Raw genomic sequence first — 56,492 nt, forward strand, 5'->3', positions numbered from 1 at the left:
AAAAGAATCCAGATACATGCCCCATATGTAAAGAAGAAAGGCAATACGTTAACCCTGAAGGGCAAGAGTGGACAACAATGGAGGAAATGCAAGCAGCTCAATTTCAAAACCAGATCATTGAGGAAGAAAAAGGACTATATAGTGTGACGACAGCACCCACTTTTGGGATTGGACAAACAGCATACTACATTCAGAGTAAGGGATTTAATCTGCTTTGGGATTGCATTTCTTATATTGATGCGGATACTATCCAAAAGATAAATGATCTTGGTGGCTTAGATGCAATTGCTCTTTCACATCCCCATTATTACTCTGCACAAGTCGAATGGGCAGAAGCCTTTAACGTTCCCATTTACATTCATGAAGATGACTCTGAGTGGGTGATGAGAGAGTCTGAAATGATTCGTTTTTGGAGCGGGGAGGAATTAAAGCTAACTTCGGATTTAACAATTTATCGCCTTGGCGGCCATTTCCTAGGAGGAGCAGTTCTTCATGTACCAGAAGGTAATGAAGGAAGGGGCTTGCTCTTAACTGGAGACATTATTCAAGTAGTAGCTGATCAGGAGTGGGTAAGCTTTATGTATAGCTATCCAAACCTCATCCCTTTGCCAGCATTAAAGGTAGAAGAGATGGCCCGAAAGGTGAAGTCGTTAAAATATGATCGACTATACAATGCGTTTCATCGTAGTGTGAAATTCAATGCTGATCAATCTGTTCAGCTATCGGCGACTCGATATATAAAAGCGCTTGAAGGTAAGTTGTTTCATACGTGAAGAGAAAGCCTCCTTATAAAGGAGGTTTTCTTTTGTAAAAGCTTTGGTAGTTTATACTGTTGATTCTCGATTATTGGCTCAATCGAGTGTAAATGGTCATAAAATCAATAATGTTTATAGCCTTGGTAAAGTACAAATTAGCAGGGAAATTCCATTATTAATCGAATACGGTTAGAAGAATGACCGAATGAGGAGGGGAATGAGTAATGTAAGGAGGTTTCAAAATAGGAATAAGTGGAAATAAAACATTACTATGGTAATATAGAACGGTCCTTCAAAGCTACTGTAGAAAAGATGAAGGTGCTAGGTCTATATGAGGAGGTAGCACATATGAAGATTTATCATTTTGGTGAATCGGCAGGAAAAGAAATAACGAAGTTCGGATCAAACTTCATCATGTCCCGAATTTCACAAACAGAGGGAAGCGTACATATTGGAGTTATGTATTTAGACAAAGAAGGGATAATTGGGTTCCATCAAGCTGTGACGCCTCAATTATTGTTAATCATCAAAGGTGAAGGTATTGTGAGAGGAGAAGAGGATGAGTTAATAAAAGTACGAGAAGGAGATGCTGTTTTTTGGAATATAGACGAATGGCATGAGACCACATCAGAGAATGGATTGACTGCCATTGCGATCGAAGGGGAAATGGATCCAGAGTTATTTATGAAGGAGAAGGAGTAACCGGAAGTGTAAGAAAGAACAGTTAAAAAGATAATAAAAAAGCTCTTCCACCGGGGAAGAGCTTTTTCTATATGATTTACGCTTTAACTACGTTAGTAGCTTGTGGTCCGCGGTTACCTTGCTCAGTGTCAAAAGTAACTGTTTGACCTTCTTCAAGAGTTTTGAAACCTTCGCCTTGAATAGCTGAGAAATGTACGAATACGTCGTCTCCGCCTTCAACTTCGATGAAGCCAAAACCTTTTTCTGCGTTAAACCATTTTACTGTACCTTTGTTCATGTGTGTATCCTCCAAGTGCATTTTGCACAAATATTACTATTACTGCTCTACATAATCATTTGAGATGTAAGTACTTCCTAAAGTAGCCTGCTCTTTAATAATCAGTACCGAACAACAATAATTAACCTTAGTATAACACGTCTCCCAAAAAAAGCAAACCTCTTCTGAAAAATCGTTCTTTTTTACTTCCAAACAAAGTACTGTATAGGTATGTTCGTATACTGTTAGTTAGTGAAAAACATTGATCAAACAGACTCTTAGTGTCGTTCTACCAATGAAGATATGGTAAAAATTCTAATCAAATATTATTTGTGTGAAGCAATTGGTCGTCATAGGTTGTAAAAGAACCTCAAACCAACTGTGACTATCGACCGTACCTACAAATATTAATGAAGATGGAATGAAATTTTTAATGTAAAATGAAATAGGTTCATCTATTATAGAGAAGAGATTCGATTTATCATCGGAGGTTGAAGATATGCCAGTTCAAGAATCGATCATTGAACAGGAAGTTCAAATGATTGGGAAGCAGCTAGAAGCAAGAAAGTTAGATATTGCCAAAGGCTTACTTAAGCCAGGCGCTGATAACGCAGAAGCATTGCAATTACATACTGAGCTTGTTCAGCTTTGCGCAGATGCGATTCTAAGTGGTTTAGAAACAACAATGCCGCGATTAACAAAGTGGGGAAGAGACACGGGGGAGCTTGCCGTTCAATACGGCTCTGAGTTAGATCAGTCACTAAAAAATACTTCAGAAGTTCGACAGGCTATTTGGTCGGTGGTTGAACTTGTGACGATCGAAGCGAATCATACTGTCCAAAGTGTTTTTAGAGTAGGGAAAATCATTGATAACTTGCTTGATCATGCTGTTTATGCCTATAGCACAGCATACGTGGAATCATTTAAGAATACGCTTAGCCATGCACAGGAAGTTTTTCTTGAGCTTTCTGTACCGGTTGTTCCGATTCTTGATGGTGTTGCAGTATTACCAATTGTTGGCGATATTGATACGCATCGTGCGAGTCTTCTGATGGAAACAGCTCTAAGAGAATCAACTGAAAAACGATTAACGCATTTATTTATTGATCTTTCTGGCGTAACCATCGTGGATACGATGGTCGCAAATAACATCTTTAACATTATTTATTCACTTGAACTTCTAGGAGTGAAAGGGATTTTGGCAGGTATAAGACCAGAAGTTGCTCAAACAATGATTCATCTCGGAATCGATTTTTCTTCCATCCAAACACATAGTACGTTAAAACAGGCTCTTGCTAAGCATATTTTTTAAGAATAGATGAGCAAGATTATACTAAATAATCCATAATGTAATGCTGTCCAATACGGGCAGTATTTTTTTGTACTAACGAAAAAATTGGAATGTTTTTTTAAAGTAAAATCGATTGACGTTGAAGTCAATCGCTAATAAAATGGTCTCGAAAAATCTTAGTAAGATCCTCTCTTCCAAAAGTATGAACATGTCGTCTCAAAGGACAGGCGGTATGCAACGCCTGATTGGCTTAGCCAGTCAGAAGAGGGAATTAAGATGCTTTCTCTAAGCGTCATGCTATCAGATTTTCTTTATTTTTAGTGGAAGGGAGGAGGTCGTAATGTTTTATCGAATTACGGTTTATCTTCTAGGTATGTTTATTAACTTCTTTGGTGTTGCACTAGTTATTCATGCAACGCTTGGCGCAGGATTTTGGACTTCGTTCTTTATAGGTCTTTCCGATTTAGCTGGGTTAACAGTTGGTTTCTGGTATGGTTTATTTCAAATACTGGTTATATTCCTAAATGGGAATTTAATGAAACAAAAGCCAGAGTATGGAGCCATCTTACCAATTATATTAGAAAGTTTTATTTTGGACTTCTGGTTAGAGATTGTATTTTCATCCGTTCAGTTAGCATCAGCACCCCTGATGGCAAAAGTAGCGATTCTTATTGCTGGGATGGGAGCGATTGGGCTAGGAGTGGCTATCTATATATTGCCACAGTTTCCACGTGCACCGTTTGATCAGCTGTTTCTCGTTATTAGCTCTAGATTCAATCTTAGCTTACAAATGGGACAGACGATTGTGGCTGTTGTTATGGCTTCACTTGCATTAATGATCGGAGGGCCTGTCGGCGTTGGGACTATTGCACTCGTATTTTTACTTGGCCCAATCATTCAGTTCTGGTATGAAAGAGCTTATCCGCTGTATTACGTGCTATACCCAGCGCAAGCACCACATGAAGAATATTTATAAAATCATACGTTAAAGGCGCTTTTCTGAAAAAACAGAAGCGTCTTTTTTATAGAGAGAGGTCTTTCCTTTTATTTTGACTTTTGCGAAATCTAAAACACGGGTATAACCATTCTGGGAGGGATAAACTGATGAAGAAAATAATCAATCAACCAGACGACGTTGTAAGCCAAATGCTGGACGGAATGGTGAAAGCTCATCCCGAATCCTATCAAAGACTGGAAGGTACAACAGTTCTCGTAAGAAAAAATCTGGCGGAAAACAAAGTAGGTGTTGTTAGCGGTGGCGGAAGTGGACATGAACCTGCACATGCGGGGTTCGTTGGAGAAGGTATGCTTGATGCTGCTGTGAGTGGAGAAGTGTTTACATCTCCTACACCAGATCAGATCTTAGAAGCGATTAAGGCGGTTGATCAGGGTGCTGGAGTTCTCCTTATCACAAAAAACTACACCGGGGATGTTATGAACTTTGAAATGGCAACCGAGATGGCAGAGGACGAAGGGATATCTGTCGAACAGGTGATTGTAAATGATGACGTTGCGGTGGAAGATAGTACTCATACGACAGGTCGAAGAGGCGTAGCGGGCACTATTTTCGTTCATAAGATTGCTGGGGCCGCGGCACAAAAAGGTAAAACATTGGAAGAAGTGAAAGCGCTTGCTGAGGAAGTGGTTCAAAATGTCAGATCAATGGGCGCAGCGCTTCATCCGGCCCAGGTTCCTGGCTCAGGAAATCCAGGATTTGATATTAAAGAAAATGAAATGGAGCTTGGAATTGGTATTCATGGTGAGCCTGGGATGGAAACGATCGGACTGGTTTCGGCCGATGAATTGGCAGAGCGTCTTGTAGAAGAAGTGCTACCCGAACTAGAACTAAAACAAGGCGGTGAAATAGCGGTCATTGTGAACGGAATGGGAGCAACTCCATTAATGGAACTATACATTTTAAATAATCGTATTCATGATCTCTTAAAGGAAAAAGGCATTAAATCGGAATTGACGTTAGTGGGCAACTATATGACTGCCCTAGAAATGGCAGGTGCTTCTTTAACAGTTCTAAAATTAACGAATGAACTAAAGAAATACGTGACAAACCCATGTCAGACGATTGCATGGACGATAAACGACTAAGGAGGGTCATGTATGTTTACAGCAGAGATGGCTAGACAATGGATCAAAGAGTCTGCTAAAAAGATAGAATCGAATAAAGAACAGCTAACTGATCTTGACCAGGTACTGGGTGATGGAGATCATGGGCTTAACATGACAAGAGGCTTTAAGGCGGCTGTCGAACAGCTGAATGAAGAGACGGATGAACCAGGGAAAGTACTGAAGGCTGTTGGAACGAGTCTGTTGTCTAAGATAGGCGGTGCTTCAGGACCGCTTTACGGCACTCTTTTCATGAAAGCTGGAAATCAGTTAGAAGGAACAGAAGTGCAGATTAGCGACCTTTCTTCAAGTCTTCGAGTTGGCGTGGATGGAATGAAGAAACGAGGTAAGGCTGAGCGTGAAGAGAAGACGATGGTCGACTTACTTGAACCTGTAATTGAGTTAATGGAAGAGAAGGGAAATGAGCTTACACCTGCTCATTTGATCGACAAGGCGAAGGAAGCGCTTGAGCATGTAAAAGAGTATGAAGCCAAGAAAGGCAGAGCGGCTTACTACAAAGAAAAATCAAAAGGTAAACAGGATGCGGGGGCGCAGTCTTCTTATTATCTAATAGAATCCCTTGCGACAGTTCTCGATAAGGACGGTGAAGCTTAATGGTCAGTCTTGTCTTAGTATCACATAGTCCTGATATTTCAAAGGGATTGAAAAAGATGCTAGATGAAGCACAGCCTGAAGTTACTGTGCTCGATGCTGGAGGAACAGATGATGGTGAAATGGGAACGAGTGCTATTAAGATTCAAACTTCTATTGAAAAGGCAGACCATGGCGATGGCGTCGTTATTCTCGTGGATTTCGGAAGCTCAGTCATGAATGCAGAGATGGCGATCGATTTAATAGAGGATGCTCATTCCGTCAAGATTGCAGATGCGCCATTGATTGAGGGCGCCTATAGTGCGGTAATGGAAGCTGGATTTGGCAAGTCACTAGATGAAGTGGTGAAATCAGCAGTTCATGCAAAAGATATGAAGAAAGTGCAGTGAAAAGAAGAATTGAAAAAAACAGCGCATCCGCCTGGATGCGCTGTTTTTCTAAATTTTAAGCGCCAGCCCATACGTCTTTCGCATATCGGCCGTCTCGCTCAAGTTCTTCTAGCCATTGAATCGCTTCTTGCTCAGTTGTTTCATACATTGATTGATAGCTTGTGATCATCGTTTGCTCAACTTCAGGAGCCATGTGGCTACCGTCGCCGCAAACGTACAAGCGTCCACCTTCTTTTAGAAGTGGAATAACTTCTGTAGCGTTATCGGATACAAGATGTTGAACATACGTTTTTTCTTTTCCAGGGCAACGAGAGAAAGCAGTGTGAAGGGTAACAAGTCCATCTTTTTCAGCTTGCTCTAGCTCTTCCTGGTATAAGTAATCATGTTCAGGATTACGACAGCCGAAGTAGAGGTGAGCAGCACCAAGCTTGACGCCTTGCTTGCTTAATTCACGACGTGCTTGAATGAACCCTCTAAATGGCGCAATGCCAGTTCCAGGTCCAATTAAGACCATTGGTGTTTCTGGATCTTCTGGAAGCTGGAAGTTGGACTGTGGCGTGTTAATGAAGCAGGCCACTTTGTCACCAAATTCACGCGTTGCCAGGTAGTTAGAGGCAACACCTTTGTACTCTCCTTTACCATTCCATGCAGTGTCTCGAACGACACTAACAGTCATGCTCGCTTCTCGCTCTTTGTAAAGCGGAGAACTAGAAATGGAGTAGTAGCGAGCTTTCAATGGTGGAAGCAGTGCAATGAATCGCTCAAATGGAATCTCACAAGCCATGTACTCCTCAACGAGTTCAAGCATCGTAACGCGTTTCTCAAGAACTTCTTTTTTATATGTGTCATCTTCAAGTAATTGCTCGAGTTCCACAACATGCGGTGGGCAAACTGTATGTGCAGCTAGCGCACGTATTTGAGAACGAGTTGCTGGTTCTTGAAGCTCTACATAAGAAGAAAGAAGTTCCTGGAGTTTCACTGGTTTGTCAGTAGGAAGATGCGCTGCTTTACCAGAATCTCCAGTCAGTAGCACGTGATCATGACCATTTAAAGAGAAGCGCTCGAGGACGCGGTTAACCATGTTATCACTGTTTTGTGGAAGGATACCAACATGATCACCTTCCTGGTATGAAGCGCCATCAGGAAGCATAAGTTCAATGTGGCGCGTGCTTCTGCCGCTCTCTGTATGCTGTAATTCTACATTTCGATTAATAATAGCAGTGAAAGCATGATGTGTTCTAGCGAGAGGCGTATCACTTACGCCACTCACGAAGCTCATAGAGATCGCGCTGTTTTCTGCGTTATTTTCATTTAGTTCTATATTCATCGCTTCTGCGAGATTAGGCCAAAGCGTTGCTTCCCATTTCTCATAATCGCCTTCAAAGTCATCACTTGCGTCCCCAAATCCAGTTTCAGCCATTCGCTTTGCACCTTTTTGAGATAATTGCTCGTCGATGAAAGAAGGAATACGTTGATAAGTGTTTGCCCAGTTACGGTCACCGCAACCAAATACAGCATATTGCACACCATTTACTGCTCCATCTTCCATCTCATCGAGCCACTGTACAAATTCATCCGCATTGTCTGGAGGATTTCCGTTATAGGAAGCAGACACAATCAGAACAGCCCCGTCCTGTGGAAGTTCATTCACATAATCATTCAGTGGCCCAACTTGAGAGCTAAAGCCTTGTTGTCGACCAGTCTCAGCAAGGTCACGTGCAATTCCTTCAGCGGTGCCAAGGTTTGAACCATATAAGACAAAAAGAGGAGTGCCGTGCGCATTTTCAACGGGTGTTGGCGCAGTTTTCTTATCTTTTTGAACAGGCTCAGAAGCTTGAGTTACAAAAGAAATCGAATCTTTTCTTGGTTTCACCTTCATTTTCATGCCGTCAGGTTTTAGTGTTAATGTTTCTTTTACTTCTAGCTGATAATTCGCATGGTCAATCAGGTCGAAATTCTGGATGATCATACCAAGCAACAGCGTAGATTCATGAAGAGAAAACTGTTGTCCGATACAAGCACGCTGTCCATTACCAAATGGTTTAAAAGCATGCTGAGGGATAGATGATGGATCTTCAAATCGCTCTGGAATAAATGATTCGACATCTTCACCCCAGATGGATTTATCACGATGAAGTTCTGGTAAAAGAAGTGTGAAATCATCACCTTTTTTCACATCATATTCACCGTTTAACGTGGTGTCTTCTTTCGCATAAAGAGTAAACGCAGGAGCTGTTGGCCATAACCGAAGCGTTTCATTTAAAATCATTCGGACATATTTAAGCTGTTTCACTTGCTTATAGTCAGGAATGCCATCTCCAACAACGCGATCGACTTCTTCTTGGGCTTTTGCTAGTTTGTCAGGGTTGTTCATTAAGTAGTAAAGGGTAAATGAAAGCAAACCGCTGGTAGTTTCATGGCCAGCTATTAAAAAGGTGATGATTTGGAAACGAATGTTTTTATCATCAAGAGGTTCACCTGTCTCTGGGTCTTTTCCTTTTAACATATGAGAGAGAAGATCATCTTCACCCTGATCCCCGTTTTTCTTACGATCGGCGATTAAGTCATCGACAAGATTGAACATATAGTCAATGTCTTCTCGAAACTGCTTTTTAGATCTTACCATTAGCTTATCTTGAACACCGAGACGTTGTGATTGATTCATTGCTTCATCTAGCGCACGAACCATAGCATCGACAAATTCATGATTATTCTCTCTGTAGAAGCTATTAAAACGAAAGTCGAATCCACAAAGACCAATGGTATCAAGCGTTAAGCGAGTCATGTCTTCAGATACATCGACCTCTTCATCAGGATTCAATCGTGCCCATTTTTGAATAAGCTGTGTGGCAATATCAACCATTTTATTATGATAGCCCTTCATGGCCTGTTGGCTAAAGCTTGGTAGAAGAATATTATGGGCTTTTTTCCAATTTGGTTCTTCCGTTTCGCTTGTAAATAGACCATCTCCACCGAAAGCACGAACTTTTTGGAGGGCAGGGCCTATTTTTTTGTCAAACCGCTTCTCGTCGGTAATTTCAGCGACAAGATCTGCGCTGGAAACGAATGTACTTGTGCGGCCAGGGAATTGAAATTGGTAGATTGGCCCGAATTCTTTTGCTAGCTTCATAAACGATTGAATAGGTTTTTCTTTATCAATAAGAGGAATGCTTCCTAAAGGTCCATATGTTCGGGGCTGTGGGAACGATTTCTTAGTAGTCATGTTTAAATCACCTCATCTATAAATTAGCGGAATGAACGTTCATTCATTTCGCTTTATGAAGAGCAAATGCTCTTCACGAATGTGATCTTACGGAATCCCATAAGCTATTCTCAATACCTGAAAGAAGCTCTGGATCGGGATGAAGTTCACCTGCTCTTACAAGATTCTGAAGTTCTAGAAAAGCTCCATAAAGGATCGCGATTAAGGCTTCAGAAGGTAGGTTTCGTATGACTGATTGTTGTTTACCAATATCAAAGAAGCTTCTTAATAGGTTAAGCAGCTGTGTGAAATCTTCCTGACTTTGACGATCTAGGAAGTGTGCGGCACTATGCTTTTTAATAAAATAGAGCGCATGTTCATTTTGATTTGTAAACAAAATCATGGCTTTAAATATATGGTGAAACTGATCACGAACGGACTGATGATAAGGAAATTGATCCTCAATCGTCTTTGTAAATGTTCGAACATAATCTTGAAAAAGGGTGTTAACGAGCACCTCTTTATTCTCAAAATAACGGTAGATCGTGCCAGCACCCACATTAGCTGAGGTGGCAATCATTGGCACGGTAGTCGCATCAAAACCTCGCTCAGCAAATAAAGCAAGAGCGCTTGTCATAATGTTTTCCCGCTTATTTTGGGTCGTCACAAGCATCCCCCTTTCTTACACAACATACGGAATGAACATTCATTCCCTTTCTATTTTAAACCTATTGGAAAAGCTTAACAATAAAGCAGAGGACCTAAAAAGATTGAAGATCTTGTTAACTAAAGGGTCTTAAAACCTATGAATATGCAAATGATTGGAAAAATAATCTTCTGAAACCATGATGTGGTATTTAAAGGGGATTATTTTTCCTTTAATGTCCCTCATCATAGAAGGGAGATTCTCAAGTCAAAGAAAGAGCCACTCTTCGGACGAAAAGTGGCTCTTTCTTTGAAAGTTATGTCATCGATCAATCGATTGGATCTTGAGCTTTTCCGTAGCGGAGTACATCAATAATAGCCATGCCATCGCTTGGTTTACCAGAATCATTTCGATAAGGCATGATAGAAAAGAAGATAAAGTAGATGGAGAAGTAAGTGAATTGATAGAAAAATAGGTCTACTGGAAGGACTTCCGCATAAATCAATGCGTTCATAATAAGGACGACAATGATGTTAAATAAACTACCTGCCGCATAGATGGCAACGTGTGCCCATGTCTTGTTATAAGTGAGATCCTCGTACTGACACCATCCTTCCATAAAGTACTTCTTTTTTACTTCTAGAGGTCCGATATTAAAAATGGTCTTGCCAGTTCCGATACAGAACTTAATTTTTCCTCCGAAAACCCTTGCAACAAGAACGTGACCAGCTTCATGTAGTAGAGTAATGATCGGTAATATAATGAAAAAGTTCACGAAGAACATTGGGATATCGCTTAAGGTAAACATTTAAAACCTCCAAAGTGGTATTGTGATAAAAATAAAGTGCTGTAAGAAAAGCGTTCCCGTATTTGATACGTTTGTAACACGATTAGAAGATGTTCTATTTATCAAAAAGTTTAGCTTACGTGAATGATGGAGATGAGAAAACAGTCATGTAGACGAACAAAACTAAACACTAGAAGGACGTCACCATATAAAAAGGAACGCCCTATGAAAGGCGTTCCATCGGAGCTTATTCAATAATTTGAAGTTCTTTCGGATACTTTGTTAATGTTTCATACCCTGTTTTCGTAACAAGAACATCATCTTCAATTCGAACTCCGCCTACTTCAGGTACATAGATGCCTGGCTCGATCGTATATGTCATTCCTTCAATTAGAAGAGAGTCGTTGTTTTCACTCATAGATGGATATTCATGAACTTCAATTCCAATTCCATGACCGATGCGATGAGGGAACTGTTCTCCATATCCAGCGTCTGCAATGATTTGTCTCGCCGTTTTATCAAGATCCCCAAGTCTTGTTCCAGGTTGAGAGATATTGAGCGTTTCAAGCTGAGCGTTCAATACGACATCATAAATTTCTTTTTGCTTTTCATTCACTTCTTTGTAAGCAACTGTTCGCGTAATGTCTGAACAATAGCCATCTAACACCACACCAAGATCGAATAAAACGAGGTCGCCTCTTTTCAACTTACGATCGCCTGGGTTACCGTGTGGCTGTCCAGCTTTTTCGCCGAAAAGCACCATTGTTGAAAAGGACATTTCACGAATTCCTTTTTTCTTAAGTTCGTACTCAATCGTTGCAAGAACTTCCATCTCAGTACAACCTTCTTGGAGCGCTTTAACTCCCGTTTCTACCCCGAAGTCTGCTAGTTCAGCAGCTCTTCTTAGAATCTCTAATTCTTGCTCATCTTTAATTAAACGTAGTTCGTGAAGTTTCTCTTCAGCACTTGTAAATGAAACAGATGGATAACGTTTCATGATTTGTTCAGCGCGTCCATAAGAGAGTGTTTCTTTCTCAATAGCTACCTGACTCGCTTCTTTCATACCGCGACTCTTCAAGGCATTATGGATAAATTCCCATGGATCATCGGCATCTCCATGTCCGATAATCTCATATTTCCACCCTGCATCTCTTGCTTGAGATACTTCCATACCCGGACAAACTAGAAACGGTTCTGCATCCGGGAAAATAAATAAACCTAATAGTCGTTCATGTGGCTCACATTCAAAGTTGGAAAGATAGAATACATTGGAAGAAGAGTGAACAAACGCAAAGGTTTGTTCAGTTTCTTCTAGCCACTTCGAAAATTTATCTAAACGCTGATTCATTTTTTCTCACAACCTGTTCTTAAAAATTTTAATGATGACTAACTTATTCAGACTTTGTTTTGTTGGTAGTTACTAAAGTTACGACAATTAATACGATAACTGCTACTGGAACAGCGAAAAGAACACTATTTAGTTCAAATGGTTTTGCAAGTGGGATTTCCCAAACAAGCGTTGTCACAACTCCGGCGATCATAGACGATACACCGCCATAAAGGTTGACACGTTTCCAGAAGAAGACAGCTAATACGGCAGGAGTAATACCAGCTCCGTAAACGGTATAAGCATACATTTGAACAGATAATACGGTAGGGAAGAAGCTAATAATGACATAAGCAAGAACCCCGAGGATGACGATGAACCATTTGGTCATGACTAACAGCTGCTTATCAGTCGCATCCTTTTTTAAATATTTTCCGTACAGATCATACGTGACGTTTGTAGCGGCGGAAAGAAGGTAAGAGTTACCTGTAGTGATAATAAAGGCTGTTGCTGCCGTTAATAAAATACCGCCGACAAACGTTGGCATCACGACAGTTGTTGCCATCAGTGCCATCCCTGGATCAATATCAGGGAAGATTGAACGTGCTGCAAAAGCGATTAAACTAATTGTTGGAGAAATCAGAAGCATCGCCACGAGCCAACCAATTTGGGCTTTTTTCGATGAACGATCTCCACTTGATGAAGCCAACCGCTGATACATGTTCTGGTCAGCCAATAATAGAAAGAGGGAAGGTAATAAATAACCTAATAATTGAATGTTCGATAACTGGCCGCTAAATGTTAAGTGGTCTTTTGGTACATTCGCCAGGATGCTGTCCCAACCACCAGCAATAACAAATATGGTTGGTAATGTGATACCTAGCCCGACAACCATTAAAATGGCACTTACAGCGTCAGTAGGAGCTACCGAGCGTAATCCACCAATCGTTGCTAGGAAGATGATAAGAGCAGCACCGATAATAGTACCTGTTTCAACTGAAATACCTGTTGTCAGATTCAGAATGAAGCCAAACCCTTTCATCTGATAGGAAACAATTCCTACATAGGCAAGAATAATGATAATGCCTGCCAGCGTCCTCGCGAATGAACCGTATTTCTCTTCAAGTATTGAAGATACTGTATATTTCCCAAATGCTCGGATTCTTGGAGCAATGATATAAAGAATCAAGATACCTACTATCGTTGGAATGGCCATTAGAAACGCCGGAATAATTCCATAGCTATACGCCATAGACGTTTCGCCACCTGAAATGCTTCCACTACCTGTCCAGGTTGCTAGCAGTGTACCCGTTAATACTAGAGCACCAAGTCCTTTACCAGCGAGAATAAAATCCTCACTATTTGACACTTTTTTAGAGAAATAAATTCCAAGTCCCACCATGAGAATGCCATAAGCAATAACAAACCATAGAAGGTTAGGATTGTGTGTAATTTCCATTACGTAAACGTCACTTCCTTGTCTTAGTTGTGTTTTTTCTTAGGTGCGCACCGTTAAATATGCTATCACAACAATTTGGGTATTAAAAAAAGTGGGAAATAATCTCTGTGGAAGACTTTGGGAATAAACCTGATGACAATCTAAATACACGCTTCTTTCTTCACCTATTATTGGTTATTATTTGTATTTAATTGAAAATAATTCAAGTAAAGTGGTTATATAGTACCGAATCGAAAAACTTTGTAGATTAAATAAAAGCGCTATTATTTGGATTTTTACTATAATTTAAACAATTTAAGGATCGATAAACATGTGAAGTGAAGTAAACACTAGAAAATGACGTTCTGTTAAGAGCTATTTATTGTGTTCAAGATTGAGAATAATGCAGAGCACTCTTTTTTTCTTTAGAAGGGGAAAATGATGTTTTGGTGAACTAGTTATTCAGGGTATAAAGCAAGAAGGTTGATGAAAAGTTTAAAAAAGTTTATGATGAAATCAAATACCCTGCGGGGTAATTAACAATACGTTTTCGGGAGGATTAAATCATGTATTTACGTACTTTCTTTGATGAGAAATTGGCACAGTATTCTTATATGATCGGTTGTCAACGAACTGGTGAAGCGCTTGTGATTGACCCGGCGCGTGACGTGACACCGTATTTAGAAACAGCGAAAAAAGAAGGCTTTCATCTTGCGGCCGCAGCTGAAACGCATATACACGCCGATTTTGTATCAGGCGCTAGACAATTAGCTGAAAAGCATGACGTGAAATTATATTTATCAGATGAAGGAGATCAAGACTGGAAATACGGTTATCTAGAAGGATTAAATGTCGAACTAGTAACGGACGGTTCGATTATTCGCGTTGGTCATTTAGAACTTCGCGTAATGCATACCCCAGGCCATACCCCTGAAAGCATTTCGTTCGAACTCACTGATCGTGGTGGTGGCTCGGAAGTACCAATGGGTATTTTCACAGGAGACTTTGTCTTTGTTGGTGATATTGGTCGACCAGATTTGCTTGAAAAAGCCGCAGGCGCAGTTGGCACAGCGGAAACTGGAGCGAAGGCGATGTTCCAATCACTTCAAAAATTTAAAGAGCTACCAGAATTTCTAACGGTTTGGCCAGGACACGGTGCAGGCAGTGCTTGTGGGAAATCTCTTGGTGCTGTGCCTCAATCAACAGTGGGCTATGAGCTCCGAAATAATTGGGCCTTGAAAGAAGAGAACGAAGGGGAATTCGTTAAAGAACTATTAAACGAACAGCCAGAAGCCCCAACATACTTTGCCGTTATGAAAAAGGTGAATAAAGAAGGACCTAACGTGTTATCAGGGGAAGAACTAGAAAAGATTATGAATGTTGATGAGTTCCGTGCGCTTGCATCGAAGGACAACACAACAATCGTTGATACACGTCCTGCACAGGATTTTGCAGATGGGCATATTGATGGAGCGATTAATCTTCCATTTAATAAAGCCTTTACGAATTGGTCAGGCTGGGTTCTAGATTATGAGCACGATCTTCTCCTCATTGCAGACGATGAGCAGAAAGATGAGATTGTGAAGGCCTTACATTCGATTGGCATCGACCATATAAGTGGCTATGCAAGTCCAGAACTTCTTTCCCAGTGGGACGATCTAGAGGGATATTCCTTTATTTCAACGGAACAATTGAATGATGTTTATGACAAAGAAGATGTTTATGTTGTAGATATTCGAAAAGAAAATGAATGGAACTCAGGTCATATTCCTGGAGCTAATCATCACATGCTTGGCTATTTAGAAGATCAGGCGAATGACATTCCAGAAGATAAAACAATCGTCGTTCACTGTCAGTCTGGCACTCGTTCAGCAATCGGAACAAGCTTACTACAATCACTCGGTTTCAAGGACATTTTAAACTATAGCGGTGGCTTTGCTGCATGGGAAAAAGATGGAGATAAAATCGAAAAATAATCAAAAAAAAGCGTAAAGCAGACACTGCTTTACGCTTTTTTCTTATGCACTCATTTCAGTTTCTAACGTAGCCGGCTTAGGCTTCATTAGCATTAATCCGATTCCTCCAGCACTAAGGACAGCTGCAACGAGGAACGGTGCGTGAGCTGATACTCCTTGACCAATCAAACCGGAAAGAACAGGAGCAATGGCAGCACCGAGCCAGCGGAGGAAGTTGTATCCTCCTGACGTAATGCTTCTTTCATATGGAGAAACCTCCATAACGTAGCTTGTAAATAACGCGTTATTTAGTCCAGAAGCAAGACCTGAGACGATCACGACAGTAATCAGAAGAGGTGTTGATGGAACAACAAATAATAGTGCTAGTAAGATAGCAAATATCAATAAGCTATACGGAAGAATCTTCTTAGGTAGAAACTTCTTCTCAAGCTGGTGACTTAATATGGCTGATCCATAGGCGAGCATTAATCCCCAGCCAAAGAAGACAAATCCAATTTGAATCGCATTAAGTCCGATAATTAGTGGCGTATAAGCCAGAACTACGAAAAATCCATAGTAATAAAGCATTGCTGCAAGAGCGGAAGTTAGGAATGGCTTGTATGAGAAAAGTCCTTTTAACTCACTCATTCCAACAGGTTTTCGTTTTTGTTTGCCATTTGGTTCAAACACAAAGAATAGAACAAGGCAGAATGCAGCTAGAATTAAGATGGACGTTGCAAAGAAAGGGAATCTCCATGAATAACCACCAAGAACACCACCCACAAGTGGTCCGCCCGCCATTCCGAGTCCAATAGCTGCCTCATAGTAGCCAACGGCTTTTTGCGGGTCTTTAGATAAAGCGATTAGAAGCGTCATGGCTGTCGCGAAGAACATAGAATTACCAAATCCCCAACCTGCTCTAAAAATAGATAGGCTTGCGATTCCATTTGAAAGAGCGCAAAGCAGTGCAAAGACCGTAACGATGAATAAACCAAATACCATCATGCGCTTATCACCAAATCGACTTGCAAAAATACCGGCTGGAATCATCATAATCGCCATTGTCAAAATGTAGGCAGTAAACAGCATTTCAACCTGCCAGTGGTTCGCGCCAATTTGCTCTGCGATCGTTGGAAGAATCGGATCGACAATCCCGATACCCATAAACGCAAGGAAGGTGGCGGCGATCGTTATCCATCTTGCTTTCGTGAATTTTTTTTCATTCATTCAACTTAACCTCCTATAAAAATCGTTCAAAAAGAACAACGGTTGTTATTTATACAACAAGTGTCGTAAAATATTGTAACAGAGTCATGAAATTGAGCAATAATCAAGTTTTCGAGAAACGTTGTCTAAACGACGTGTTGTTAAATTTTGTTGAGAAAAAGTTTAATTTGGAGGAGATTTCTTATGAAAGAGAAAGAAGACCCACGTGTTACCCGAACACGAAAGCTCTTACAGGATGCGTTTATCCACCTAATGGCAGTAAAAGAATATGAGAAAATTACAATTGCTGATATTACTAAAGAAGCCACTGTTAATCGCGCTACTTTTTATTTGCATTATCAGGATAAAGAAGAGTTACTACTTCAAACGGTTGATGAAATGCTGAGGCAGCTTTTTGGCGAGGCGCTGACGATCCCACCTGGTAATTTACCAATTGATGATTTGCAACGATATATTGCAGAGCACATTTTCTCAAACATTGCCGAATATGATAAGTTTTTTCACGTCATGTTAATCAAAAAAGGAATGCCGAACTTTCTTGATCATATGCGTAGCTTTTTCTTTGATTTCTATGACAATCGAATTGCGAAAGGAAGGTTCGATCCTTTGCCATTACCAAGTGAAGTCATCGCAAGCTATATCGCTTCTGCGTATACAGGTATGATTTCCTGGTGGCTTGAAAATGACATGCCCTACACACCAAAGGAGATGGCTGAGCAAATGATTCAGTTGAATCAGAAGGGACCAACTGGGATTTTGAAGATGCATGTGAGGAAGCGAGAGTAGGAGTACCTTCCTGAGCAAATTAAACATCATGGTAAAGCTAGTCTCCTTTTCCAATTGGAAAACGAGACTAGCTTTTTTAGTGTTAATAGAGGAACCGTGAGATTTTGATAGAAAAGGAAAGGAAGCAGAGGCGGTGTATGAAAAATGTTAGTGAAAATTAAATATTGGATTCCGGTGTTTCAGGAAGAGAGGATGATTCGCGTCTATTTGCCTCATGAGTACGCTCATACAGATAGAAGCTACCCGGTTCTTTATATGCATGATGGACAAAACGTATTTGAAGATCAGGATGTAGTTGGTGGAAGTTCGCTGAGGTTGTTAAACTATTTGGAGCAAAAAAAGTTTCAGCTTATTGTTGTTGCTATTGATTCAGGAGCTAAACGAATGGAAGAGTATTGCTTATGGCGGCATGGTCAATTAAGTGAAGAGCTAACAGGTAAAAGTGAGATCGTAAAAGCGAAGGGTCGAGAGTATATCGCATATATCGTAAAAGATTTAAAACCAGCCATCGACGCTACATACCGAACGCTTAGAAATACAAATTATATGGCGGGAATTTCTTTAGGTGGATTACTTACTACATACGCCCTCTGTCATTATCCTACTGTTTTTAGTAAAGGAGCTTGCATCTCTTCCGCTTTTTTTCGAAACCAAGAAGAATTGGAGGGATTTATCTTGGAGTCCGAACTAACAGATCGTAGTTGCTTTTATTTGGATTGCGGAGATAAGGAATCTGGAGACGAGCGGATTGATAAAGCATTTCTGAATTCAAATGATCGAATATATCAATTGCTGGAGGAGAAAGCTTCATGTGTGCAATTTCATTTGATAAAGGATGGGGAGCATAACTATAAATCATTTCGTACCAGAACGGATGATTTGATGAGTTTTTTTATGAATGAGAGATAGAGTGAATGAATGTTATATCTAACACTTTAATGGTAAAAGAAGGAAATTGTTAAAGTGAAGGAAAAGGACCTTCAAAGGAGGTCCCTTTCGAATTGATATCTAAAGAAAGAATAAGAAACCTGCTGACAATGCAATGGTTACGACGATAGGAGCTAATTGGATTTTTAGTAAAAGACCAGGCGTCATGGAGTGATTTTCTAGTGGGTTTTGTACTGGCATAGCTAAAAAATCAGCTAGTCGATCGCTTTTCTGCTGTTTATAAGGAATAGGAGGAACATCGACAGTATACTGGTCGAGCTGTTCACGGAGTTCTTCAGGTAGGTCGTGCTTATAGTGTGATTTCATCATTTTGCCCCTCCAATAAATCTCTTAAGTGTTTGATCGCTGTAGATAATCTTGATTTAACGGTTCCAACGGGGATATCTAGAACGTTGGCGGTTTCTTCTTGAGTCATATCGTGATAATAGATGAGAAGGATAACCGACCGATGTTTTTCTGAAAGTTCCTTAATAGCCCACTGAATTGTCATCTTCTCAACAGTATCACTAGAGAAACTTTCCTCTCCCTTGACTAGAAAGGGAAGGAGTGATTGCCACTTTTTTCTCCGTTTAATTTTATTGATCATCAGGTGATAACCGATTTTAAATAGATACGTTTTAAGCGATGCTCTTGAGACATCATAGCGGTTCTGGTATTTATGGAATTTAACGAATGTATCCTGCACAATGTCGATACTCAACTGCTCATCCCGCGTATACCGATAGATGAATCGATAAAGAGGGTCTTTGTACATAAGATAAATAGTCTCAAATGTCATAGATACGGCTGCTTCGAAGGAATAATCGCCACTTTCCTTAAAACTCATTCGGCCAGCGCTCTTTTATCCCTTTATAGGTGTAAGCCAGTCGAAAAATAAACCAGAGAAACGTGATAAGTGGAAAGACAAACGTTTGATGTAGAAAGAACTGAACAAATGGATTTTCGATATTCTCACCTTTAATTAGAAAAACAAATAGCCCTGTAATGCATAGGAATGAGTAAATGGACGACGCGATCATGACATAATCCCAGCGTGACCAGTAGAAATAAAGATTTGTTTTTTGAAAGTCAATTCTCCCATTCGTTTTGTGAACATGCTTTTGAAGCGTTGCAATTAAGACGGCAAAAATGGTTCCGAGAACTCCAGCCATCACTAACCCCATGATCCAACCGATTGCCATGTATTTCACACCTTTCTTTCTATATTTTCACATATTTATACAAATGAAAGGGAATGAAAGTTCATTAATAAATGATTTTTTTCTTAATTATTAATTTAACTTAAAAAAAGAGGCGCGACTGGTTGTCGCACCTCTCTTATATGATGATTAATTTGAAGCCTTTTTAAGAAGCATTTGATTCTTTCATAATTTTATTAATCTCATTTTTGTACAAATCAGAACGTCCACCGAAAATAGCTTGGATGTTTTGATCGACTTTCACAACACCAGCTGCTCCAAGTTACTTTAGGCGATTTTCGTCAAATGCTTTTACTTTCGTTACTTCTACACGAAGGCGAGTAAAGCAGGCGTCAACATGCTTTATGTTGTTTTCGCCTCCAAGTGCTTCCATGATTTCCAATGCTAATTCTTTGTTCTTGCCTTTTCCTGGATTATTCTTGTTGTAGTCTTTACTGGTGGCTGATTCGAATTTGCCGATTCTAAAGGTGCAGTTGTATAGTACCTTTCAAGATTCCACTATTTTCGAATATAGTCAGATTTATTTTAAGAGTGATGAGTATAAATTTACTTTGCGAGCTTCTCGACCAGGAAATTAACGTAAAGTTTGACCACGAAAGCGACAGTTGTGTGATAAGCACCTGTCGCTTTTGTATGAAAAAACAAACATATATGGATGTAAAAAGGAGAACCTAGGTGAAAAGTGGTTAACAGGGAGGATGTAACTTGAATAAACTTGGATTTCTCTTCGTTTGGATATTAGTCGTCAGCACTTTAGTTGGTTACTTGGATAAGGTACATGCTACTAATGAAATAGAAGAAAGTGCCCAACAAGAACCAGATCTCAGTGAAGTAACCTATTTCAAATCAGAAACAAAAAGAGATATGGAGCTTGAAAAATTTTTTTCTAAAGAGTTGGGTTTAAAGAAGGGTGTAGACTCCGTTCGCTATTACTACAATAAGATAGACCTGAACGATGATCAGGTTCCTGAGACATTTGTTTATTTAATAGGTCCCTCTGTCTGTGGGAGCGGAGGATGCAGTGGTCTTTTACTAGAAAAGAAGGACGGAGCATACTTTGTTAACACGCGCTTTTCATTAGTAAGAACTCCCGTAATCATTCAAAATGAAACAACTAATGGATGGAAGAACATTGTGATGTACGTTGCGGGTGGGGGAATAGAACCAGCCTACCATAAGCTGAAATTAGATGGAGAAAGCTACCCTGAAAATCCATCTGTTGCACCGATTGTGAAAGAGAAAAAGATAAAAGGTATAGGGATCATAAACGATGAAATCGCTGATAATACTGGCATCGCTTACTGAAGAAAAAACCGAGGACAAATGAGAGGATTTGTCCTCAATCTTTTTTTATGTAGGAACGGGTACATATTGCATCTAATGCTATACTTCTTATCGATTCCAAGATTGAGCAATAGTGGTTGTGGTATATTGTTGGCGGCATTCTAGTTGCGGTTTTGAGTGGAGAACGATGAAAAGAAAGTTCAGGTGTGAAATCAACTCATAAGAATGAAACGTTTTTGATGGTATATTATAACGAAAATGAACTTAGAGTGATAGAATTGTAGAAAATAACATATTAAAAATGGAGTGTTCTTGCTATGGATTTAAACCTACAAGAAAAATCAGTTGTCGTAACAGCGGCAAGTAAAGGACTAGGAAAAGCGTCAGCACTGGCTTTTGCAAGAGAAGGCGCACGCGTCGTTCTTTCTAGTCGAAGTGAAGAAGAACTTAAGAAAGCTTGCGAAGAAATGATTGAAGAAACGGGAAATGATCAGATTACATTTCGAGTTTGTGATGTCACAAAAGCGGATGAGATCAAACAATTGATGACGTTTGCAGCTGAAACATACGGTAGTGTCGATGTATTAATTAATAATGCAGGCGGGCCTCCAGCTGGTAAGTTTGAGGACTTCAGCGATGAAGATTGGCAGAATGCTTTTGAACTAAATTTATTAAGCTTCGTTCGAACGTCACGAGCCGCTATTCCTTTTATGAAAGAACAGGGCTGGGGACGCATCGTAAATATTGCCTCTTCTTCTATTAAGCAATCGCTAGATAATTTGATCTTATCGAATACATTTCGTGCGGGTATCGTAGGACTTGCAAAAAGTCTTTCACAGGAATATGCCGAGCACAATATTCTTGTGAATACGGTTGGACCTGGACGTATTGGAACGGATCGAGTTGAACAGTTGGATCAAATCAAGGCACATCAGTTAGGCATTAATGCTGCTGAATTAAAGAGTCAGGTGGAGCAATCAATCCCAATGAAACGATATGGGGAGCCTGATGAATTTGCGAAAACAGTTGTTTTTCTTGCTTCAGGAGCAAATACGTATATGACCGGGCAATCACTCGTTGTCGATGGCGGACTTGTAAAAGCACTGTAATAAGAAAAAGGACGTAGCGCTTACGTCCTTTTTCTTTTGTCATTCTCGCCAAATCATTTTTCTTTTAGAGATAAATCTATATAATAGAAGAAGATGAAGAATTACTAATTCTGGTATTGCTAAACCCTTTGGTTTTAATGTAATTGGCGGTACAGGGGAGGGTTAAATAATGGTAGAAGCAAAAGAGCGCATTCTTGAAGCGACAGATATTCATAAAGCGACTGAGATGATCAGTGTCGCAACGAATAAGCCGGTCATTATTGAAAACAAAAACTTTGAACTCATTTCATATAGTACGGCATCGGAGAGCTTTGATCAAACGCAGCAAAAGACGATTCTCTATAAAAAATGTCCGGTGTTTATTATTGATCGTTTGAAAAAAGAAGGGATCGTTCAGCAGCTTGAGAACAACGAAGCTCCGATCCGGATTGCTCCAATTGAGGAAATTGGTTTTTATCAACGTATTGTTGTGAAAGCGATTTATGAAGAGCGGACGATGGGATATCTCTGGGTGCAAGAAACGAATAGTCCTCTGACGGAAGAAGAGGTTGCTTTTCTTACTGAAATCACACCTCACATTGGAAAGCTTATTCATGATTCTTATCAAAAAGGGAAAGAGCATGAGGGGAAGCAGGAGAAATTGCTTTGGAATGTGCTTCTTCATGAATACGAAAGTGAAAATCAAATGCGGCGTAAAGCTCAGGTGGCGAGCTTACCATTACCTGAGCGCTTTTCCGTACTCGTCATGTCAATTGCTGAGCCTACCCAGGAGCCCTTGTTAAATGAAGTTCTCGAGCTTTTATCCCGTTTTAAGAGGCATAAAATTCAAGTACTGAAAACTGAGCTTCAAATCGTTGCTGTTATTTCAGGTGATAAAAATAGAAAAGGCTCAGCGATTGAAAATAGCCGAGAGCTTATAGAGTATGTAAAAAGTGCGTTAACTCATGAAGAATTTTATTCTTTCTTGATTGGGATTGGGAAAGAATATACGGAGCTCATTGAGATGAGGAAGAGCTTCTTAGAAGCATTAGAAGTGATTGAGACAGCTGACTTCATTGGTCCAAGGCCAGATGTCATGCCACGTGAGTTCTCAAAGCTTGGCGTCTACCGATATCTTGCCGCCCTTTATGAGAAAAACAATACGGAGCATTATTTTAATCAGAATTTGCTTAACTTGATGGAAAAGGATTCAGTTAGTCATTCCAGTCTGTTAAAGACGCTAGAAGTGTATTTATCGAACAACGGTAAGGGGAAAAGCACCGCGGCTGAGCTGTTTATCCACCCAAATACGCTGAACTATCGCATGAAGCAGATTCAGGACTTAACGGATATTGATTTTGATGATTTTAATATGAAAAGTCACATATATATCGAGTTGTTGTTGCTAAACAACATACCGTCTTACTATAATCGGTACCTTTCTGCAGTAGAGGAGCAGAAAAGTACTGCGAAGTAGCCTATTTGAGTGGGCTGGGAGCTTGTTTATTGACCAAACTGGGAAGCTGCACATTGTGCAGCTTCTTTTCTGTTGTTTAGGGCTGGAAAGTGTGGCGCAATAGCTGGTTTTCGTGGGGGGAGTGTGGTTTATTGGCCAAAATGGAGATATATTGTCCAAAATCAGAATATATTGGCTAAAATCCAGATATATTGTCCAAATCGGAAATTCCGCTCACTAAACGGGGGCTCCGCTTTTCACGGCTCCAGTGCCTGTCGTGTCTAAGCGCTCGTCTCCGCTTTACCTGAGATCCAGCTGCGCGGGCCAAATCCTCCGGCTGTTTCACCCAATCGAATGAGACAAAAAGCGTCTCACTCTCATGGGCTCCAACATCCTGCGGATTTAAACGGGCCCGCTCCGCTTTTCGTGAGATCCAGCTACGACTCGCAGAAACTGCGATATTTCACTCTTTCACCAGAACACAAAGGGCGTGTTCTAGTTCAAGAGTTCCAATATCTCCGTTTCTAAACGCTCGTCTCCGCTTTTCATGAGATCCAGCTGCAGTGGGCAGACACTTGGTCACTTCACCATTTCATCCGAACACAAAAAGCGTGTTCAAATGAAATGGCTCCAGTGCCTGTCGTGTCTAAACGCCCACTTTCGCTTTTCCTATTGTGTTTAAACCACAAAATCTCAGCAAACTATTGTGTCGTGACCACGTTGCCAGATGGGGGTTAAAATCGATATAATTTTCACAAGAAAACAAAAACTTTCTTTGAAGTATTTCACAAGCTTTATGAATGATTGGAGATATAGGGTTAAAAGGAGCGTGGTAGAGTTGGAAGCCATCAACAAGAGTTTTTTCCTTTTTCTCGCTAGCAGGCCCTCGCTTGATCGGCTCGCCAAACGATGGGGTAGTAAGTTTGGGGCGGATAAGATTGTTGGGGGTGAGACTTTTGAGCATGCGGTGCCTCTTATTCAGAATTTGAATAGTCAGGGGCTTCGGGTAACGGTGGATCATCTTGGTGAGTTTGTTTCTTCTGAAATAGAAGCGAAGGAGCGGACTCAGGAGTGCATCAATACCATTCGCATGATTAGTGCTCATCAACTAAATTCTCAGATGTCTTTGAAAGTCACTTCACTTGGTCTGGATATTAGCCATGATCTTGTATGGCGTAACATGATTGAGATTATGGAAGAAGCGGTAAAGCATGATGTATTCGTTACGATCGATATGGAAGATTCGACACGAACGGAGGCGACGCTTCAGCTTTATAAAGACCTGAAGAGAAAGTACGACAATATTGGAACGGTTGTTCAGTCTTATTTATACCGATCCGATCAAGATTTAGATGATTTAAATGAAGTAAAGCCGAATTTACGTCTTGTGAAAGGGGCGTATAAGGAAGCCGCGAAGGTTGCTTTTCCAGCGAAATCAGATGTGGATCATAACTTGAAGCTGCTGATAAAGAAACATTTATTGAATGGGAATTTTACAGCCATCGCTAGTCATGATGATGCCATCATTAACTTTACGAAAGAATTCGTGAAAGAACATGATATTCCGAAAGATCAATTTGAGTTTCAAATGCTTTACGGCATGCGAAGCCAGAGTCAGCTAGATCTTCTTGCTGAAGGTTATGCGGTAAGAGTATACCTACCTTATGGGAACGATTGGTATGGATATTTTATGCGGCGGTTGGCGGAACGACCTGCGAACATCGCCTTTGCTTTCAATGGATTATTTAAAAAATAAACTTCTTATATTTGAAAGGGGAATTTACTCATGGTAGTACCATACAAACACGAACCGTTTACTGATTTTACTGTTAAGGAAAACAAAAAGGCTTTTGAAGAGGCTCTTAAACTAGTAAAAGAAGAACTTGGAAAAGACCATGATCTTCTCATCAATGGTGAGCGAGTTAGCACGGAAGATAAAATTGTTTCCATTAACCCTGCGAACAAGGAACAAATCGTTGGTCGCGTATCAAAGGCAACGAAAGAGCATGCGGAACGCGCGATTCAAGCTGCAGATGAAGCATTTGAAGGTTGGAGAAAATGGTCGGCTCGCTCTCGTGCTGAGCTTCTATTCCGCGCAGCTGCGATTGTACGACGCCGCAAGCATGAATTCTCTGCTTACCTGGTGTACGAAGCCGGTAAACCTTGGAAAGAAGCGGATGCTGATACTGCAGAGGCAATCGACTTCATGGAATACTATGCTCGTCAAATGATCGAGCTAGGTGAAGGGAAAGCGATTGAAAGCCGTCCTGGAGAGCAAAACCGTTACGTTTATACGCCAAGCGGAGTTGCCCTTGTTATTCCTCCATGGAACTTTGCATTTGCGATTATGGCAGGGACAGCAGTAGCACCACTTGTTACAGGAAACACAGTACTTCTTAAGCCGGCAAGTGCAACACCGGTTGTTGCAGCGAAGTTTGTTGAAGTGCTTGAAGAAGCTGGGCTTCCTAAAGGTGTATTGAACTTTGTGCCAGGTAGCGGAGCTGAAGTAGGGGACTATCTCGTTGATCACCCGAAAACGTCGATCATCACATTCACTGGTTCTCGTGAAGTTGGTACGCGCATTTATGAGCGCGCTGCGAAAGTACAGCCGGGTCAACAACACCTGAAGCGAGTGATCGTTGAGATGGGTGGTAAAGATACGATCGTTGTGGATAAGGATGCTGATCTTGAACTTGCTGCGCAGGCCATCGTTGTCTCAGCATTCGGCTTCTCAGGTCAGAAATGTTCTGCAGGCTCCCGTGCGGTCATTTTGAAAGAGGTATATGATCAGGTTCGTGATCGCGTTGTTGAATTAACAAATGAGCTTACACTAGGTGAAACGACAGGTCCAGATGTGTACATGGGACCAGTTATTGATCAAGCATCATTTGATAAAATCATGAGCTACATTGAAATTGGAAAAGAAGAAGGCCGCCTCGTTGCTGGTGGAGAAGGCGATGATTCAAAAGGGTTCTTCATCAAGCCAACTGTATTTGCAGACCTAGCTCCGAAATCACGCATGCAGCAGGAAGAAATTTTCGGGCCAGTTGTTTGCTTAACGAAAGCAGAAAACTTCGATGAAGCGATTGAAATTGCGAATAATACAGAGTACGGCTTAACAGGTGCTGTGATCACGAATAATCGTGCACACATTGAGCAAGCGAAAATGGACTTCCACGTAGGTAACCTATACTTTAACCGGAACTGTACGGGCGCAATTGTTGGGTACCACCCATTTGGAGGATTCAAAATGTCCGGTACAGATTCAAAAGCAGGTGGACCGGATTATCTTGGACTTCACATGCAAGCAAAAACTGTTTCAGAAATGTATTAATTAGTAAACACGAATAGTTTAAAAAGGCTGTTCCCCTAGCAGAGGGGAACAGCCTTTGTTTGGTTTTAGTTAGGATGAGAAATATGGAAGAAAAAGGGATTTTATCTATTTGAAGATTAGGGCTGCCATTGTCTTCACGATCGGTATTATCCTTGTTCTATCTTTCTTGATTAGAACCAAAAGGCAAGAGCTTAACAGAATGGCAAAAGTATGGATTAGACGCACTAGCGATTGGGATTTTACTCCTTACGTTCATCGTCGTGTTGAGCATGTGAGGAAAAAAAGAGAAGCTCAGTTCTCTTCTTTATGGTAAGGGAGAATGAGCCTGGCTTTTGTACCTTTTCCTATTTCTGAATCAATGGCTATTTCTCCATTATGAGCCTCCATAATATCAAAGCAAATCGATAGTCCAATCCCAAGCCCGCTTCTTTTCGTACTAAAGAAAGGGGTGCCTAGCTGTTTCACTTCTTCTTCGCTCATTCCTTTGCCGTCATCTTCAATGGAGATAACCGCATTTTCCTCGTTTTTTGTTAAATGAACCGAGATTTCTCCGCCTTCAGGCATAGCTTCGATCGCATTCTTGATAAAATTAATGAGCACTTGTTTGATTTGTGAGGAATCCATACAAACCGTAATGTTTTCAGTGTTCGCATCGAATTCAAGTTCGACATTATGTAAGTGAGCATTGCTTTTCATTAATTCTACCGTTTCAAATACAAGGGGATTTAACTGTTTTAGCGTTCGCTCGCTTACCGTTGGTTTCCCCATCATAACAAATTGATTTACAAGATTTTTCATACGGTCGAGTTCAGCCCTAATGATACTAATGTAATTGGCTTGTTTCTCATCTACATCTAAAAGTTGTGTAAAGCCAATAATTGATGTAAGTGGGTTGCGGATTTCATGAGCAAAACCAGCACCTAGTTTTCCGATTGCAGAAAGCTTCTCAGATTGAATGACCTGTTCTTGTAGTTGATAATAAGAAGTCATATCTCGGAATTGAGCGAAAGCTCCGCTTAGCTGTTGATTGTGATCGTAAAGAGGCAAAATATCGAGTAAGCATTTACGTTCATCGTTTTTAAAAAAAGTGATTTCGATGTCTTCGATGCCCTTTTGTTTCGAAAACACATGGTCGAAAAACGGTTTAAGTGTAGGGATTTCGGTAATTGGATAGCCAATCATTTTGGTTTTATTAAGTCCCGTTAGTTTTTCAGCACTTCGATTGAATTCTTTTATTTGCCCATCTTGATCCGAAATGACAATTCCGATTGGAGTGGCACGCATAAGCATCTGGTTATAGAGATGGAGCTGTTCGTTTTGCTTGTTAACCTGGATCTCCCGTTCAATCGTATCTATAGAAGATGAAAGCAAGCCTAGATGCAATTGAGAGGCATATTTCTTAGTTGTCATGAGGGAGATCGTACCGATAATCTCCCCATTATGATATGCATATGGTGCTGAGTAGCAAGCCACATCTTCAAAGCAGTAGTGATAATGATCATCCCCAATGAGATGAATCGGTTCTTGGTGTTTTAAGGCAAGTGTAATGGCGTTGGTACCAGCTGTTTCTTCATCAAACTTAACGCCATTTTGAATGCCGAGTGACGCTGTCATTTGTTCGAAGGATTCATCGCCATATGAATCTAATACATAGCCTTCGTGATCAGTTGTTACCACCACGGTTGGGGTGTCAGATAAAAAGCTAAGAAGCTTTTTCATGAATTTTTGTATGATGGAGAGAGAACATGAATAATTTTGTAAACGAAGCGCTAACTCTTCTTCTGAAAGTAAAACGTGAAGAACAGGAATTGAGTTTGGATCCAATTGATAGACATGTTCGCATGTGTTTTTAGAATGTTGGATTTGAATTTCACGTTGCGTCATGAGGCATCCTCTTTTCCTGGAAGTAGTAATGGTTTTATATGAAAAGTATTATTTTTGTATTTAATAGAATCATTTTTTTATAGATTATCATACTTTGGTCCCTACTGGTTAGTTTTTACCATTAGTAATACGTGATTCTACTTGATGTTGTCGAAAAAAATTGTAATCGCATTCTTAGATACTTTATAATGAAGCCATTTAGATTGGAGGAAAAATTATGCTTGAGTATATAGAAGAAATCGAAATTAGAAAAGAGACGGATCATACGGGGAAGGGACTATTGTATCGGGGATGATCGGGATAACAATAGCGCTTGATTTGTATTTTTAACATTAATTGCATTGTGAAGGAGGGTAGCGGAAATGAAAACAATTCTCTTATTTATTTTAGCTGGGCTTGCAGAGATAGGAGGAGGTTATTTAATCTGGCTTTGGCTTCGTGAAGGGTACTCGAGCGTATTTGGACTAGCTGGTGGAATCTCTCTAGCTCTTTATGGTGTGATTGCGACTTTGCAAGTATATCCGGAATTCGGTCGCGTGTATGCGGCGTATGGTGGTGTGTTTATAGTGATGTCCGTCCTTTGGGGATGGGGAATTGATAAGGAAGTCCCTGATAGCTATGATTTAATTGGAGCGTTTATTTGCTTAGTAGGTGTAACGGTGATGCTCTTACCGCGGAACTAAAGGAAGTTCATTTAGAAGTCTTCATCAAGACATAATAAAAAGCCCGTTTTCATGGAACGGACGAATGAGGCTGAGATATAACCAATGAGTGAATCGATGTCTTGATTTTAAGGGAAATGAACGCATTTTATATGGTGAAAATTAATGAAAACTTGACCCTCTTTTGCCGTCATTAACGTGACCTGGTTTTCCTGAATACTTGTTAATTTCCCTATTTTGTTTTGGTTTTCATATATATCGAAAATGACTATTTGATTGGTTACTTTTTTTAGCTGCTCTTCTAATGTGCGTGATAAGGAGAGTCCAATTGGTACAACGGGGAATTCTGAATGTGTTAAGTGATATGGTCTTTCGTTACCTTGATAAGGGATCAGCCACTTTAGATGTTTCATGGATATATACATCGTTTTGTGAATGGGACTTTGGAACACAAAGTAATCGTTCATAATACTAGTGATGTATCCATGAAGAGAGTGATGGCCAGTAACATAAATCTCTGTAAACATTCCTTTTGATTCTTGTAGTGCTTTACGAAGCGAAATCGAATTTAACGTTTCAGGTTCTTCAAATAGCGACTCTTTTGGAAGTGAAATTTTTTCATCTTCTTTCGTACATACATCATAATGCTGAACATGGTATTGGGAGACATAGATAAAGTCTTTGCCGTTATATAAGACAAGAATGTCATTTCCTGAGTCGATTAGCACACCGATAATGTCTTTTGTTCCGTTCATTTTTAATCGAATGGTTTCGTTCGTTAAATCTGATGAATTTCTCACTTTTGACCTCCTTTCATATGAAAAAACCAGCTGTGCCATATAAACAAGTGATTCTGATAGGACGATCATTTTTCTACATAAAAAATAATTGTGAGGAGGAAGATGACTGTACAAATAACTATGAATTTAAAGGCGAGTCATTTCCTCATCACATGAAGTAACTTCCGAAATGCGTAAGGAGAGATATAGTCGATCATGGCTCTCTCTTCCTCTCAAGAATACGAGTTAAGCCTCGGCGATTTTTGCAGGAACTTCTTTAATCACCGTTTCGATAGTACTGAAGCTTTTAATATGGAAAAGTGTAATGCGAACAAGTTCAGCTTTCACTAATAGAAGAATATGGTCGCTTGCTACATTGAGGAGAATACCTTCAACATGCTCGGGACCGCCACGATTAATCTTTACCCATTTATAATGGAGCGCCCCTAACACTTCTGTGATAGAGCTTCCTTGGATTGGATCAAGAAACGTATTCCCAGTGATTTCCGGCATAGTAGTTGTATCTAAGGAAATTGATTTAACATGGTCAAGGTTGTAATAAATCATTTCTTTCTCTGTTTGTAGCATAAAGTGGTCCGTTGCAACCTGAAAGAGAATACCTACTTTTGCTTCAGGTCCTTTTAAATTGACTTTAACTTGCTTACCTAGCAATGGCACGAGCGTATCGCTATTTAAATTGGCCATCATATATCCTATCCTTTCATAAGCATTCGCTATTTATTTTTTTGAAACGGGCTGCCAGTAGTTAGAAAAGAGGTTTTCTCTTCTGCTTTCTCCTCGGTTTTCTTTTTGATTGTCTTCTTGATTGTTGCTAGACTCTTCTTGTTGAGTCATTTTAACGACCTTACTAACGCTTTTTACATGAAACAGTGCAATGTGTACCAATTCTGCTTCCTTCCCTACGATGATGTGATCATCGTTCACTTCAAGTAAAACACCTTCTACTTTCTCTGGGCCACCGCGATTAACTTGAACAGAACTAAAGACTAATTCATCAAGAACTTCTTGAAAACTTTCTCCACTTTCAAATTCAAGAACAGGTTCTTCAATTGGCACAATAACTTCTACTTCCTCTTTCGTATTGATTGTGACGCTTTTGATGTGAGTAGCATGGAAATAGATAACGTTATTTTTTTGTCCAAGCAAAGTTAAGAAATCCTGTTTAAGCTCAAGAAGTTTTCCTTCCTGACTTTCAGGTCCTCCACGGTTGATTCGAACATTCTTGCCGATGTAGCTCTCAAGTTGTGAAAAGTTCATTTGCACATTCATGCATCCTTTCTTCCTTTTTATATAAACGCTTGTAATGGCATAGTATGTATCTCGGAGGGACAAAGATCAGTATATTTGTCTATCATTTGGAAAATGTGTGTTTGTCCACCGTGAGATTAGCCTAATCATTGGGGAATTTAGGAGCAGGGTTTTTACTAGTTAAACAGAATAGGAGAACGAGAGTGATTTTAACTAAGTGAGGGAAGACAATGAAAACAAATGAGTATAACAGTCAGATTTGGGATAAGAAAGTGGAGGATCAAGTTGTTTATACAAAGCCAGTCACTCAAGAAATGATCAAAGAAAGTAAAGCAGGGAATTGGCATATCACTGTTACGACGGAGAAAGCTGTTCCACGTCATTGGTTTCCAGCTAATCTGAAGGGCTTGCGCATTCTCTGCTTAGCATCTGGTGGTGGACAACAAGGTCCAATACTTGCAGCCGCAGGGGCGGAAGTGACAGTTGTTGATCTTTCTGAGAAACAGCTAGAACAGGACAGATTTGTAGCTGAAAGGGAGAACTTGCAGTTAACTGTTGTTAAAGGAGACATGACGGATTTATCCTTTTTAGAAAATGGGTCATTTGATGTGATTGTGCATCCTGTTTCAAATGTATTTGTTGAAAATGTATTACCTGTCTGGAAGGAGGCGGCAAGAGTACTGAAGGAAGGGGGCACACTTATCTCAGGATTTACGAATCCACTATTGTATCTTTTTGATGATGAGCAAGAGGATAAAGGAATTCTGGATGTGAAGAATAGCATCCCATACTCTCCTATTGAATTGTTAACGAAAGAAGAACTTCAGAAATACAAAGAGAGTAACTTGGCCCTTGAGTTCGGACATACGCTGGAAGATCAAATACAGGGACAGATTGATGCAGGATTTGTCATTAACGGTTTTTATGAAGATGATTTTGGAGGGAGTCGCCTAATCGATCAATATATTAAAACCTTTATAGCAACAAAGGCGATAAAAAATGCAGGTTGAACTAGTCACTTATTTATAAAGGAGATACTGAAAATGGAATATAGCGGTTCGCGGGTTTATGATGATCACGATTTTTTTGAGAACTATATGGCTAGACGACATAGGGAAGAAAGCCCGAATAAAGTCATCGAGTATCCTGCTCTTATGACATTACTAGGCGATGTTCGGGAGAAGACCATTCTTGATCTTGGTTGTGGAGATGCTTCGCTCGGAGAAGAATTACTAAAGCAGCAGTGCGAGCGATATGTCGGGATTGATGGTTCAAAAAATATGTGTCACCAAGCAGAGTTGAAGCTAAAGGGAACGAAGGGGAGCGTTGTCCAGTCAAATCTAGAGTCGTATGGTTATCCATCACAGACTTTCGATTGCGTCGTTTCACAATTAGTTCTTCATTACATAGAAGACCTTGATCATATTGTTAAAAAAGTATATGACACGTTAAAACCAGGTGGAGAATTTGTATTTAGCGTTTTGCATCCAGTTATGACCGCTTCTTTCAAAAGTATGATAGGTAAAAGAACCGATTGGATTGTAGATGATTATTTCCAGACGGGGAGAAGAATAGAGCCCTGGATTGGAGAGAGCGTTGTGAAATATCATCGTACGATTGAGGAGTATTTCTTGCTTCTGCAGCGAACTGGTTTTACGATTCAAGGTCTTAGAGAGGGAACGCCGCAACAAGAAAACTTTCAACATCAGGAAGAGTATGAACGAAGACAGCGCATTCCGCTATTTCTTCTACTTTCTTGTATAAAATAATAATTGACAGCGATAGAATATTAGATTATGATCATTTCAAATAATAAAAATTTCATACTGCAACTCCTAAAGGGGAGTAGCTTTTACAGCAAAGTCGTCATTCCAGAGCTTCACTGCTCTCGGCTTTGTTGGCAACATTCGTGTTGTTAGCAAGACCTTTACTTTTACGGTAAAGGTCTTTATTTGCATCAAAAACCTTTGCCAAATAGGCAAAGGTTTTTTTGTGAAGAACAAAGCAGTATGGATGAAAAAAGGGGGATGTACAGATGGATGCTTCAATGTTACTAGAATATGGATGGGTTTTGCTGCTTCTGATTGCTCTTGAAGGGCTGCTTGCGGCAGATAATGCACTTGTCTTAGCGATTATGGTGAAGCATTTACCAGATGAGGAACGTCAAAAGGCTCTATTTTATGGTCTTGCCGGTGCATTTGTTTTTCGATTTGCTTCATTATTTGCTATTTCTTTTCTAGTCAACGTATGGCAAGTTCAGGCGATCGGTGCGTTATACCTCTTGTTTATTGCGATCAATCATATCGTTCGAAAACAGATGATTCACAAAGGTAAGGAAGCGCCAAAGAAACAGAATAAGAAACAGGCAGGCTTCTGGGGGACTGTTTTTAAGGTAGAGCTAGCGGATATCGCTTTTGCCGTAGATTCCATTCTAGCAGCCGTTGCATTAGCCGTCACATTGCCAAATACACCCCTACCGCATATTGGTGGTTTAGATGGTGGGAAATTCCTTGTTATTTTCGCTGGTGGATTAATTGGATTAGTCATAATGCGATTTGCAGCAAATTATTTCGTGAAGCTATTAAAAGCAAGGCCCGGTTTAGAGGTTGCTGCGTTTATGATTGTAGGATGGGTTGGAATTAAACTATCAGTATATACACTCTCGCATCCTGATTTAGGGGTGCTCCCTGAAGCATTTGCAAAGTCTCCAGGATGGAAAATAACGTTTTATACGGTGTTACTTTTGATTGCAGTCGGTGGCTGGTTTTTATCGAATTCGAAAAAAACTGAAGCATCAAAGGGAGAAACACTGTAAAAACATGAATCTCAATCTTTTCCCCATTGTGAGAAAGGGATCTGGTAAACTATAAAGGTAAAAAATGGTTTTTGCGCTTTGTTGATTTTTGATTAGGATGGGGAGTGTTCAAAGTAATAAGAGTTGATGTGGTATATACGCTACTTTACAACGAAAAAGAAGATCAAGTGTTAATGGTTCAAAATATCAAACATAATAACTGGTCTTTACCAGGTGGATCGGTGGAAGATGGAGAGACCCTTGCACAAGCTGCTATTCGCGAAATGAGAGAAGAAACAGGATTAACCGTAGAAGTAGAAAATCTATTGAGTGTTAATGAAGCGTTTATGACGAATTACCATGTTCACTTCTTTACATTTAGAGGAAAAATATCGCGTGGACATTTATCTATTCAAGATACGGAAACAATAGCGGACGTCAGGTGGATGGACAGAAAAGAAGCAGACAAATGGATGCCTTATCATCAAGGGGGAATTGAGAGCTTACTTCATACTTCAATTCCTTACGTCTTACAGGGATAATGTAAAGTAGCCTTAAGATCCTCGGGGGATCTTAAGGCTATATTTATAACAGTTTTAAAATTGGAAGGGAATGCGCTCCTCCGTTCCTTGATCTAGTGTTTTTACGATGATTTCATTGTTTTCAACTTCCTTATCCCCAATGAGAATTACTTTTTCTATTCCTCTTTTACTTGCGCGTTCGATCGATTTACCAATCCGTTTCTCACTCATATCCACCTCGATCCGACATCCTAATTTCCTATAAGCAGAGGCGACGATCAAGGCTTCGCGTTTAGCATCAATGGGGATGATGACATATTCAGGCTTTTCATTTGTCACAAGTGAAGTAGCATTCTGTTTCAATGCGGTTAAAATTACATCTAGGCCGAATGAAATCCCAACAGTTGAAAAAGGTTCTTCACTACCGAGTAATCCACCTATCGCACTATCGTAGCGACCACCGCTTCCAATGCTGGATGTAATGGATTGGTTACTTAAGAAAATCTCATAAATCGTCCCAGTATAAATATCGAGCCCTCTTGCAAGGAAAGGATTGAACTGACATTTTTGAACGAGGTTGAGTCCATCCAGGTAGGAAGTCAGTTCTTTAAGTTCATTTAACCCCTCCCGTACAGTTGAATTCGCAGATGCGAACTGTTCAAAATAATAGAGGTCTTGATTAATCCACTCTTTTGCATAGCGCTCAACGCTATTAATGGCTTCAGAGCAGATATCTTTTTGGAAGAGCTCTTCCTTAACGCCCTCCATCCCGATTTTCTCGAGCTTATCCATCGTGAGAATCACATCATTTAAGCGAAGTGTAGGAATAGAGATCGACTCTAGCATACCTGCAAGCAGTTTGCGGTTGTTATACTGAATCGTCACATCAAGTTCGAGTTGACTGAAAAGATCGAGAGCCATCTCCATTAATTCTGCTTCGGCCATTTGTGAACTCACGCCGGTTATATCCACATCGCACTGAGTGAATTCTCTAAAACGCCCTGGTTTAACTGGTCCATCTCGAAACACCTTTCCGATTTCATAACGCTTGAATGGCATGGGTAAATCTGGATTCATCGCAACAACTTTGGCGAACGGGATGGTCAAATCGTATCGAAGGGCAAGTTCTCTCTCTCCACGATCAGAGAGGGTGTACATTTCTGCTAAAATCTCATCGCCACCGGCATACTTTGAAGCCATCAATTTCCGATCGTTAAGGATCGGTGTTTCAAGTGGAGAACAGTTGTATTGAATAAATGTGTCTTCTATTATTCTTCTTACTTTGCGCCGTATGATTTCATCTTTAGGTAAATAATCCATCGTTCCTTTGACATTCTGATCTTTCAGCTTTTTCATAGTCCTCATCCTTTCGTTTTGAATACAAAAAACCGCATGAATGGGAGAAATGTTCTTCTCAATTCATACGGTTACGAGTAATAGCCTTCCTATACGCGATTATTTTGCAATCGGATAGCAAGGCTAGCTGTGATGATGAAGTTGTACGATGAATAATTGTCTCATATCGCTCACCTCTTATTTCAAAATATGGTAGCACATGAGAACCATTTCAGCAATCTTTCTTTTTTTCTGAAGATTTGATAGGATAATATTTCTTATAGAAAGGTGGGGGATTGCTTGAGGAGTCTTACGGAAGAAGAAGTCATATCACATATTCCTGAACTATCGAATGTTACATTAAGAAAGATTACAAAGGGGTATTCTTTTGATTTGAAATTCGTAACAAAGTGGAATGGAAAGAACGTATTGCTTCGATTATATGAGTTGGATTTACGTGAGCGGGTTCAAGAGAAGGTTGAGAAGATGAAGGCTTTTAAGAAGCTAGGAGTCCGCTGTCAGGAAATTTATGCGTTCGGTGAAGTTCCTGAAGAAAACTTCTGTTATACGATTTTTTCTTTTCTGGAGGGGGAAGATGGCGAAGCTGCTTTAGCGAACTTAACAATGGAAGAACAGTATGCTGCTGGTTATGAAGCAGGATTAGATCTCGTTCACATGCATCAACTTCGAATCGAAGCGTCAATGCCGGAACATATGGCCTTTATTCAAGAAAAATTTGAGAAAGCGGTAGAACGGTATTATAGACTTGATATACAAATCCCTTATGGTAGAAAGACCATTGACTATGTAAGAAACAATATCCATCTTATCGGTGAAAGCAGGCTCGTCTTTGCTCATCATGATTTTCATGCAGGGAATTTGATTATCTCTCAGAAAAAATATGCTGGTGTGATTGATTTTAATCGATGCGGTGTAAATACGGCCTATTCGGAGTTTGATAAGCTAGAATTATTCTCAAGTCGTTTAAGCATTCCTTTCTCAAAAGGGGTTATTCATGGTTACTTTATTGATTGTGTTCCTGAACTGTTTTGGAAAATCCGATCGGTTCATATGGCTCAGCTTCTGATCTACCATATGAATTGGGCAACAGATTACTTTCCAGAAGATCTTCCTCAAGCGAAAGAGGCCATTCAGTATGTATGGGAGATGTATGAAGGCTTCGATCGGACAATTCCGAAGTGGTATGAAGAAAGCCAGGCCTAGGGCCAGACTTTCTTCAGTTACATCGCTTCTTTTATTCCTTTCTTTACTAACCACCAGTTTGCAGGATAGCTTGTCGCAAATCCAAGAATCATCGCAATTTGCATCATAAACCAGTAGACAGCCGAGTCGGGTTTTGGTGGCTCGGTAAATAAAACAAAATGAACGATGGCCATCCAACCAAACATGCCAACTTCAAAAGCGATCAAAGAAAGCGTGTCGGCTTTCGCAGCTGCTTTAATCGCATTCCACGCACCATTCTCTTTGTTCATCGGGTAAATGGCATAAAATTGAAATAGAATACCAAACCCATATGCCAGAATGAACTCGACAAGATAATGAGTATAGAGAATGGAACCAAGTAGAGCAAAACCTGTTAAGGCAACAATCGGAACGCCTACCGCATCACCAAGTGTACAACCGGCAGAGCAGTGACTTGTGGACATAAACACTTTGGCAGACTTTCCGCGATTGTCTTCTAGATCCAAATTCTTCGCTTTCAAACGCCCCCATTTAAAATAAGCCCAGATAGCGAAAGGTCCAAGAAACCATCCGTTAATCGGCCAGACCACATTCATGATTTTCATCATTTGAGGATGATGAATGATGTCTATAAGAATGACGATGGAAGAAAGAAGTCCAATTGATAGGGCAACAATGGATATAAGCTGTAAAGTAGTCAAATCATCTCACCTCTAAAATAAGTATGTACAAAACAATTACCCTCTGGGGGTATAGGATAAACGAATGATTCGGAAGATTCATGATCAGAAAAAGACTCGCCCTTTTTGAAAGAGAGCGAGTCCAGTAGGTTATTCCTGTTCGATTTCAGCTACAATTTTCCCTGTAACATGACGTTCTGAAAGCTCAACCAATGCTTGCGGAATTTCTTCAAGCGATATTGTCTTCTTGATCATTGGATCGACATATCCACCCAACAGTAGGTTGATCATCTCATCACCCATCATGGCAAGATCCGCTTGCTCAGCTTTATTAGAGGATTGATAGACACCACCAAGTGCGATTTGATGGAACGAAAGAGGACGAGCAAAGGAAACGCCCTGCGCAAAGTCGGGTGCACCTGCAATATAAGCCATTTGCCCATTAAACGTAAGTGTGTCTAGCGATTTGGTTGCATTATCACCACTTACCGCATCTAGTACAGCGTGAACACCAATTCCATTTGTTATTTCAAGCGTTCGGTTCACAAAATCTTCTTCTTTATAATCAATGGCATAATCAGCCCCGAGTTTTTTTACAAAATCATGATTGTGGCGGGAAGCAGTTGTAATCACCGTTAATCCCATGTATTTGGCCATCTGTATAGCATAGCCTCCTACGCCGCCAGCGCCAGCATGGATGAGTATGGTTTGACCTCGTTGAATATGAAGTTTGCGGAATAGCGCCTGATAGGCTGTATAACCAGCTGTTGGAATTGCAGCCGCATGAACGAATGAGATCGACTCAGGAAGTTTAGAGATGGTATGAGCTTGTGCAATCGCATATTGTGCGAACGTTCCTTTTCTCATCAGGTCACCGTGATAAACGACTCGGTCGCCGGCTTGCCATTCAGTTACCTCATCACCAACTTGGTCAATAATACCAGCACCATCAAGTCCAAGAATGTGCGGGTATTCCCAGTTTGGATTCCCGTTAGTTGCTGTCTTATAGTCAACTGGGTTCAAGCCCGCAGCGTGGATTTTTACAAGAACTTCTCCTTTTCCAGGTGAAGGGGTATCGATTTCTTCAACACTCATTGAATCCCATTGTCCTTTAGCTTTTAGTAAAAGAGCTTTCATTATGAAAATCCTCCTTAAAATAGGTTCAGAATATGAATATGTTTCACTTGGGGAGCTTTTAGTAAACCTTCTCTCCCGTTTTCCCATTATAAAGTTCATGAATTTTTTTGGTAAGTAGGCACTTTTTAGTAATTATTTGAAACAATAAGGCGCCGTGAATCGTAGAATAATGAGAGAGTTTAATGGAGGAGGGGACAAATTGACGTTAATCGGTTGGATTTTCTGGGGTTTGATCGCTTCGATTCTAATGATTGGTTTTATCATCCAAAAAAAATATGGAATGAAAGCACCTGAAGAAACAAATCATCAGGTTTCTAGTTCAGAACACGTTAAAAGTCAGACGAGTCCCTAAATACATAATGGAAGCTAAAGGGTGAGTAGAATGCAGGAATGGTTTGGAGCAGCTGCTGTATGTATCAATGACCAGGGAGATTTACTAATGATTCGTAATGAAACTGACGAATGGGCCGTTCCTTCTGGTGAGATCGAGAAGGGAGAAACGCCTGAGATGTGCTGTGTTCGTGAAGTGATGGAAGAGACGGGGTATCAAGTAGCCATTGAGAAACCTTTGTTCGTTAAAGATCAGGATGTGAATGGAATGAATGTGACGACCTATTATTACGAAGTAAATGTGGTAGGTGGTATGCTTTCTCTTGACGATTCTGAAGAAGATGTGAAGGAAATTGAATGGAAAACGATTGATGAAGTAGAAGAAATTCCACATGCCTATCCTGAGGACGCAGGATATTTAACGAATTATTTATACGAAAAGACTCCTTAAGCTAAGGAGTCTTTTCTCTGCTTCATTCATTATTTGACAATAAGTACAGGGCAGCTTGCCTTTTGGATGACTTGATGACTTACACTGCCGATCACCATTTCTTGAAGAACATTAAGTCCTCTTGTGCCCATAACTACAAGATCACTTTTTGTTTCATTTGCATGATCAATAAGAGTTGTGGAAGGAGATCCATGTAGAATAGTCACATCATAAGAAACGTTTGTTTCTTCAGCAATTGCTTCTGTGGAGCTTAGTTTCTCTCTTCTCTCCATATCAAGACCGGGGGAATCGGCATGACGTAACGCATCGTGCTTAGATGTTTCACCATCAATGACATAAACGATTTCAACATGTCCACCTGTTAAGCTTGCTAATTCAAAAGCCTTTTCAGCTGCTTTTACTGAATCTGTGGATCCATCCGATGCAAGTAAAATCTGTTGATACATTATTACAAAACCTCCAGAGTAATTGACTTGTTACTAGGTTCTATAAGTCCTTACCCTGTATAGAAGTGTGTCAATCAAGCATAAAAGACGAAATGATTGTCAGAGAAAGCGGTCATAAAGGATAATGGTTGAAGAGTAAAAAAGGATGTGGGTACGGTGAAACGGATGATCACGATGGTGACCATTTTGCTTGTTATGGATCTTGTAACTAAGCGATGGATTGACTCGATCTTAAACTTGAATGAACAAATTGACGTGATCAATGGATTTTTAACCTTTCAGCTTTACTACAATACAGGAGCTACAAGAGGATTGTTAGAAGGATACACAGGTTTATTAATTTTTCTACAAGCGAGTATCGTACTTCTTCTTATTTATGGATACATACGTGCTACCCCAAAACGCTTTGCTGTGCAGCTAGCTTTTGGCTTACTCATTAGTGGTGGATTTGGGAACTTGATTGATCGTATTCAATATGGTTATGTGATTGATTTTATGAAAGTGAGCTGGAGCGAAGGGATTTTTAATCTTGCTGATACTGAGATCAGATATGGCTTTATTTTAATCCTCGTTCTTTATTTTATGAAGAAATTTACGATTCAAGGATTTGATGATCAGGAGAAATAGCGAAACAAAAGCGAGAGAGGATAAACCTCTCTCGCTTTTTGTTTCGCTTACTCTAAAGGGACAATTTATTATTTTGCTTCTTGAAGGATTTGTTCAAGTTGAAAAGCTCGAACTTTTCTAGGGAGAAAACTTCTGATTTCGTCCTCGTGAAAGCCTACTTGAAGTCGTTTTGTATCAAGTAAAATCGGGCGTTTTAAAATGCCAGGATTTTCTTTAATTAAGCTGTATAGTTCCTGAAGTGTAAGCTCATCAACCTCTTTATCAAGCGCATCAAAGGCTTTTGAACGCTTTGAGATGATTTCTTCGGTTCCTTTTTCAGTCATACGAATTATAGCTTTAATCTCATCTTCTGTGAGCGGCTTTGCGAACATGTTGCGCTGTTCATAAGGAAGGTTGTGCTCTTCCAGCCACGCTTTTGCCTTTCTGCACGAAGTACAGCTTGGTGATGTGTAAAGTGTAATCATATGTTTGACCTCCAAATGGATTTTACATGGTTCATCTCCATGTTAAGTATACTAAAAAAAGTCGTTGCCTGACTGTAAGTTATGTTACACATTTTCGACGATTATCTATGTGTTAAATTCCTCTTGGTCAAAGTTATTCGATCTAAATAACAGGAATTTCTTCTAAGTGATCAATAATAATAGCCAGCTTTTACTAAGGTATACCCGCTAACGAGAGCAGGCAAACTACGTAAGAAGTTAAGTTTTATTGGAGGATGCTCATGGATGATAAAAAGAAGTGGGATTTGATATCACTTGCTTCAATTCCACTTGTGATGACGCTAGGGAACTCAATGCTTATTCCAGTCTTGCCTATAATTGAAAAGAAGCTCAGCATCACATCCTTTAAGGTTTCGATGATCATTACGATTTATTCTATTGCAGCCATTTTATTAATTCCAATTGCCGGTTATTTGTCCGATCGATACGGAAGAAAAAAAGTGATCATCCCGAGTTTGTTTATCGCTGGGATTGGAGGGCTCGTCACAGGCTGGGCATCATGGTCTCTAGAAAATCCATACGTCATGATTCTTATAGGAAGGGTACTTCAAGGGATTGGATCTTCTGGAGCAGCCCCAGTTGTTCTTCCTCTCGTAGGAGATTTATTCAAAAATGATAAAGATGTAAGTGCGGGATTAGGCTTAATTGAAACATCAAATACAGTCGGGAAGGTGCTGAGTCCCATTCTTGGAGCTCTTCTGGCATCCTATCTCTGGTACTTGCCCTTCTTGTCCATACCTGTTTTCTCACTTATTTCAATATTACTTGTCATATTCCTTGTTAAGTCACCAGAAAAAAAAGAGAAGCCACAAACTTTTTCCTGTTTTTTGTCATGCTTAAAAAATATTTTTCGAAAAGATGGAAAGTGGTTAACGGCGATTTTTGCAATTGGCGGTGTGATAATGTTTGTTCTTTTTGGCATTCTATTCTATCTTGCCGGGTTTTTGGAAAATGAATTTCAAATTGTAGGTGTTAAAAAAGGTGGGGTTATTGCTATTCCACTTGTTGCTCTTTCGTTAACCTCTTTTGTGACGGGAAAACGTATCGGTGAGAATAAGAAAACGATGAAATGGTGCATTTTCATTGGTTTATTTATTCTGGCAGCAGCGACACTAAGCGTTTCATTTACAGAACGACTCTGGTTGATGTTACTGATCTTATTTGTGGGTGGAGTAGGAATTGGAATGTCTCTACCTTGTCTTGATGCCCTCATCACAGAAGGGGTAAAAAAAGAAGAACGTGGAACAATTACATCTCTATATAGCTCGACTCGCTTTCTTGGCGTAGCGGCTGGTCCACCAATCTATGCATTGCTCATGAAGCAGTCTCATGAAGTTGTTTTCTATGCTTCAGCAGGTGTAACAGCAATTGCGATCTTTCTTTGCTTTGTTTCCATTAAGCCTGAAACCAATACAGATGTTTAGAGTGGCGAAATAAAGGGTAAATATATAACCCCCACACGATAAGCAAAAAGTAAGGAATAAATGGAAAAATAGAAAGAGGGAATGAATGATGTCATTAGAATTAATACTACAGTTTTTAATGTTAAGTATAGGCTTTATAGCGGTAGCGGCACTATTTCTCAACGTTGATAAAAAGCGTACACAAAAGCGTTTAGAATTAGAACTTGCTGAATATGAACAATCGCATCAAGTATCAAAATACGAGAAGAACAAATAAGATGGAGACTCTGAAACGAGTTTTCATCTTTTTTTGTATCTTGCTTAATGGAAAGATAGAAAGTTACCGGGTATTTGAACTCTTAGAAGTTTGATAATTACGGATAGTGGTATGAAAAGGTTAGATAACCAATTTAGCAACGGTACAATAGAACGTAAAGGAGATTATTCGTTATGACACTTCAAACAGATCACTATTTTGCTAAAAATTATGAACAGTCACGCGAGACATTTCGCAATCATCTTGATAAAATCCAAAAGAAATGGCCTTCGGCAACCTTATCAACAAAGTCAATTGGGAAAGAAGAAGATAATACAATCGATATGATTTACTCTGAAGCCCTTACATCAAACGATCGTGTCTTATTCTTTACTTCAGGTGAACACGGGATAGAAGGGTATGCTGGAGCAGCGGTTATCCATATGTTTGTAGAAGAATATCTTGATCAAATCGATCCTTCAACGACTGGGATTTGCCTGATTCATGCCCTTAATCCGTGGGGAATGCGTCATTTCCGACGGGTTACGGAAAATAATGTTGATCTCAACAGAAATTACTTTTATGACGAAAATTCTATTCGTAGAGACGTGAATAAAAATTATGCTAAGGAAAGCGACTTGTTTCTTCCAGATGGTAAAATCACTGACTTACAAGCAGAGAAGCACAAGCTATATGCACAGTTGATTAAAGGTCTCGCAAAGGAAGGGTACGCAGGATTAAAAAAGGCAAAGGGAATGGGACAATTTGAATTTGAGCGCGGTGTCTATTACGGAGGTTCAACAGCTGAAGAATCAGCTCTTTTCTTGAAGGATATACAAGAAAAGTTGTTAGGAACTTATCCTGGTGTTGTCCACATGGATTGGCATACAGCTCTCGGACCAACAAATGAAATAACGATGGTGATCTCAGAGAATGATGGAAGAGACGTGAAGGAGTTACAAGAAGCGTACAATCTTAACAACGTCGAAAAGTATACTCCTGAAAAAGTTAAAGGGGATTCTACGAATCATTTCTACAAATTAAAAGAAGAAGCATTTCCAGAAACATATCTTCTGTCGGCATTGTTTGAGTTCGGAACGTTTGGGACAGATAAACAGGCTGAAATTCGCGAATTTACGACGATTATTTTGGAAAACCATTTGTATTTTGAAGGGGCAGAATCAGTTGATGATATTCAATGGATTCTAGGAGAATTTGAAGCGATGTTTTACCCGGATGATTCCGAATGGAGAGAATCAGTTGTCAATGAGGCACGCCATGGAATAGAGGGAGTTTTAAAGAAAGAAGAAATTCTAAGTTAGAAATAAAAGGAGGGAGCGAATCATTCGCTCCCTCCTTTTTGTTATTACCCAATTGAACTTCGAACTTCATTCACTTGACCATCAATTGAAAGAGGCTGGTCTTCTCTTTGTTCAATCTTAATATTTGTGATAACACGATCTGTACCTTTTCCTAGAGCACTTGTATGAATGTCTCTTGCTAATTCAAAGAGTTCATCAACGTTTCCTTCAAAGACAGTAGAGGTTGGTCCAATATGGTAAGTGAACCCTTCTTTCTCAGCTAACTTTACAGCTTCTGTTACAAAATGATTCATGCTCGTTTGACTTGTCCCTACAGGTGTTACACTGATTTCTAATAGTGCCATAATTAATCCTCTCCTTCTCTTATGGTCATAGTAGTCTATTGACGTATTTTCTCTAATCCAAACGTTAATAGAAGGATACGATGTAAAAAGAATTAATGAAACTTCCTTTATTTTCAAAAAAACGAAACGAAAGAGACCCCTCATTCGTATAAATAGAAAAGAGCTCGGGAGGAATGCTGCATGATGAACTTGTTTCTTATGTTGGTAGTTATTGTTGCATCTTTAACTGGCTTCAATTGGTTAATGGGCTATCGGAAAAATCATATCCAGATTGACCTGGATGAACGCTATATCGACTACAATGAATACGTAAGGGCACTTAAGAATGAACTGAGTGCGCAAGGAAAAGATGTGGAGTACCTGGGTAATCGTAAGTTTAAGATCGATGGTAAGAAGTATCTTTTTATTGAACGAAACGTCACCATGGGGGGAGTCCCACTTCAGCGCACTATCTTGAAGCCAGCCCCTAATTCATAACAAGCACATCAATTGCTATAATAAGTTGAAGCTACTATGCTTATCCTATTCTTAAATAAGCATTGGAGGTAGTAAACTTATGGAACAAATTGCGGTTACGGCGATTTTAAAGCCTAAAACAGGTAAAGAAGAGAATGTCTTAAGTGTTCTTCAAGAAGTTCTGAAAGGTTCAAGGAATGAAGAAGGTAATATTCAATATGACGTTCATCAATCTATAGAAGATACAACATTTGTGATCTATGAAGTGTGGGAAAATCAACAGGCGATTGAAACGCACATTAACTCAGAGCATTATGAGAAGTATCGCAAGGATATCGGTGACCTTATTGATAGCCGAGAAGTTTATAAAATGAAAAAGATTTAAAGTCATTTCCGTTTCATTTCCGCGGAAATAACTGAGATATCGGGGATATAGTTTGTTTTTCGTGGGAATAATGACGAAAATCGCTGAATGAGCCAAAAATAATAGCATTAGAAAAGCACCTCGGATTCGGGATCCGAGGTGCTTTTCTAATAAATTAACGTCCTTCTTTTGCAAACCGTGCGATACGTTCTTCGATTTCATCACGTACTCGCTGGAAGAAAGCCCATTTTTCTTCTTCTGTGCCTTCTGCTTTAGCTGGATCATCAAATCCCCAGTGTTCACGCTTTACATGTGGTGGTGTTGTTGGACATTTGTCATTCGCATCTCCACAAAGCGTAACTACAAGATCCGCATTGTTTAAAAGATCCATATCAATCATGTCGGAAGTTTGGGAGGAAATATCAATATCGGACTCTTTCATTGCTTTAACAGCATTAGGGTTGAGGCCATGGGCTTCAATCCCCGCAGAATAAACATCGTATTCATCACCTAAGTGTTTTTTACCGAATCCTTCAGCCATTTGGCTTCTGCATGAATTACCTGTACATAAGAAATAAATTGATTTTTTGTTAGACATATATTGTTCTCCTTTTTAAATTGAAATTTAGATGATTAGTAGCCAGAAATAAAGGCCAAGTAATGTAATGAGTAGAGTTGGTACTGTTAAAATAACACCAATTTTAAAGTAGTATCCCCACGATATTTTGACGCCCTTTTGGGAGAGAACGTGAAGCCATAATAGTGTTGCAAGAGACCCAATTGGCGTAATCTTTGGACCTAAATCAGATCCAATAATATTCGCGTAAATAAGGGCTTCGCGCATTGTACCGGTCGTTGAAGTCGCTTCGATCGCTAGTGCATCAATCATAACAGTTGGCATGTTATTCATAATTGAGGACAGGATTGCAGCGATGAAGCCCATCGAAACGGTTCCTACGAGCAAACCTTGATCTGCTACTGATTGGATGACATTTGCAAGAATGTCGGTTAGTCCCTGGTTACGAAGGCCATAAACGACCACATACATTCCGATTGAGAAGAAAACAATCGCCCATGGGGCCCCTTTGATGACGTTCATCGTTTCAACTGCTTGACTGCGTCTCGCCATTAGTAGGAAGAAGATCGCGACAATCCCTGCGATAATCGATACAGGAACTCCGATAAATTCACTGGCGAAATAACCGACAAGTAGAATCGCAAGGACAAACCAGGAGAGCCTAAACATTTTGCTGTCTTTAATCGCTTCATGTGGAACGCGAAGCTGGTTAACGTCGTAATTTCCAGGAATGTCTTTTCGGAAGAACAGATAAAGGACAAGGATACTTGCGCCTAAGGAAAATAAGTTTGGAACAATCATACGTGATGCATACTCAACGAATCCGATATCAAAGAAGTCAGCGGAAACGATGTTCACAAGATTACTCACAACAAGTGGAAGTGAGGTTGTATCGGCAATAAACCCACTTGCCATGATGAATGGGAAAATCATTTTTTCCTTAAAGTTCAAGTTCCGTACCATCGCAAGAACAATTGGCGTGAGAATAAGGGCAGCTCCGTCATTTGCAAATAAAGCGGCAACGACTGCTCCGAGTAACGAAACGTAAATGAACATGCGAAGTCCGTTTCCTTTGGCGATCCGTGCCATGTGAAGCGCCGCCCATTCAAAGAATCCAATCTCATCAAGAATAAGAGAGATGAGAATGATGGCAATAAAAGCAAAGGTAGCATTCCATACAATCCCAGTTACGGTGATGACATCTTGAAAATCTACCACACCGACTAATAAAGCAAGCAATGCGCCGCCACACGCAGACCAGCCAATACCCAGGTTCTTAGGTTGCCAAATAACGAGTACTAACGTAAGTATGAAAATAAGAATAGCGAGTGTGACTGTCAATCTAATACCTCCATTAATCGCAACAAATGCGTAGTCCTTTTTTTTCTAGTTCGTAAAGTTTATCCTTTTGGTCAGGAATGAAGGTTAAAATACTCTGAATCACTAAAAAGGCTTCATGATCTGCATTTAATGAATAGAATACCCATTGGCCCTTTTTGCGTTCTTTCACTAAACCAGAGTCTCTCAATTTTCTTAGGTGCTGACTGATAGAAGGTTGGCTCATTTGCAATACTTCTACAAACTCACAGACGCAGCATTCACCATCTTTTAAAAGGCCCACTATCGTTAAACGCGTTTTATCGCCAAGTAATTTAAGGACAGAAGCAGCCTGATCGATTTCAATCATAGTGTTCTCCATTTCTTCACCTCCACAAATGATTATATAAGCATATACTTATATAATCAAGCAGATTTAAAATGTTGAGAAATTTAGAAAACGGAGCAAGAGTCATTGGTAAACGTTGCTTCGAAATTCTTGTTCGATTAGCATTCTTTCTTGTAGGCAACTGCCTTATGCTTAACAATATGGTTAGAAAAGTAACGATAAAACTAAACGAATGCCCATCCATTCAATAGGAAGCTGCATAGTATGAAGTAATCCAAGATGGAAAGGAGGTCATACTCCATGGGATACGGTTACGGCAGTGGGTTTGCTCTAATTGTAGTGCTGTTTATTCTCCTTATCATCGTAGGTGCAGCTTTTGTTGGAGGAGGCTACTAATTCTCGGAACATAAGCTGTATTCAGCAGGGAATTCCTGTTGAAGGAGCACGGGTTGAATAATAAATGCGCAAGAAGGCTGATTACCTTTAAATCAGCCTTTTCTTGTATAGAAAGATTGAACAAGCTCCTTCAATCTGTTGTCTTTTTTTGGAGTATGGATTTTGGGTATAGCTTGTTACCTAATGAACCGTATGTCTCACTCGTTCTGGGATCAATTAAATTTGTCTGTTCATGATAAACTCGAGGCGTATGCCAGAGAGTGATTAGGGCTCTTGTCATTGGCATCTCGTGGTATCGTTCTGGCCACATTGTTTTAATATGCTCTTTCACAAGTGGATAATATTTCGGATTCATCCCTGGAAACAGATGATGCTCTGTGTGATACGAGAAGTTGAAATGTAGGATGTCCACTATTTTTGGTACTGTAACGGTGAGACTGTTCGCAAGCGGATCATTGATAGGTGTTAATGGATTTAATCTGTGATTTGTTGAGATATAAGCCATTACGATAAAGTTTGCGATGAGAAGTGGAATGAAATAAGCAAATATCCAATTCCTTATTCCGATCACGAAGATAAGACTGATCCATGTTACCCAGGGCAAAATCATTTGTAGAAAAACGTCACGTTGCTTTTTTGGCGCAAATTCTTTTACATAAGTAAAAAACATTTTAATCGAATGGGCGGTAAATTGAACCGTTAATGAAATAAAAGCAAAGAACGAACGGATAAATAACGGGAGTCCGTAAATCCATTTGAACATTTTCATTCTCGAAATACGTTCTAGGGTTGGCCATGCATCTGGATCATTAGCATCATGCTGAGTATGTACATGGTGATTTAGGTTGTGCCATTTTCTCCAAAGTTTTGGGCCAGTACTTAATGGCCAAAACGCAATCGCGCCTAGAATATCACGTAGCAAGGCATTTCTTACAACTGTTCCATGTAGAATTTCATGGCCAAGAAAACCAAGTCCGGCAAAGCAAGCGCCTATCATAAATGAAAAGACAAGTGCTATGAGGGTAGGTAAAGGATTGGAGGCAATGATTAAGAAACAGGTCAATGTGATGACGAGATATGTAAATCCCCCGAAGAGTCGTACTGGAACAGGCTTAAAAGCTTCAGGTGGAAGGTGTTTCTTAATCCGAGCAGCATACCAGCTGAATGAGTGTAGATCGTTCATCATAATCTCCTTTCGAAATGCGAGAATGCTATAGAGCAACTGTTATTTAAGTGAAGAAATAAGCATATAAGTCAATCATGTACCTGAGTAAGAAGAAATATTCAAATGAAAATCAGGAAATGTATTGATTTCAAATAAGCGTCACGATAGAATAAGAAAAAAAATAGGCAATGAAGAAGAAGAGTAGTCTTGAGCGGCACTTTAGAGAGCTGGTGGTAGGTGAAAACCAGTGTGCGCAACAGATGAATGGGCTTCTGAGCTACCGAACTGAACAGTAAAGTAGGATTCGGCGGAACGTCTTACCGATACAAGAGACACCTTATTGAAATAGGTTTCATTCTGTAAGGGGTAAGCGCGTTTACGTTTGTAAACGAATAAAGGTGGCACCACGGGTCTCTCGTCCTTTTTAGAGGATGAGGGGCTTTTTGTGTTGTCTAAAATGATGGAGGGACATATGAAAAAGACGATCTTAACAGGTATTAAGCCGACTGGAAGAGTTCATTTAGGCAATTACATTGGAGCGATTAAACCAGCTTTAAAACAAGCGATGAATGAGGAACTTGACCCTGTTTATTTTGTCGCAGATTACCACGGATTGACGAAAATTCGAGATCAGCAGCAGATGGAAGAATTATCGTACGGGATTGCAGCTACGTGGCTTGCACTTGGACTTGATCCAACAAAGGTGATTCTCTATCGTCAATCGGATGTACCAGAAATCTTTGAATTATCGTGGATTTTGGCTTGTTTTAGCCCTAAAGGATTAATGAATCGGGCGCATGCCTACAAAGCAATTGTGGAGAAAAATCGTGAGGGAGATCGCGAAGAGGATGAAGGGGTGAATATGGGGTTATTCACTTATCCCATTTTAATGGCGTCTGATATTCTAATGTTTCAAACCGATTTCGTCCCTGTAGGCAAAGACCAGATTCAGCATGTGGAAATCGCAAGGGATATAGCCGCTGCTTTTAATTTTCAATTTGGAGAAACGTTCACGTTGCCAAGCTATATTGTCGATAAAAACACGTCCGTACTTCCTGGGCTTGATGGTAGGAAAATGAGTAAAAGCTATCACAATACGATTTCATTGTTTGAAGAGCCAGATAAGCTTAAAAAGTTAGTTAATCGTATTACAACGGATTCTTCTGACCCAACAGAACCAAAGGATCCGGATACATCAACGGTATTTGCACTTTATAAGGAATTTGCTAGTGATGCCGAAACGATTGAAATGAGGAAAAAATTCAAAGAAGGGATCGGATGGGGAGAAGCGAAAAAAGAACTTTTTCATGTTATGGATGATTTCTTAGCTGAACCTCGAGAGAAGTACCGTTACTATATGGCTCATAGAGATGAGCTTGACCAAATTCTTGAAGAGGGAGCAAGGAAAGCAAGAGCTAAAGCGCAGCCGTTCTTGAAAGATGTGAAAAGCAAGCTAGGCATTCGACGATAGCAAGCTAGAAAACTTAACGTATTGTTCCTATATGCCGATAAAGATCATATATAGATTTCTTATGATAACTTCGGAGGCACAACACTATGATTGAAATGATAGGAGAATATAATTGGTGGATCGTCTTACTGTCAGTAGTCATCGCGGTCTTTGCTTCATATAGTGCGCTAGATCTCGCAGGTAGAGTTTCTTATTCGAAAGGGATTCGCAAATGGGTATGGGTCATTGGTGGGGCTGGCGCAATGGGAGTTGGAATATGGTCGATGCACTTTATCGGCATGCTTGCTTTTTCAATGTCGATGCCAATGACCTATGATGTTCCCCTTGTTGCTCTATCTATTTGCGCGTCTTTCTTTGGATCTTTCATTGCTCTTGTCGCAGTTGGAGGGAAGGAGCTAACGATTAAAAGGTTAGTTGTTGGAACGATCTTTATGTCTGGGGCTATTATCGCTATGCATTATATAGGTATGGAAGCGATGGAAAATGTTGAGATCGTTTACAATGATTGGTTGCTCGTTCTTTCAACACTTATCGCTATGTGTGCTTCATTTACAGCGCTAAAACTAGCCTTTACCCTTTCTAGATCCCAAAAATACCGTCACTTAATTTTACTAAAGATAGGCAGTGCGGGAATCATGGGAATTGCTATTGCGGGGATGCATTACGTTGGACTTGAAGCTGCGACCTTCTATATGTCTAAAGTACATCATCAACCAGTTGTAGAAGGATTAGACACGTCCGCTCTTTCCATTGCTATTGCCGTCGGTACGTTGTGCGTTCAAACGATTTTGATTTTTGGTGTTGTGACTGAACGGAAATTGATTAAGCAGTCAATTGAGATGAAGGGTAATGACTATCGTTTACGATCACTGCTTACATATAGCATTGATGCGATCCTCACTTTGACAGTAGATGGAAAAATCCGTTCGCTCAATCCGGCAGGTGAAAAACTATTCCGTGTGAAAAAAGATGAATTAAGTCATGTAAATCCAATGGATTTTTTCGAAAGTGAAGAATTAGAGAGAGTGAGTCACTATTTTCTTTCGGTGCATGACACAAGGCAGGCTGTCAGTTTCAATACGAAGGTCTTTACGTTTGACGGAGGGATAAACGATTTAAATGTGACGTTCGTTCCCATTTATTTAAATGATCGTCTTGATCGGATCTATGCTATTACAAAAGATATAACGAAGCAAAGAGCAGCAGAGCAAAAAAACCATCAAATGGCTTATTTTGATGCCTTAACGTCATTACCAAATCGTCGCTCATTTGTTGAATACCTAGAGAACTGCCTTAGGAAAGTAGATGAACCAGCAGATCTTGCTGTTATGATGCTCGATCTTGATCGTTTTAAAGTTATTAATGATGCTCTTGGTCATAACACAGGTGATCTTTTTCTATGCGCAGTTTCCGTGCGTCTGCAAGAATGCGTGGACCCATTTGGTTTTCTCGCACGCCTTGGAGGGGATGAATTTGTGATTGTCCTCGACGGATTTAAGCACATTTATCCTGATGAGCTTGCGAATCAAATTATTGAAGCATTTGAGAAGCCATTTCAGGTTAGTAGCCACGAGCTGTCCACTTCGGTAAGTATTGGCATAGCAGCAGCACCTGGTGACGGAACAAACGTTGAATCATTGATGAAGCATGCCGATATTGCGATGTATTCTGCAAAAGGACGTAATCGCAAGAAATATCAATTCTACTCGGCATCCATGGGACAAAAAAGTGAATTGAGATTAATAGAAGAAAGTTCGCTTCGAGCGGGACTTATCAACAAAGAATTTATTCTACATTATCAACCTCAGGTGAAATGCACTGATGGTTCACTGTCAGGAGTTGAAGCCCTCGTTCGCTGGAAAGCAGGAAAGGAAGAACTCCGCTACCCAGGCGATTTCATTTCACTAGCGGAAGAGACAGGTCTTATCGTTGAACTCGGCCGTCAAGTGCTTGATATGGCTTGTGAACAGGCGAAGAAATGGTGTGAGAGCGGTTATCCTCTTCGTGTTTCAGTGAATCTTTCTGCTAAGCAATTTCAGAGTGATGAACTAATTACAACGATTAAAGAAACGCTAACCAAGTATTCTCTTGATCCAGCATTGTTAGAGCTTGAGGTGACAGAGAGTATGACAATGGAAAACTCTACTCGCTCATCGTGGATGATTACTTCTCTTAGAGAACTCGGGGTGAGTATTTCTATTGATGACTTTGGTACAGGTCATAGTTCGTTAAGCTATCTCAAAGACTTTTCGATCAATCAGGTGAAAATTGATAAATCCTTTATTGATGAGTTAACACAAAATGTGAAGTCCGACCAAATTACGAGTGCGATTATTGCCATGAGCAAGCAATTAAAACTACACGTCATTGCAGAAGGGGTAGAAACGATTGAACAAGCTGATTTTCTATCATCAAAAGGGTGTGATAGTATTCAAGGCTATTACTACAGCAAGCCGGTTCCCCCTCAACAAATTGAAGATACTTATTTGAACTTGGAACCATCACCAGCTTAATCGTTTTATTTTAGCTTATGCTGTGGATTCTCGATTCTTGGTTCAGGCGATTGGTTTTCAATTCTTTTGATATGGGTTTTATAATAATGAAGAGTCATTCGAACATGTCCAAAATGTATGCAGCAGGATGTTTACAACGATAGAAGAAGTTTCTTATTCAAGAAATTCAACATAAAAAACAAAGACTACCAACTGGCAGTCTTTGTTTTTTATTTTTTAATTAAGCTGTATCCGATCCAATGCAAAGCCTGTTGAAGATTTGATTTTACAACAATTTGGTCAAAGTCACTTGAGGCTTGAACCGCTTTTATAGCTAGATCCGGACGAATACCTGTTACGATCATTTGAACTCCAACAAGTTTAAGAGAATCTCCTATTTTAAGAAGATTGGTCGCACTTTGGCTGTGAATATTAACAAGTCCTGATAAATCGAAAATGAGATAATCAAGGTTGTTCTTTGCACTTTCAGCGAGAGCACGTTCCATTAATCGTTCTGTTCGAATTTCATTAACGTCTCCAATGATCGGAAGAATGGCTACTTCTTCTGAAATGGGAACAATAGGCACAGATAGTGATTCGATCTCAGTATTTGCCCTTTCTAATTCAAGGACATTTCCAAGAAGGTTAGCCATCGCTTTAAATAAATCAACGTGATCTTCATTGTAATGAAATGGTTTAAGATCAAGTCCACATAAAGTACCGTAGTTATCACCGTTACGATAATAAATAGGTACACCAATTAATGAGCCACCACCGAGATTTTTGGTAACTTCCATATTTTTTGTTGAATCATGGGCTGCCAAATCATCAATAATAAGGGGTTCACGACCGCCTTTTACGATGAATTGTCAGTAGGAATCGCGATATAAGGTTTCAAAACCTGACTCCAGGATAATTTCATCACGATTGAATGAAGAAATAATATCTACATCTGTCTTATCGTTTTTGGCTACAAAAAATGTATTTACGCCTACGAATTTACTAATAACCTCTAAGACATCTTGAGATGCATCTTCAATGGAAGTATAGGTAGGGATATTAGAATGAATCATATCATACACCTCGTTTCTAATTCATCTAAACAAATCTTATATTTCTATACTATCTTATCATTAAGCTGATAGATAGAAAAATCACTATGAAATATGATTGGAAGTCGAATGATTACTAACGGTAGAGGAGTAAGAAGAGAAGTTATGAAATAAATTTTCATTCATTTCACAATTTCTGGATTAGATTTTGATGATTAGGGTATCAGTAAAATTGGGACATTGAAACTGCAGAAAAGACACTACCCTAAATAGATAGATAAAAGTGTGGATTGTCTCATTCTCCTTTTTAAATGTTTCGATCAATAATGGTAAAGCGTTTAGTTTTCTAGTAGGATAGGGATTTTTACATAGAAAATATCAGTACGAGAGGTGAGTTAATGAAAAATGCTACATTAGTTTTTTGGTATAGTCTCATTGTATGTTTGCTCGTTGTTTTGTGGGGAGCGATTTTGCCTGAGCATTTACAGGAGGTAACATCTACCGCAACTACTTACATATCTAGTCGATTTGGATGGTACTATCTTCTGATTGTTGTGGCTATTCTAATCTTCTGTATTTATTTGATTTTCTCTAGATTTAAAGACATTAAGCTTGGTGGAAAAGACGACAAGCCAGAGTTCAGCTTGCCAACTTGGTTTGCTATGTTGTTTAGTGCAGGAATGGGAATGGGCATGGTGTTTTGGACAACCGCAGAACCAATTTCTCACGCCTTCAAAAGCAGCCCGAGTGGTGAATTAGGAACAGAACGAGCTATTGAGGAATCTCTACAGTTTTCTTTTTTTCACTGGGGTGTACACGCATGGGCTGTCTACGCGCTCGTTGCTCTCGTGCTAGCTTATTTTAAGTTTCATAAAGGATATCCTGGATTGATTAGCGCTACGTTAACCCCTTTGTTTGGAGAAAAGAGGATGCAGGGGACGCTAGGGTATATGATCGATACTCTTGCTGTTGTCGCAACGGTAGTAGGCGTTGCAGCTACACTAGGATTCGGATCTGCCCAAATTAATCAGGGTCTTAAATTCTTGTTTAACACACCAGCAAACTTCTCTGTACAGTTGCTTATTCTCGTTATTTCAACAGCACTATTTATTGCCTCTGCATGGTCGGGATTAAAAAGAGGAATCAAATATTTGAGTAACATTAATATGATACTTGGATTTGCGCTTATGATTCTCCTCCTTATTGTAGGGCCAACGCTCTACATTATGAACATGTTTACGGGCTCCTTAGGCGGTTATATCTCAAACTTTTTCGATATGAGTTTTCACATTGAGCCGATCAACAATGATCAACGTTCTTGGGTCGATAGCTGGACGATTTTCTACTGGGCATGGTGGATTTCTTGGTCTCCATTTGTGGGGATATTTATTGCAAGAATTTCAAGAGGTCGAACGATAAAAGAGTTTATGCTTGGGGGTTTATTTGTTCCATCTATTGTCTGTTTTATTTTCTTTGCGGTGTTTGGAGTCTCAGCGCTCGATCTTCAGCAGAGTGGAATTGCAACGATTTCGGATTATTCGATTGAGACGGCAACATTTGCGGTTTTACAAGAGTATCCTCTTGGCACGCTAATGTCCTTTATCACGATTTTCGTGATTGCCATTTTCTTTATTACATCAGCTGATTCAGCAACGTTTGTATTAGGAATGCTCAGTACGACGGGTTCATTAAACCCATCCGCGATGATTAAGATTGTCTGGGGTTTAACTCTTTCCAGTATGGCTGCCATTATTGTGTACTTCGGTGGAACACAAGGATTGCAAAACATGCTTATTCTTGCGGCATTGCCATTTTCCATCGTCGTTCTCCTCATGGGGTATTCCTTCTTTAAGGCAGCAAGCAAGGAAGTATTATCAAAGAGAAAACGAGAAAAGATGCAACAAAAAGCAGTGTAATTGGATGAAGAGCTGTGTACCTGATGAGGGTGCACAGCTTTTTTTTGCAGGGATCAAGTCATTGGATCGGGAATTAGGAACACAGTAAGTCAGATTGTTCGTATAGAAAGGAAGAGGGAAACGTGAAGCAAATTATAGCCATGGGAGGCGGCGGTTTTTCGATGGAACAGGATAACCCACTCTTAGAT

General features: G+C 39.9%; 61 protein-coding genes and 1 other annotated feature (2 of these 62 running past the window's edge). Of the genes, 34 read left to right on the plus strand and 27 right to left on the minus strand.

All coding sequences use genetic code 11. The features are described 5' to 3' along the window. Nucleotides 1–773, plus strand: partial view of an MBL fold metallo-hydrolase gene (locus AC0VYO_RS04405; protein ID WP_475368476.1) — the 3' portion only. Its footprint begins 49 nt before the window's first position; the window shows 773 of its 822 coding nt (coding positions 50–822); its start codon lies beyond the left edge, outside the window; it ends in the stop codon at nt 771–773. Between the two features lie 330 nt (nt 774–1,103). After that, nucleotides 1,104–1,457, plus strand: coding sequence for a cupin (locus AC0VYO_RS04410; protein ID WP_430243759.1), 354 nt, complete (start codon nt 1,104–1,106; stop codon nt 1,455–1,457). Between the two features lie 76 nt (nt 1,458–1,533). Here AC0VYO_RS04410 and AC0VYO_RS04415 read toward each other — a convergent pair whose 3' ends face one another. Beyond that, entirely contained in the window at nt 1,534–1,734 is a 201-nt protein-coding gene (locus AC0VYO_RS04415) for a cold-shock protein (RefSeq protein WP_098442444.1), read from the minus strand. A 478-nt stretch (nt 1,735–2,212) separates the two neighbouring features. Here AC0VYO_RS04415 and AC0VYO_RS04420 point away from each other — a divergent pair, with 478 nt between their 5' ends. The 5 genes from AC0VYO_RS04420 to dhaM all read left to right on the plus strand — a co-directional run bounded on the left by AC0VYO_RS04420 (nt 2,213) and on the right by dhaM (nt 6,126). Then, nucleotides 2,213–3,025: an STAS domain-containing protein gene (locus tag AC0VYO_RS04420; RefSeq protein WP_475366667.1), complete on the plus strand. Its 813-nt coding sequence runs from the start codon at nt 2,213–2,215 to the stop codon at nt 3,023–3,025. 319 nt (nt 3,026–3,344) lie between these two features. After that, nucleotides 3,345–3,980 carry a YczE/YyaS/YitT family protein gene (locus tag AC0VYO_RS04425; RefSeq protein ID WP_194220413.1) on the plus strand — a complete coding sequence of 212 codons (636 nt, stop codon included), beginning with the start codon at nt 3,345–3,347 and terminating at the stop codon, nt 3,978–3,980. Between the two features lie 128 nt (nt 3,981–4,108). Then, nucleotides 4,109–5,107, plus strand: coding sequence for a dihydroxyacetone kinase subunit DhaK (gene dhaK / locus AC0VYO_RS04430; RefSeq protein WP_475368477.1), 999 nt, complete (start codon nt 4,109–4,111; stop codon nt 5,105–5,107). A 12-nt stretch (nt 5,108–5,119) separates the two neighbouring features. Further along, nucleotides 5,120–5,740: a dihydroxyacetone kinase subunit DhaL gene (dhaL, locus tag AC0VYO_RS04435; RefSeq protein WP_475366669.1), complete on the plus strand. Its 621-nt coding sequence runs from the start codon at nt 5,120–5,122 to the stop codon at nt 5,738–5,740. Continuing rightward, the gene (gene dhaM / locus AC0VYO_RS04440; protein WP_404682952.1) at nt 5,740–6,126 is read left to right on the plus strand and encodes a dihydroxyacetone kinase phosphoryl donor subunit DhaM; all 387 of its coding nucleotides are present in this window, start codon (nt 5,740–5,742) and stop codon (nt 6,124–6,126) included. Before dhaL ends, dhaM begins: the two co-directional genes overlap by 1 nt. Before the next feature lie 55 nt (nt 6,127–6,181). Here the strand turns inward: dhaM and AC0VYO_RS04445 are convergent, their stop codons facing one another. From AC0VYO_RS04445 to AC0VYO_RS04465, 5 genes are all read right to left on the minus strand, one after another. Continuing rightward, nucleotides 6,182–9,349: a bifunctional cytochrome P450/NADPH--P450 reductase gene (locus tag AC0VYO_RS04445; RefSeq protein ID WP_475368478.1), complete on the minus strand. Its 3,168-nt coding sequence runs from the start codon at nt 9,347–9,349 to the stop codon at nt 6,182–6,184. A 73-nt stretch (nt 9,350–9,422) separates the two neighbouring features. Next, nucleotides 9,423–9,995, minus strand: a complete 573-nt coding sequence (locus tag AC0VYO_RS04450; RefSeq protein WP_430243751.1) for a TetR/AcrR family transcriptional regulator — start codon at nt 9,993–9,995, stop codon at nt 9,423–9,425. 307 nt (nt 9,996–10,302) lie between these two features. After that, entirely contained in the window at nt 10,303–10,782 is a 480-nt protein-coding gene (locus AC0VYO_RS04455; protein WP_475368479.1) for a site-2 protease family protein, read from the minus strand. A gap of 226 nt (nt 10,783–11,008) precedes the next feature. Then, nucleotides 11,009–12,109: a M24 family metallopeptidase gene (locus tag AC0VYO_RS04460; RefSeq protein WP_475368480.1), complete on the minus strand. Its 1,101-nt coding sequence runs from the start codon at nt 12,107–12,109 to the stop codon at nt 11,009–11,011. Nucleotides 12,110–12,152: 43 nt separating this feature from the next. Continuing rightward, nucleotides 12,153–13,547 carry a sodium:solute symporter family protein gene (locus tag AC0VYO_RS04465; RefSeq protein ID WP_475366673.1) on the minus strand — a complete coding sequence of 465 codons (1,395 nt, stop codon included), beginning with the start codon at nt 13,545–13,547 and terminating at the stop codon, nt 12,153–12,155. A gap of 545 nt (nt 13,548–14,092) precedes the next feature. Here AC0VYO_RS04465 and AC0VYO_RS04470 point away from each other — a divergent pair. Further along, nucleotides 14,093–15,502: an MBL fold metallo-hydrolase gene (locus AC0VYO_RS04470; protein ID WP_475368481.1), complete on the plus strand. Its 1,410-nt coding sequence runs from the start codon at nt 14,093–14,095 to the stop codon at nt 15,500–15,502. Nucleotides 15,503–15,544: 42 nt separating this feature from the next. Here AC0VYO_RS04470 and AC0VYO_RS04475 read toward each other — a convergent pair whose 3' ends face one another. Further along, the gene (locus tag AC0VYO_RS04475; RefSeq protein ID WP_194220423.1) at nt 15,545–16,708 is read right to left on the minus strand and encodes an MFS transporter; all 1,164 of its coding nucleotides are present in this window, start codon (nt 16,706–16,708) and stop codon (nt 15,545–15,547) included. A gap of 183 nt (nt 16,709–16,891) precedes the next feature. On the opposite strand from AC0VYO_RS04475, the gene AC0VYO_RS04480 reads away from it, so the two are divergent. Together AC0VYO_RS04480 and AC0VYO_RS04485 are read left to right on the plus strand one after the other, a co-directional pair. Continuing rightward, nucleotides 16,892–17,494: a TetR/AcrR family transcriptional regulator gene (locus tag AC0VYO_RS04480; protein WP_475368482.1), complete on the plus strand. Its 603-nt coding sequence runs from the start codon at nt 16,892–16,894 to the stop codon at nt 17,492–17,494. Between the two features lie 150 nt (nt 17,495–17,644). Continuing rightward, nucleotides 17,645–18,403: an alpha/beta hydrolase gene (locus tag AC0VYO_RS04485; protein WP_475368483.1), complete on the plus strand. Its 759-nt coding sequence runs from the start codon at nt 17,645–17,647 to the stop codon at nt 18,401–18,403. Between the two features lie 99 nt (nt 18,404–18,502). On the opposite strand, the gene AC0VYO_RS04490 is transcribed toward AC0VYO_RS04485, so the two are convergent. The 4 genes from AC0VYO_RS04490 to AC0VYO_RS04505 all read right to left on the minus strand — a co-directional run bounded on the left by AC0VYO_RS04490 (nt 18,503) and on the right by AC0VYO_RS04505 (nt 20,014). Continuing rightward, nucleotides 18,503–18,748 carry a hypothetical protein gene (locus AC0VYO_RS04490; RefSeq protein WP_430243737.1) on the minus strand — a complete coding sequence of 82 codons (246 nt, stop codon included), beginning with the start codon at nt 18,746–18,748 and terminating at the stop codon, nt 18,503–18,505. After that, complete coding sequence (locus AC0VYO_RS04495; RefSeq protein WP_430243736.1) at nt 18,732–19,268, minus strand: RNA polymerase sigma factor; 537 nt, start codon at nt 19,266–19,268, stop codon at nt 18,732–18,734. Before AC0VYO_RS04495 ends, AC0VYO_RS04490 begins: the two co-directional genes overlap by 17 nt. After that, a complete protein-coding gene (locus tag AC0VYO_RS04500; RefSeq protein WP_194220426.1) occupies nt 19,258–19,623 on the minus strand; it encodes a hypothetical protein in 366 nt (121 codons plus the stop codon). Before AC0VYO_RS04500 ends, AC0VYO_RS04495 begins: the two co-directional genes overlap by 11 nt. Before the next feature lie 280 nt (nt 19,624–19,903). Further along, entirely contained in the window at nt 19,904–20,014 is a 111-nt protein-coding gene (locus AC0VYO_RS04505; RefSeq protein WP_475368484.1) for a PTS sugar transporter subunit IIB, read from the minus strand. A gap of 332 nt (nt 20,015–20,346) precedes the next feature. On the opposite strand from AC0VYO_RS04505, the gene AC0VYO_RS04510 reads away from it, so the two are divergent. The 5 genes from AC0VYO_RS04510 (at nt 20,347) to pruA (ending at nt 26,803) form a co-directional block, all read left to right on the plus strand. Then, a complete protein-coding gene (locus tag AC0VYO_RS04510) occupies nt 20,347–20,946 on the plus strand; it encodes a hypothetical protein (protein WP_475368485.1) in 600 nt (199 codons plus the stop codon). Between the two features lie 296 nt (nt 20,947–21,242). Further along, nucleotides 21,243–22,034 (plus strand): SDR family oxidoreductase, encoded by a 792-nt coding sequence (locus tag AC0VYO_RS04515; RefSeq protein WP_475366678.1) that lies wholly within the window; start codon nt 21,243–21,245, stop codon nt 22,032–22,034. Nucleotides 22,035–22,203: 169 nt separating this feature from the next. After that, a complete protein-coding gene (locus tag AC0VYO_RS04520; RefSeq protein WP_430243733.1) occupies nt 22,204–23,490 on the plus strand; it encodes a PucR family transcriptional regulator in 1,287 nt (428 codons plus the stop codon). Between the two features lie 817 nt (nt 23,491–24,307). After that, nucleotides 24,308–25,225, plus strand: coding sequence for a proline dehydrogenase family protein (locus AC0VYO_RS04525; protein WP_475366679.1), 918 nt, complete (start codon nt 24,308–24,310; stop codon nt 25,223–25,225). A gap of 30 nt (nt 25,226–25,255) precedes the next feature. Beyond that, entirely contained in the window at nt 25,256–26,803 is a 1,548-nt protein-coding gene (gene pruA, locus AC0VYO_RS04530) for an L-glutamate gamma-semialdehyde dehydrogenase (RefSeq protein ID WP_475368486.1), read from the plus strand. Between the two features lie 291 nt (nt 26,804–27,094). On the opposite strand, the gene AC0VYO_RS04535 is transcribed toward pruA, so the two are convergent. Beyond that, a complete protein-coding gene (locus AC0VYO_RS04535) occupies nt 27,095–28,687 on the minus strand; it encodes an ATP-binding protein (protein ID WP_475368487.1) in 1,593 nt (530 codons plus the stop codon). Between the two features lie 362 nt (nt 28,688–29,049). On the opposite strand from AC0VYO_RS04535, the gene AC0VYO_RS04540 reads away from it, so the two are divergent. Next, nucleotides 29,050–29,370 carry a YnfA family protein gene (locus AC0VYO_RS04540; protein ID WP_475368488.1) on the plus strand — a complete coding sequence of 107 codons (321 nt, stop codon included), beginning with the start codon at nt 29,050–29,052 and terminating at the stop codon, nt 29,368–29,370. 107 nt (nt 29,371–29,477) lie between these two features. Here the strand turns inward: AC0VYO_RS04540 and AC0VYO_RS04545 are convergent, their stop codons facing one another. The 3 genes from AC0VYO_RS04545 to AC0VYO_RS04555 all read right to left on the minus strand — a co-directional run bounded on the left by AC0VYO_RS04545 (nt 29,478) and on the right by AC0VYO_RS04555 (nt 31,412). Continuing rightward, entirely contained in the window at nt 29,478–30,104 is a 627-nt protein-coding gene (locus AC0VYO_RS04545) for a DUF2642 domain-containing protein (RefSeq protein WP_475367455.1), read from the minus strand. Between the two features lie 270 nt (nt 30,105–30,374). Further along, nucleotides 30,375–30,833, minus strand: coding sequence for a spore coat protein (locus AC0VYO_RS04550; RefSeq protein WP_475366683.1), 459 nt, complete (start codon nt 30,831–30,833; stop codon nt 30,375–30,377). 33 nt (nt 30,834–30,866) lie between these two features. Beyond that, the gene (locus tag AC0VYO_RS04555; protein WP_475366684.1) at nt 30,867–31,412 is read right to left on the minus strand and encodes a hypothetical protein; all 546 of its coding nucleotides are present in this window, start codon (nt 31,410–31,412) and stop codon (nt 30,867–30,869) included. Between the two features lie 215 nt (nt 31,413–31,627). On the opposite strand from AC0VYO_RS04555, the gene AC0VYO_RS04560 reads away from it, so the two are divergent. The 4 genes from AC0VYO_RS04560 (at nt 31,628) to AC0VYO_RS04575 (ending at nt 34,733) form a co-directional block, all read left to right on the plus strand. After that, nucleotides 31,628–32,407 carry a class I SAM-dependent methyltransferase gene (locus AC0VYO_RS04560; RefSeq protein WP_475366685.1) on the plus strand — a complete coding sequence of 260 codons (780 nt, stop codon included), beginning with the start codon at nt 31,628–31,630 and terminating at the stop codon, nt 32,405–32,407. 33 nt (nt 32,408–32,440) lie between these two features. Beyond that, on the plus strand, nt 32,441–33,166 hold the full coding sequence (locus tag AC0VYO_RS04565) for a class I SAM-dependent DNA methyltransferase (protein ID WP_475368489.1): 726 nt from the start codon (nt 32,441–32,443) through the stop codon (nt 33,164–33,166). A gap of 266 nt (nt 33,167–33,432) precedes the next feature. Then, nucleotides 33,433–34,212, plus strand: coding sequence for a TerC family protein (locus AC0VYO_RS04570; protein ID WP_475368490.1), 780 nt, complete (start codon nt 33,433–33,435; stop codon nt 34,210–34,212). Nucleotides 34,213–34,340: 128 nt separating this feature from the next. Then, entirely contained in the window at nt 34,341–34,733 is a 393-nt protein-coding gene (locus AC0VYO_RS04575; RefSeq protein WP_475368491.1) for an NUDIX hydrolase, read from the plus strand. A 54-nt stretch (nt 34,734–34,787) separates the two neighbouring features. Here the strand turns inward: AC0VYO_RS04575 and AC0VYO_RS04580 are convergent, their stop codons facing one another. Beyond that, nucleotides 34,788–36,068, minus strand: a complete 1,281-nt coding sequence (locus tag AC0VYO_RS04580; RefSeq protein ID WP_475368492.1) for a histidine--tRNA ligase — start codon at nt 36,066–36,068, stop codon at nt 34,788–34,790. 279 nt (nt 36,069–36,347) lie between these two features. Between AC0VYO_RS04580 and AC0VYO_RS04585 the strand changes: the two genes are divergently transcribed. Further along, a complete protein-coding gene (locus tag AC0VYO_RS04585; RefSeq protein ID WP_475368493.1) occupies nt 36,348–37,271 on the plus strand; it encodes an aminoglycoside phosphotransferase family protein in 924 nt (307 codons plus the stop codon). Between the two features lie 17 nt (nt 37,272–37,288). On the opposite strand, the gene AC0VYO_RS04590 is transcribed toward AC0VYO_RS04585, so the two are convergent. Beyond that, nucleotides 37,289–37,951: a DUF4396 domain-containing protein gene (locus AC0VYO_RS04590; protein ID WP_475368494.1), complete on the minus strand. Its 663-nt coding sequence runs from the start codon at nt 37,949–37,951 to the stop codon at nt 37,289–37,291. A gap of 129 nt (nt 37,952–38,080) precedes the next feature. After that, nucleotides 38,081–39,067: a zinc-binding dehydrogenase gene (locus AC0VYO_RS04595; protein WP_475368495.1), complete on the minus strand. Its 987-nt coding sequence runs from the start codon at nt 39,065–39,067 to the stop codon at nt 38,081–38,083. A gap of 199 nt (nt 39,068–39,266) precedes the next feature. Here AC0VYO_RS04595 and AC0VYO_RS04600 point away from each other — a divergent pair, with 199 nt between their 5' ends. Further along, nucleotides 39,267–39,419 carry a hypothetical protein gene (locus AC0VYO_RS04600; protein ID WP_475366691.1) on the plus strand — a complete coding sequence of 51 codons (153 nt, stop codon included), beginning with the start codon at nt 39,267–39,269 and terminating at the stop codon, nt 39,417–39,419. Between the two features lie 30 nt (nt 39,420–39,449). Further along, nucleotides 39,450–39,848, plus strand: coding sequence for an NUDIX hydrolase (locus tag AC0VYO_RS04605; RefSeq protein WP_475366692.1), 399 nt, complete (start codon nt 39,450–39,452; stop codon nt 39,846–39,848). Nucleotides 39,849–39,877: 29 nt separating this feature from the next. On the opposite strand, the gene AC0VYO_RS04610 is transcribed toward AC0VYO_RS04605, so the two are convergent. Further along, complete coding sequence (locus AC0VYO_RS04610) at nt 39,878–40,294, minus strand: universal stress protein (RefSeq protein ID WP_475366693.1); 417 nt, start codon at nt 40,292–40,294, stop codon at nt 39,878–39,880. 165 nt (nt 40,295–40,459) lie between these two features. Between AC0VYO_RS04610 and lspA the strand changes: the two genes are divergently transcribed. Further along, on the plus strand, nt 40,460–40,921 hold the full coding sequence (gene lspA / locus AC0VYO_RS04615; protein ID WP_475369039.1) for a signal peptidase II: 462 nt from the start codon (nt 40,460–40,462) through the stop codon (nt 40,919–40,921). Nucleotides 40,922–40,989: 68 nt separating this feature from the next. Here lspA and spxA read toward each other — a convergent pair whose 3' ends face one another. Next, complete coding sequence (gene spxA / locus AC0VYO_RS04620) at nt 40,990–41,385, minus strand: transcriptional regulator SpxA (RefSeq protein ID WP_194220443.1); 396 nt, start codon at nt 41,383–41,385, stop codon at nt 40,990–40,992. 260 nt (nt 41,386–41,645) lie between these two features. On the opposite strand from spxA, the gene AC0VYO_RS04625 reads away from it, so the two are divergent. The 3 genes from AC0VYO_RS04625 to AC0VYO_RS04635 all read left to right on the plus strand — a co-directional run bounded on the left by AC0VYO_RS04625 (nt 41,646) and on the right by AC0VYO_RS04635 (nt 44,405). Beyond that, complete coding sequence (locus tag AC0VYO_RS04625) at nt 41,646–42,848, plus strand: MFS transporter (protein ID WP_475368496.1); 1,203 nt, start codon at nt 41,646–41,648, stop codon at nt 42,846–42,848. A gap of 118 nt (nt 42,849–42,966) precedes the next feature. Next, complete coding sequence (locus AC0VYO_RS04630; protein WP_475368497.1) at nt 42,967–43,104, plus strand: hypothetical protein; 138 nt, start codon at nt 42,967–42,969, stop codon at nt 43,102–43,104. A 173-nt stretch (nt 43,105–43,277) separates the two neighbouring features. After that, on the plus strand, nt 43,278–44,405 hold the full coding sequence (locus tag AC0VYO_RS04635; RefSeq protein ID WP_475368498.1) for a M14 family metallopeptidase: 1,128 nt from the start codon (nt 43,278–43,280) through the stop codon (nt 44,403–44,405). A gap of 44 nt (nt 44,406–44,449) precedes the next feature. Here the strand turns inward: AC0VYO_RS04635 and AC0VYO_RS04640 are convergent, their stop codons facing one another. Then, nucleotides 44,450–44,749 carry an MTH1187 family thiamine-binding protein gene (locus tag AC0VYO_RS04640; RefSeq protein ID WP_226616259.1) on the minus strand — a complete coding sequence of 100 codons (300 nt, stop codon included), beginning with the start codon at nt 44,747–44,749 and terminating at the stop codon, nt 44,450–44,452. A gap of 180 nt (nt 44,750–44,929) precedes the next feature. Between AC0VYO_RS04640 and AC0VYO_RS04645 the strand changes: the two genes are divergently transcribed. Both AC0VYO_RS04645 and AC0VYO_RS04650 read left to right on the plus strand, forming a co-directional pair. Further along, nucleotides 44,930–45,226 carry a hypothetical protein gene (locus AC0VYO_RS04645; protein ID WP_430243692.1) on the plus strand — a complete coding sequence of 99 codons (297 nt, stop codon included), beginning with the start codon at nt 44,930–44,932 and terminating at the stop codon, nt 45,224–45,226. A gap of 79 nt (nt 45,227–45,305) precedes the next feature. After that, a complete protein-coding gene (locus AC0VYO_RS04650) occupies nt 45,306–45,590 on the plus strand; it encodes a putative quinol monooxygenase (protein ID WP_475368499.1) in 285 nt (94 codons plus the stop codon). 154 nt (nt 45,591–45,744) lie between these two features. Here AC0VYO_RS04650 and arsC read toward each other — a convergent pair whose 3' ends face one another. Genes arsC through AC0VYO_RS04665 form a run of 3 tightly spaced genes read right to left on the minus strand, consistent with a single transcriptional unit; the run spans nt 45,745 to nt 47,845 of the window. Next, the gene (gene arsC, locus AC0VYO_RS04655; protein ID WP_475368500.1) at nt 45,745–46,167 is read right to left on the minus strand and encodes an arsenate reductase (thioredoxin); all 423 of its coding nucleotides are present in this window, start codon (nt 46,165–46,167) and stop codon (nt 45,745–45,747) included. A 27-nt stretch (nt 46,168–46,194) separates the two neighbouring features. Next, a complete protein-coding gene (locus AC0VYO_RS04660; RefSeq protein WP_475368501.1) occupies nt 46,195–47,487 on the minus strand; it encodes an arsenic transporter in 1,293 nt (430 codons plus the stop codon). Between the two features lie 13 nt (nt 47,488–47,500). After that, a complete protein-coding gene (locus tag AC0VYO_RS04665) occupies nt 47,501–47,845 on the minus strand; it encodes an ArsR/SmtB family transcription factor (protein ID WP_430243686.1) in 345 nt (114 codons plus the stop codon). A gap of 267 nt (nt 47,846–48,112) precedes the next feature. On the opposite strand from AC0VYO_RS04665, the gene AC0VYO_RS04670 reads away from it, so the two are divergent. Beyond that, nucleotides 48,113–48,208 (plus strand): YjcZ family sporulation protein, encoded by a 96-nt coding sequence (locus AC0VYO_RS04670; protein ID WP_142329528.1) that lies wholly within the window; start codon nt 48,113–48,115, stop codon nt 48,206–48,208. Between the two features lie 130 nt (nt 48,209–48,338). Here the strand turns inward: AC0VYO_RS04670 and desB are convergent, their stop codons facing one another. Next, entirely contained in the window at nt 48,339–49,391 is a 1,053-nt protein-coding gene (gene desB, locus AC0VYO_RS04675) for a Delta(10) desaturase DesB (protein WP_475368502.1), read from the minus strand. A gap of 161 nt (nt 49,392–49,552) precedes the next feature. Then, nucleotides 49,553–49,799, plus strand: a binding site (T-box leader). Nucleotides 49,800–49,845: 46 nt separating this feature from the next. Here desB and AC0VYO_RS04680 point away from each other — a divergent pair. Next, complete coding sequence (locus AC0VYO_RS04680; protein WP_475368503.1) at nt 49,846–50,844, plus strand: tryptophan--tRNA ligase; 999 nt, start codon at nt 49,846–49,848, stop codon at nt 50,842–50,844. 86 nt (nt 50,845–50,930) lie between these two features. Continuing rightward, entirely contained in the window at nt 50,931–53,357 is a 2,427-nt protein-coding gene (locus tag AC0VYO_RS04685; protein WP_475368504.1) for an EAL domain-containing protein, read from the plus strand. Between the two features lie 209 nt (nt 53,358–53,566). Here AC0VYO_RS04685 and AC0VYO_RS04690 read toward each other — a convergent pair whose 3' ends face one another. Both AC0VYO_RS04690 and AC0VYO_RS04695 read right to left on the minus strand, forming a co-directional pair. Beyond that, entirely contained in the window at nt 53,567–54,199 is a 633-nt protein-coding gene (locus AC0VYO_RS04690) for an STAS domain-containing protein (protein WP_475369040.1), read from the minus strand. Nucleotides 54,200–54,205: 6 nt separating this feature from the next. Further along, entirely contained in the window at nt 54,206–54,409 is a 204-nt protein-coding gene (locus AC0VYO_RS04695; protein ID WP_430243679.1) for a hypothetical protein, read from the minus strand. Nucleotides 54,410–54,786: 377 nt separating this feature from the next. Between AC0VYO_RS04695 and AC0VYO_RS04700 the strand changes: the two genes are divergently transcribed. Next, nucleotides 54,787–56,304, plus strand: coding sequence for a BCCT family transporter (locus AC0VYO_RS04700; protein ID WP_475368505.1), 1,518 nt, complete (start codon nt 54,787–54,789; stop codon nt 56,302–56,304). A gap of 122 nt (nt 56,305–56,426) precedes the next feature. Continuing rightward, nucleotides 56,427–56,492, plus strand: partial view of a Type 1 glutamine amidotransferase-like domain-containing protein gene (locus AC0VYO_RS04705; protein ID WP_475368506.1) — the 5' end (the start) only. The gene runs 633 nt beyond the window's last position; only the first 66 of its 699 coding nucleotides appear in the window; the start codon lies at nt 56,427–56,429; the stop codon falls past the right edge of the window.

It is taken from the genome of Anaerobacillus sp. 63XJN7_4_ISO-PGPR-S23-413, assembly GCF_056173725.1.

What these genes read in the sequence shown, in the direction of transcription:
- dhaM (WP_404682952.1), top strand. Translation starts at nt 5,740, where the DNA reads ATGGTCAGTCTTGTCTTAGTATCACATAGTCCTGATATTTCAAAGGGA.
- AC0VYO_RS04560 (WP_475366685.1), top strand. Translation starts at nt 31,628, where the DNA reads ATGAAAACAAATGAGTATAACAGTCAGATTTGGGATAAGAAAGTGGAG.
- AC0VYO_RS04640 (WP_226616259.1), bottom strand. Translation starts at nt 44,749, where the DNA reads ATGGCACTATTAGAAATCAGTGTAACACCTGTAGGGACAAGTCAAACG.
- AC0VYO_RS04515 (WP_475366678.1), top strand. Translation starts at nt 21,243, where the DNA reads ATGGATTTAAACCTACAAGAAAAATCAGTTGTCGTAACAGCGGCAAGT.
- AC0VYO_RS04665 (WP_430243686.1), bottom strand. Translation starts at nt 47,845, where the DNA reads ATGGAGAACACTATGATTGAAATCGATCAGGCTGCTTCTGTCCTTAAA.
- AC0VYO_RS04570 (WP_475368490.1), top strand. Translation starts at nt 33,433, where the DNA reads ATGGATGCTTCAATGTTACTAGAATATGGATGGGTTTTGCTGCTTCTG.
- dhaK (WP_475368477.1), top strand. Translation starts at nt 4,109, where the DNA reads ATGAAGAAAATAATCAATCAACCAGACGACGTTGTAAGCCAAATGCTG.
- arsC (WP_475368500.1), bottom strand. Translation starts at nt 46,167, where the DNA reads ATGTCTAACAAAAAATCAATTTATTTCTTATGTACAGGTAATTCATGC.
- AC0VYO_RS04605 (WP_475366692.1), top strand. Translation starts at nt 39,450, where the DNA reads ATGCAGGAATGGTTTGGAGCAGCTGCTGTATGTATCAATGACCAGGGA.
- AC0VYO_RS04505 (WP_475368484.1), bottom strand. Translation starts at nt 20,014, where the DNA reads ATGGAAGCACTTGGAGGCGAAAACAACATAAAGCATGTTGACGCCTGC.
- AC0VYO_RS04420 (WP_475366667.1), top strand. Translation starts at nt 2,213, where the DNA reads ATGCCAGTTCAAGAATCGATCATTGAACAGGAAGTTCAAATGATTGGG.
- AC0VYO_RS04670 (WP_142329528.1), top strand. Translation starts at nt 48,113, where the DNA reads ATGGGATACGGTTACGGCAGTGGGTTTGCTCTAATTGTAGTGCTGTTT.
- AC0VYO_RS04695 (WP_430243679.1), bottom strand. Translation starts at nt 54,409, where the DNA reads ATGATTCATTCTAATATCCCTACCTATACTTCCATTGAAGATGCATCT.
- AC0VYO_RS04490 (WP_430243737.1), bottom strand. Translation starts at nt 18,748, where the DNA reads ATGAAATCACACTATAAGCACGACCTACCTGAAGAACTCCGTGAACAG.
- desB (WP_475368502.1), bottom strand. Translation starts at nt 49,391, where the DNA reads ATGAACGATCTACACTCATTCAGCTGGTATGCTGCTCGGATTAAGAAA.
- AC0VYO_RS04535 (WP_475368487.1), bottom strand. Translation starts at nt 28,687, where the DNA reads ATGACGCAACGTGAAATTCAAATCCAACATTCTAAAAACACATGCGAA.
- AC0VYO_RS04645 (WP_430243692.1), top strand. Translation starts at nt 44,930, where the DNA reads ATGATGAACTTGTTTCTTATGTTGGTAGTTATTGTTGCATCTTTAACT.
- AC0VYO_RS04465 (WP_475366673.1), bottom strand. Translation starts at nt 13,547, where the DNA reads ATGGAAATTACACACAATCCTAACCTTCTATGGTTTGTTATTGCTTAT.
- AC0VYO_RS04480 (WP_475368482.1), top strand. Translation starts at nt 16,892, where the DNA reads ATGAAAGAGAAAGAAGACCCACGTGTTACCCGAACACGAAAGCTCTTA.
- AC0VYO_RS04415 (WP_098442444.1), bottom strand. Translation starts at nt 1,734, where the DNA reads ATGAACAAAGGTACAGTAAAATGGTTTAACGCAGAAAAAGGTTTTGGC.
- AC0VYO_RS04565 (WP_475368489.1), top strand. Translation starts at nt 32,441, where the DNA reads ATGGAATATAGCGGTTCGCGGGTTTATGATGATCACGATTTTTTTGAG.
- AC0VYO_RS04635 (WP_475368498.1), top strand. Translation starts at nt 43,278, where the DNA reads ATGACACTTCAAACAGATCACTATTTTGCTAAAAATTATGAACAGTCA.
- AC0VYO_RS04595 (WP_475368495.1), bottom strand. Translation starts at nt 39,067, where the DNA reads ATGAAAGCTCTTTTACTAAAAGCTAAAGGACAATGGGATTCAATGAGT.
- AC0VYO_RS04425 (WP_194220413.1), top strand. Translation starts at nt 3,345, where the DNA reads ATGTTTTATCGAATTACGGTTTATCTTCTAGGTATGTTTATTAACTTC.
- AC0VYO_RS04455 (WP_475368479.1), bottom strand. Translation starts at nt 10,782, where the DNA reads ATGTTTACCTTAAGCGATATCCCAATGTTCTTCGTGAACTTTTTCATT.
- AC0VYO_RS04610 (WP_475366693.1), bottom strand. Translation starts at nt 40,294, where the DNA reads ATGTATCAACAGATTTTACTTGCATCGGATGGATCCACAGATTCAGTA.
- pruA (WP_475368486.1), top strand. Translation starts at nt 25,256, where the DNA reads ATGGTAGTACCATACAAACACGAACCGTTTACTGATTTTACTGTTAAG.
- AC0VYO_RS04650 (WP_475368499.1), top strand. Translation starts at nt 45,306, where the DNA reads ATGGAACAAATTGCGGTTACGGCGATTTTAAAGCCTAAAACAGGTAAA.
- AC0VYO_RS04475 (WP_194220423.1), bottom strand. Translation starts at nt 16,708, where the DNA reads ATGAATGAAAAAAAATTCACGAAAGCAAGATGGATAACGATCGCCGCC.
- AC0VYO_RS04540 (WP_475368488.1), top strand. Translation starts at nt 29,050, where the DNA reads ATGAAAACAATTCTCTTATTTATTTTAGCTGGGCTTGCAGAGATAGGA.
- AC0VYO_RS04445 (WP_475368478.1), bottom strand. Translation starts at nt 9,349, where the DNA reads ATGACTACTAAGAAATCGTTCCCACAGCCCCGAACATATGGACCTTTA.
- AC0VYO_RS04700 (WP_475368505.1), top strand. Translation starts at nt 54,787, where the DNA reads ATGAAAAATGCTACATTAGTTTTTTGGTATAGTCTCATTGTATGTTTG.
- AC0VYO_RS04550 (WP_475366683.1), bottom strand. Translation starts at nt 30,833, where the DNA reads ATGGCCAATTTAAATAGCGATACGCTCGTGCCATTGCTAGGTAAGCAA.
- AC0VYO_RS04580 (WP_475368492.1), bottom strand. Translation starts at nt 36,068, where the DNA reads ATGAAAAAGCTGAAAGATCAGAATGTCAAAGGAACGATGGATTATTTA.
- AC0VYO_RS04410 (WP_430243759.1), top strand. Translation starts at nt 1,104, where the DNA reads ATGAAGATTTATCATTTTGGTGAATCGGCAGGAAAAGAAATAACGAAG.
- AC0VYO_RS04630 (WP_475368497.1), top strand. Translation starts at nt 42,967, where the DNA reads ATGTTAAGTATAGGCTTTATAGCGGTAGCGGCACTATTTCTCAACGTT.
- AC0VYO_RS04520 (WP_430243733.1), top strand. Translation starts at nt 22,204, where the DNA reads ATGGTAGAAGCAAAAGAGCGCATTCTTGAAGCGACAGATATTCATAAA.
- AC0VYO_RS04495 (WP_430243736.1), bottom strand. Translation starts at nt 19,268, where the DNA reads ATGAGTTTTAAGGAAAGTGGCGATTATTCCTTCGAAGCAGCCGTATCT.
- AC0VYO_RS04470 (WP_475368481.1), top strand. Translation starts at nt 14,093, where the DNA reads ATGTATTTACGTACTTTCTTTGATGAGAAATTGGCACAGTATTCTTAT.
- dhaL (WP_475366669.1), top strand. Translation starts at nt 5,120, where the DNA reads ATGTTTACAGCAGAGATGGCTAGACAATGGATCAAAGAGTCTGCTAAA.
- AC0VYO_RS04685 (WP_475368504.1), top strand. Translation starts at nt 50,931, where the DNA reads ATGATTGAAATGATAGGAGAATATAATTGGTGGATCGTCTTACTGTCA.
- AC0VYO_RS04460 (WP_475368480.1), bottom strand. Translation starts at nt 12,109, where the DNA reads ATGAATCAGCGTTTAGATAAATTTTCGAAGTGGCTAGAAGAAACTGAA.
- AC0VYO_RS04545 (WP_475367455.1), bottom strand. Translation starts at nt 30,104, where the DNA reads ATGAACGGAACAAAAGACATTATCGGTGTGCTAATCGACTCAGGAAAT.
- AC0VYO_RS04500 (WP_194220426.1), bottom strand. Translation starts at nt 19,623, where the DNA reads ATGGCAATCGGTTGGATCATGGGGTTAGTGATGGCTGGAGTTCTCGGA.
- AC0VYO_RS04680 (WP_475368503.1), top strand. Translation starts at nt 49,846, where the DNA reads ATGAAAAAGACGATCTTAACAGGTATTAAGCCGACTGGAAGAGTTCAT.
- AC0VYO_RS04625 (WP_475368496.1), top strand. Translation starts at nt 41,646, where the DNA reads ATGGATGATAAAAAGAAGTGGGATTTGATATCACTTGCTTCAATTCCA.
- spxA (WP_194220443.1), bottom strand. Translation starts at nt 41,385, where the DNA reads ATGATTACACTTTACACATCACCAAGCTGTACTTCGTGCAGAAAGGCA.
- lspA (WP_475369039.1), top strand. Translation starts at nt 40,460, where the DNA reads ATGATCACGATGGTGACCATTTTGCTTGTTATGGATCTTGTAACTAAG.